The organism is Anaeromyxobacter sp. PSR-1, from assembly GCF_000964525.1.
Classification (GTDB): Bacteria; Myxococcota; Myxococcia; order Myxococcales; family Anaeromyxobacteraceae; genus Anaeromyxobacter.
On sequence record NZ_BAZG01000010.1, the window covers coordinates 1 to 57,367 of the forward strand.

General features: G+C 72.8%; 54 protein-coding genes and 1 tRNA gene (1 of these 55 cut by a window edge). 14 read left to right on the top strand and 41 right to left on the bottom strand.

Features of this window, described 5'->3' with window-relative positions:
* The 16 genes from PSR1_RS03205 to PSR1_RS03280 form a co-directional block, all read right to left on the bottom strand.
* Nucleotides 1-338: Hpt domain-containing protein (locus tag PSR1_RS03205; protein WP_193388336.1), on the bottom strand; the 338-nt coding region annotated here is incomplete at its 3' end.
* A gap of 25 nt (nt 339-363) precedes the next feature.
* A complete protein-coding gene (locus PSR1_RS03210) occupies nt 364-732 on the bottom strand; it encodes a response regulator (RefSeq protein WP_011423362.1) in 369 nt (122 codons plus the stop codon).
* 90 nt (nt 733-822) lie between these two features.
* Nucleotides 823-1,236: a chemotaxis protein CheW gene (locus tag PSR1_RS03215; RefSeq protein ID WP_059436199.1), complete on the bottom strand. Its 414-nt coding sequence runs from the start codon at nt 1,234-1,236 to the stop codon at nt 823-825.
* A gap of 10 nt (nt 1,237-1,246) precedes the next feature.
* Nucleotides 1,247-2,635 (bottom strand): methyl-accepting chemotaxis protein, encoded by a 1,389-nt coding sequence (locus PSR1_RS03220; RefSeq protein WP_059436200.1) that lies wholly within the window; start codon nt 2,633-2,635, stop codon nt 1,247-1,249.
* A gap of 88 nt (nt 2,636-2,723) precedes the next feature.
* Nucleotides 2,724-3,713 (bottom strand): thiamine-phosphate kinase, encoded by a 990-nt coding sequence (gene thiL, locus PSR1_RS03225; RefSeq protein WP_059436201.1) that lies wholly within the window; start codon nt 3,711-3,713, stop codon nt 2,724-2,726.
* Nucleotides 3,714-3,719: 6 nt separating this feature from the next.
* Entirely contained in the window at nt 3,720-5,105 is a 1,386-nt protein-coding gene (locus tag PSR1_RS03230; RefSeq protein ID WP_059436202.1) for an ATP-binding protein, read from the bottom strand.
* Nucleotides 5,102-5,794: an ATP/GTP-binding protein gene (locus PSR1_RS03235; RefSeq protein WP_012528406.1), complete on the bottom strand. Its 693-nt coding sequence runs from the start codon at nt 5,792-5,794 to the stop codon at nt 5,102-5,104. The genes PSR1_RS03230 and PSR1_RS03235 overlap by 4 nt, the downstream gene beginning before the upstream one ends.
* 149 nt (nt 5,795-5,943) lie before the next feature.
* A complete protein-coding gene (locus tag PSR1_RS03240; RefSeq protein ID WP_059436203.1) occupies nt 5,944-7,845 on the bottom strand; it encodes an ATP-dependent DNA helicase in 1,902 nt (633 codons plus the stop codon).
* 101 nt (nt 7,846-7,946) lie between these two features.
* Nucleotides 7,947-8,405, bottom strand: a complete 459-nt coding sequence (locus PSR1_RS03245) for a hypothetical protein (protein WP_059436204.1) — start codon at nt 8,403-8,405, stop codon at nt 7,947-7,949.
* A gap of 54 nt (nt 8,406-8,459) precedes the next feature.
* A complete protein-coding gene (locus PSR1_RS03250; RefSeq protein WP_059436205.1) occupies nt 8,460-9,407 on the bottom strand; it encodes a site-2 protease family protein in 948 nt (315 codons plus the stop codon).
* An 83-nt stretch (nt 9,408-9,490) separates the two neighbouring features.
* Entirely contained in the window at nt 9,491-11,551 is a 2,061-nt protein-coding gene (locus PSR1_RS03255; protein ID WP_059436206.1) for a penicillin-binding protein activator, read from the bottom strand.
* 198 nt (nt 11,552-11,749) lie between these two features.
* Entirely contained in the window at nt 11,750-12,865 is a 1,116-nt protein-coding gene (gene dnaJ, locus PSR1_RS03260; RefSeq protein WP_304511003.1) for a molecular chaperone DnaJ, read from the bottom strand.
* Between the two features lie 148 nt (nt 12,866-13,013).
* Nucleotides 13,014-14,843, bottom strand: coding sequence for a molecular chaperone DnaK (dnaK, locus tag PSR1_RS03265; protein WP_059436208.1), 1,830 nt, complete (start codon nt 14,841-14,843; stop codon nt 13,014-13,016).
* A gap of 36 nt (nt 14,844-14,879) precedes the next feature.
* Nucleotides 14,880-15,608, bottom strand: a complete 729-nt coding sequence (locus PSR1_RS03270; RefSeq protein WP_059436209.1) for a nucleotide exchange factor GrpE — start codon at nt 15,606-15,608, stop codon at nt 14,880-14,882.
* A gap of 144 nt (nt 15,609-15,752) precedes the next feature.
* Nucleotides 15,753-16,820 carry a heat-inducible transcriptional repressor HrcA gene (gene hrcA / locus PSR1_RS03275; protein WP_059436210.1) on the bottom strand — a complete coding sequence of 356 codons (1,068 nt, stop codon included), beginning with the start codon at nt 16,818-16,820 and terminating at the stop codon, nt 15,753-15,755.
* A gap of 14 nt (nt 16,821-16,834) precedes the next feature.
* Nucleotides 16,835-17,596 carry a M48 family metallopeptidase gene (locus PSR1_RS03280; protein WP_237757805.1) on the bottom strand — a complete coding sequence of 254 codons (762 nt, stop codon included), beginning with the start codon at nt 17,594-17,596 and terminating at the stop codon, nt 16,835-16,837.
* 314 nt (nt 17,597-17,910) lie between these two features.
* Between PSR1_RS03280 and mfd the strand changes: the two genes are divergently transcribed.
* The 5 genes from mfd to pdxA all read left to right on the top strand — a co-directional run bounded on the left by mfd (nt 17,911) and on the right by pdxA (nt 25,842).
* Nucleotides 17,911-21,612 (top strand): transcription-repair coupling factor, encoded by a 3,702-nt coding sequence (gene mfd, locus PSR1_RS03285; protein WP_237757802.1) that lies wholly within the window; start codon nt 17,911-17,913, stop codon nt 21,610-21,612.
* Nucleotides 21,613-21,814: 202 nt separating this feature from the next.
* Nucleotides 21,815-22,888, top strand: coding sequence for a peptidyl-prolyl cis-trans isomerase (locus tag PSR1_RS03290; RefSeq protein WP_059436213.1), 1,074 nt, complete (start codon nt 21,815-21,817; stop codon nt 22,886-22,888).
* A gap of 1 nt (nt 22,889) precedes the next feature.
* A complete protein-coding gene (locus tag PSR1_RS03295; RefSeq protein WP_059436214.1) occupies nt 22,890-23,843 on the top strand; it encodes a peptidyl-prolyl cis-trans isomerase in 954 nt (317 codons plus the stop codon).
* Nucleotides 23,840-24,850 (top strand): peptidylprolyl isomerase, encoded by a 1,011-nt coding sequence (locus tag PSR1_RS03300; RefSeq protein WP_059436215.1) that lies wholly within the window; start codon nt 23,840-23,842, stop codon nt 24,848-24,850. The genes PSR1_RS03295 and PSR1_RS03300 overlap by 4 nt, the downstream gene beginning before the upstream one ends.
* Nucleotides 24,847-25,842: a 4-hydroxythreonine-4-phosphate dehydrogenase PdxA gene (pdxA, locus tag PSR1_RS03305; protein ID WP_059436216.1), complete on the top strand. Its 996-nt coding sequence runs from the start codon at nt 24,847-24,849 to the stop codon at nt 25,840-25,842. The genes PSR1_RS03300 and pdxA overlap by 4 nt, the downstream gene beginning before the upstream one ends.
* A 157-nt stretch (nt 25,843-25,999) precedes the next feature.
* Here the strand turns inward: pdxA and ychF are convergent, their stop codons facing one another.
* The 15 genes from ychF to atpH all read right to left on the bottom strand — a co-directional run bounded on the left by ychF (nt 26,000) and on the right by atpH (nt 41,207).
* Complete coding sequence (ychF, locus tag PSR1_RS03310) at nt 26,000-27,112, bottom strand: redox-regulated ATPase YchF (RefSeq protein WP_059436217.1); 1,113 nt, start codon at nt 27,110-27,112, stop codon at nt 26,000-26,002.
* A gap of 90 nt (nt 27,113-27,202) precedes the next feature.
* Nucleotides 27,203-27,742: a F0F1 ATP synthase subunit B gene (atpF, locus tag PSR1_RS03315; protein ID WP_059436218.1), complete on the bottom strand. Its 540-nt coding sequence runs from the start codon at nt 27,740-27,742 to the stop codon at nt 27,203-27,205.
* A gap of 46 nt (nt 27,743-27,788) precedes the next feature.
* Nucleotides 27,789-28,019, bottom strand: a complete 231-nt coding sequence (atpE, locus tag PSR1_RS03320; protein ID WP_059436219.1) for an ATP synthase F0 subunit C — start codon at nt 28,017-28,019, stop codon at nt 27,789-27,791.
* Nucleotides 28,020-28,090: 71 nt separating this feature from the next.
* Complete coding sequence (locus PSR1_RS03325; RefSeq protein WP_059436220.1) at nt 28,091-29,239, bottom strand: F0F1 ATP synthase subunit A; 1,149 nt, start codon at nt 29,237-29,239, stop codon at nt 28,091-28,093.
* Nucleotides 29,236-29,601, bottom strand: coding sequence for a hypothetical protein (locus tag PSR1_RS03330; RefSeq protein ID WP_059436221.1), 366 nt, complete (start codon nt 29,599-29,601; stop codon nt 29,236-29,238). Before PSR1_RS03330 ends, PSR1_RS03325 begins: the two co-directional genes overlap by 4 nt.
* A gap of 1 nt (nt 29,602) precedes the next feature.
* Nucleotides 29,603-29,875, bottom strand: a complete 273-nt coding sequence (locus tag PSR1_RS03335) for an AtpZ/AtpI family protein (RefSeq protein ID WP_059436222.1) — start codon at nt 29,873-29,875, stop codon at nt 29,603-29,605.
* A 132-nt stretch (nt 29,876-30,007) separates the two neighbouring features.
* A complete protein-coding gene (locus PSR1_RS03340; RefSeq protein WP_059436223.1) occupies nt 30,008-31,162 on the bottom strand; it encodes an aminotransferase class V-fold PLP-dependent enzyme in 1,155 nt (384 codons plus the stop codon).
* A 2-nt stretch (nt 31,163-31,164) separates the two neighbouring features.
* A complete protein-coding gene (gene hemL / locus PSR1_RS03345; RefSeq protein WP_059436224.1) occupies nt 31,165-32,457 on the bottom strand; it encodes a glutamate-1-semialdehyde 2,1-aminomutase in 1,293 nt (430 codons plus the stop codon).
* Nucleotides 32,454-33,329, bottom strand: a complete 876-nt coding sequence (locus PSR1_RS03350) for a lipopolysaccharide assembly protein LapB (protein WP_059436225.1) — start codon at nt 33,327-33,329, stop codon at nt 32,454-32,456. Before PSR1_RS03350 ends, hemL begins: the two co-directional genes overlap by 4 nt.
* A complete protein-coding gene (gene gyrA / locus PSR1_RS03355) occupies nt 33,326-36,055 on the bottom strand; it encodes a DNA gyrase subunit A (protein ID WP_059436226.1) in 2,730 nt (909 codons plus the stop codon). Before gyrA ends, PSR1_RS03350 begins: the two co-directional genes overlap by 4 nt.
* 270 nt (nt 36,056-36,325) lie before the next feature.
* The gene (locus PSR1_RS03360) at nt 36,326-36,724 is read right to left on the bottom strand and encodes a F0F1 ATP synthase subunit epsilon (protein WP_059436227.1); all 399 of its coding nucleotides are present in this window, start codon (nt 36,722-36,724) and stop codon (nt 36,326-36,328) included.
* A gap of 3 nt (nt 36,725-36,727) precedes the next feature.
* Nucleotides 36,728-38,176, bottom strand: a complete 1,449-nt coding sequence (gene atpD, locus PSR1_RS03365) for a F0F1 ATP synthase subunit beta (protein ID WP_012528429.1) — start codon at nt 38,174-38,176, stop codon at nt 36,728-36,730.
* Nucleotides 38,177-38,195: 19 nt separating this feature from the next.
* A complete protein-coding gene (atpG, locus tag PSR1_RS03370) occupies nt 38,196-39,068 on the bottom strand; it encodes an ATP synthase F1 subunit gamma (protein WP_059436228.1) in 873 nt (290 codons plus the stop codon).
* 23 nt (nt 39,069-39,091) lie between these two features.
* Nucleotides 39,092-40,624, bottom strand: coding sequence for a F0F1 ATP synthase subunit alpha (gene atpA, locus PSR1_RS03375; RefSeq protein WP_059436229.1), 1,533 nt, complete (start codon nt 40,622-40,624; stop codon nt 39,092-39,094).
* A 43-nt stretch (nt 40,625-40,667) separates the two neighbouring features.
* On the bottom strand, nt 40,668-41,207 hold the full coding sequence (atpH, locus tag PSR1_RS03380) for an ATP synthase F1 subunit delta (protein ID WP_059436230.1): 540 nt from the start codon (nt 41,205-41,207) through the stop codon (nt 40,668-40,670).
* A 151-nt stretch (nt 41,208-41,358) separates the two neighbouring features.
* On the opposite strand from atpH, the gene PSR1_RS03385 reads away from it, so the two are divergent.
* Entirely contained in the window at nt 41,359-41,790 is a 432-nt protein-coding gene (locus PSR1_RS03385) for an Hsp20/alpha crystallin family protein (protein WP_237757803.1), read from the top strand.
* 248 nt (nt 41,791-42,038) lie between these two features.
* Here PSR1_RS03385 and PSR1_RS03390 read toward each other — a convergent pair whose 3' ends face one another.
* The 10 genes from PSR1_RS03390 to rpmH form a co-directional block, all read right to left on the bottom strand.
* Nucleotides 42,039-42,461, bottom strand: a complete 423-nt coding sequence (locus PSR1_RS03390; RefSeq protein WP_059436232.1) for a polymer-forming cytoskeletal protein — start codon at nt 42,459-42,461, stop codon at nt 42,039-42,041.
* Nucleotides 42,462-42,646: 185 nt separating this feature from the next.
* Complete coding sequence (locus PSR1_RS03395; RefSeq protein ID WP_059436233.1) at nt 42,647-43,543, bottom strand: ParB/RepB/Spo0J family partition protein; 897 nt, start codon at nt 43,541-43,543, stop codon at nt 42,647-42,649.
* Nucleotides 43,540-44,319, bottom strand: coding sequence for a ParA family protein (locus PSR1_RS03400; RefSeq protein ID WP_059436234.1), 780 nt, complete (start codon nt 44,317-44,319; stop codon nt 43,540-43,542). The genes PSR1_RS03395 and PSR1_RS03400 overlap by 4 nt, the downstream gene beginning before the upstream one ends.
* A 487-nt stretch (nt 44,320-44,806) precedes the next feature.
* Nucleotides 44,807-45,454, bottom strand: a complete 648-nt coding sequence (rsmG, locus tag PSR1_RS03405) for a 16S rRNA (guanine(527)-N(7))-methyltransferase RsmG (RefSeq protein ID WP_059436235.1) — start codon at nt 45,452-45,454, stop codon at nt 44,807-44,809.
* A gap of 8 nt (nt 45,455-45,462) precedes the next feature.
* Nucleotides 45,463-45,681: a hypothetical protein gene (locus PSR1_RS03410; protein WP_059436236.1), complete on the bottom strand. Its 219-nt coding sequence runs from the start codon at nt 45,679-45,681 to the stop codon at nt 45,463-45,465.
* A 3-nt stretch (nt 45,682-45,684) separates the two neighbouring features.
* Nucleotides 45,685-46,194 carry a R3H domain-containing nucleic acid-binding protein gene (locus PSR1_RS03415; RefSeq protein WP_059436237.1) on the bottom strand — a complete coding sequence of 170 codons (510 nt, stop codon included), beginning with the start codon at nt 46,192-46,194 and terminating at the stop codon, nt 45,685-45,687.
* Nucleotides 46,195-46,204: 10 nt separating this feature from the next.
* Nucleotides 46,205-47,848 (bottom strand): membrane protein insertase YidC, encoded by a 1,644-nt coding sequence (gene yidC, locus PSR1_RS03420; RefSeq protein WP_059436238.1) that lies wholly within the window; start codon nt 47,846-47,848, stop codon nt 46,205-46,207.
* A 3-nt stretch (nt 47,849-47,851) separates the two neighbouring features.
* A complete protein-coding gene (yidD, locus tag PSR1_RS03425) occupies nt 47,852-48,082 on the bottom strand; it encodes a membrane protein insertion efficiency factor YidD (RefSeq protein WP_059436239.1) in 231 nt (76 codons plus the stop codon).
* Nucleotides 48,079-48,429 (bottom strand): ribonuclease P protein component, encoded by a 351-nt coding sequence (gene rnpA / locus PSR1_RS03430; protein ID WP_059436240.1) that lies wholly within the window; start codon nt 48,427-48,429, stop codon nt 48,079-48,081. The genes yidD and rnpA overlap by 4 nt, the downstream gene beginning before the upstream one ends.
* 8 nt (nt 48,430-48,437) lie before the next feature.
* Nucleotides 48,438-48,587, bottom strand: a complete 150-nt coding sequence (gene rpmH / locus PSR1_RS23335; protein WP_011423406.1) for a 50S ribosomal protein L34 — start codon at nt 48,585-48,587, stop codon at nt 48,438-48,440.
* Between the two features lie 313 nt (nt 48,588-48,900).
* Between rpmH and dnaA the strand changes: the two genes are divergently transcribed.
* From dnaA to PSR1_RS03470, 8 genes are all read left to right on the top strand, one after another.
* The gene (gene dnaA / locus PSR1_RS03435) at nt 48,901-50,253 is read left to right on the top strand and encodes a chromosomal replication initiator protein DnaA (RefSeq protein ID WP_237757804.1); all 1,353 of its coding nucleotides are present in this window, start codon (nt 48,901-48,903) and stop codon (nt 50,251-50,253) included.
* Nucleotides 50,254-50,687: 434 nt separating this feature from the next.
* Complete coding sequence (dnaN, locus tag PSR1_RS03440) at nt 50,688-51,815, top strand: DNA polymerase III subunit beta (RefSeq protein WP_059436242.1); 1,128 nt, start codon at nt 50,688-50,690, stop codon at nt 51,813-51,815.
* Entirely contained in the window at nt 51,816-52,934 is a 1,119-nt protein-coding gene (locus tag PSR1_RS03445; protein WP_059436243.1) for a DNA replication/repair protein RecF, read from the top strand.
* 115 nt (nt 52,935-53,049) lie between these two features.
* A complete protein-coding gene (gyrB, locus tag PSR1_RS03450; protein WP_082100121.1) occupies nt 53,050-55,509 on the top strand; it encodes a DNA topoisomerase (ATP-hydrolyzing) subunit B in 2,460 nt (819 codons plus the stop codon).
* Nucleotides 55,510-55,593: 84 nt separating this feature from the next.
* Nucleotides 55,594-56,589, top strand: coding sequence for a 3-oxoacyl-ACP synthase III family protein (locus PSR1_RS03455; RefSeq protein ID WP_059436245.1), 996 nt, complete (start codon nt 55,594-55,596; stop codon nt 56,587-56,589).
* Between the two features lie 91 nt (nt 56,590-56,680).
* A tRNA-Gln gene (locus tag PSR1_RS03460) sits at nt 56,681-56,754 on the top strand.
* A 44-nt stretch (nt 56,755-56,798) separates the two neighbouring features.
* A complete protein-coding gene (locus PSR1_RS03465) occupies nt 56,799-57,320 on the top strand; it encodes an archaemetzincin (RefSeq protein WP_011419067.1) in 522 nt (173 codons plus the stop codon).
* Nucleotides 57,317-57,367: the 5' portion of a hypothetical protein gene (locus PSR1_RS03470; protein ID WP_059436246.1), read on the top strand. The gene runs 753 nt beyond the window's last position; the window shows 51 of its 804 coding nt (coding positions 1-51); the start codon lies at nt 57,317-57,319; its stop codon lies beyond the right edge, outside the window. The genes PSR1_RS03465 and PSR1_RS03470 overlap by 4 nt, the downstream gene beginning before the upstream one ends.

Here is a 57,367-nt window from a genome sequence, read left to right on the forward strand (position 1 = left end):
GGCTTCTCGCCGCGCCCGGCCCCCTGCACCATGGCGGCGAGCGCGTCGCCGGCGGCGAGCAGCACGTCCACCGCGGCGGCGTCGAGCCGGCCCGGCTCGCCGCGGAACACGTCCACCAGGTCCTCGGCCTTGTGCGCGAGCGTGGCGATGCCGTCGAACGCCATGGCGGCGCTCATGCCCTTCACGCTGTGCGCGTGCCGGAACAGGCTGTCGATGGTGGCCTTGACGGCGCGCCCCTCGCGCACCGCCCGCTCGAGCTCGACCAGGTCGCGGCCGTAGCCGGCGAGGTGCTCGCCCGACTCGGCCACGTAGAGGGAGAGGTACTTCTGGAGGTCCACGGCGCGCCCGCCCCCGGGCCCGCGATCAGGCGTCGCCCATCACCTTCTTGACCACCGACAGCACGTCCTCGGCCTTGAACGGCTTCACGATGAAGTCGCTCGCGCCGGCCTCGATCGCCTCCATGACCAGCGACTCCTGCCCGAGCGCGCTGCACATCACGATGACCGCCCGCGCGTCGTGCTTGATGATCTCGCGGGTGGCCTCGATGCCGCTCTTGAACGGCATCACGATGTCCATGGTGGTGAGGTCGGGCTTCAGCTCCTTGTACTTCTCCACCGCCTCGAGCCCGTTGGCGGCCTCGCCGACGACCTCGAACCCGGACCCGGAGAAGATGTCCTTGATCATGTTCCGCATGAAGATCGCGTCGTCGACGATCAGGACTCGCTTCGCCATGGACTCAGGTCCCTCCCGGGAATCCGGGGACGTTACCATCGGTCTTGCGCGCCGGACAAGGCGCCGCCCGCGTGCACACCTCGCCGCACGTCACCTCCCGCCGAACAGCGCGGAGGCCTGCTCGGCGAGCGCCTCGGGGCCGAGCACCGTCACCGCCCCGGTCCGCGCCTCGGCGAGGCCGCGGACCAGGCCGCCGCCGGCCTCCGGCGGCGCGAGCGGCTCGACCCCGAGCACCCCGCCGATGAGCAGGCCCAGCGCGCGCTTGCCCTGGTCCAGGATGAGCACCATCCCGGCCCCGTCGCGGAGCGGCTGGGGCGGCAGCCCGACCAGCGCGGCCAGGTCCACCACCGCCACCACCCGGCCGCGCAGGTTCATGACGCCGCGCACCGCCTCGGAGGCGCGCGGGACCCGCGCGAAGGGCGGCTGCGGCAGCACCACCTCGCGCACCGCCGCGAGCGGCAGGGCGTAGCGCTCGCCGGCGACGCGGAAGACGACGTGGCGCACCCGGCGACCTCTAGCCCAGCCGGAACCGCGAGACCACCGTCTGCAGCTCGACCGAGAGGTTGGTGAGCTCCTGCGCGGCGCTCGCCATCTGCGACACGGCGGCGATCTGCTCGGCGGTGACCTTGCGGACCTGCTCGGTGGCGCTCGCGTTCGAGGAGGCCACGTCGGAGATGTGGTCCATGGCCTGGACCATGTCGGCCGAGCCGTTCAGCTGCTCGCGCGCGTCCTGCGAGATGACGCGCACCTTCTCGGCGCCGCTCGCCGCGATGGTGGCGATGTCCGAGAGCGTGCGGATGATCGCGTTCAGGTCCTCGCGCCCGTCGCCCAGCTCGGCCACCGACTCCTTCATGGTCTCGACCACCTTCGCGGCGCGGCCGGAGATGTCGGTGGCGAGCGAGGAGATCTGCTCGGCGGAGCGGCCGGCCGCCTCGGCGAGCTTGCGCACCTCCTCGGCCACCACCGCGAACCCGCGCCCGTACTCGCCCGCGCGCGCCGCCTCGATGGTGGCGTTCAGCGCGAGCAGGTTGGTCTGGTTGGCCACCTGCGTGATGGCCTCGACGATCTTGGAGATCTCCTTGGTGCGCTCGCCGAACGCGAACACCTGCTCGCTGGCCGCCTCGATGCGGGCGAACACCTTCTTCACCTTCTCGCCCGCGAGCCGGGCCGCCTCGCCGCCCGAGGCCGCCGAGGTGCTCGTCTCCACCGAGGCGCGGGCCGCCTCCTCGGCGCTGCGGGCGGTGCGCTCGATCGAGGCGGCGATCTCGCCGATCACCTTCGAGGTGCGCTCCACCAGGTCGGACTGCTGCCCGGCGCCCACCGCGATCTTCTCCATCGACGAGGCCACCTCGTCGGTGGAGGCGTTCACGTCCTCGGCGCTCGTCTGCAGGTCGTTGGCGCTGTCCGAGACCGACTGCGCGGTCCGCTGGATGCGCGAGACGAGGTCCCGCAGGTTCTCCTGCATGGTGCGGATGGCCTCGGTGAGGTCGTCGATCTCGTCGTGGAAGGCCTTCTGCTCCTCCGAGACCACCGCGCGCGAGAGGTCGCCGCGGCTGATCTCCACCGCGCTCGCCTTGAGCCGCCCGACGCGCGCCACCCGGGCGATGGCGAGGGTGAGCCCCTGCCCGAGCGCGAGGGTGAGCGCGAGGATGATCACGACGCCCGCGGCGCGGCTCGCCACCCAGGCCTGCACGAGCGGCACCGCGAACAGCAGCACCCCGCCCACGATGAAGTAGGAGACGAGGATCTTCGTCTGGAGCGAGACCGTCAGGCCGGCGGCGGGCGGCGCCGGGCGGAGCGGCGGCTCGGCGGCGCGGCCGCGGACCGCCACCAGGTGCGGCGCGTCCTGCCAGCGGGCGCTCGGGCGGGTGGACTGGAGTCGCTCGTCTCTCGCTCGCGCCACGCGTGCCTCTCTCGTCTCGTCGCTCGGAAGGGGGTCGCCCCTCGGGGCGGCGACCGGCGGGCCGATCCTAGACCCGCGGGAGGTGATGTCAAAGTGGCCGCGGTGCGCGGAGGTGGTCGTGGCCGGAGGGCGCCGGGCGCTCGGCGCCGTCGGGGCCCAGGATGCGGACGCCCGCGCCGCGCTCGACCCGGCCGATCACGGTGAGCGGCACCCCGGCCCGCGCGGCGGCGCGGCGCGCCCGCGCCAGGCGGGCGGGCGGGACCGCGGCCACGAGCTCGTAGTCCTCGCCGCCCCCGAGCGCGGGGCCGAGCGGATCCGGCAGCGAGCGGGCGAGCCGCCGGTAGGCCGCCGAGGTCGGGACCGCCGCCGCGTCCAGCACCGCCGCGACCCGCGACTCGTCGCAGAGGTGGCCGAGGTCCTGGACCAGGCCGTCGGACACGTCGATGGCTGCCCGGGCCACCCCGGCGAGCGAGCGCCCGAGCGCGAGGCGCGGCGCGGGCCGGCGCTGTCGGCGGGCGAGCGCGGCGGGGGCGCCGGGGGCGAGGCCGAGCGCGGCGTCGCCGAACGTGCCGGAGGCGACGAGGAGGTCGCCGGGCCTCGCGCCGGAGCGCAGCAGCGCGCGGCCGCGGCGGACCGCGCCGATCGCGGTCACGGTGACCGACAGCTCGGAGGCGCGCGAGACGTTCCCGCCCACCACCGCGATGCGGTGGGCGCGGGCGCAGGCGCCCAGGCCGCGCGCCACGCCCTCCAGCCGCTCCGGCGGCGTGCCGCGGGGGAAGGCCAGCGCCACCAGCGCCCAGAGCGGCCGCGCGCCCATCGAGGCGAGGTCGGAGAGGTTCACCGCGAGCGCCTTCCAGCCCACGTCCTCGGCGGTGAAGCGCGCGTCGAAGTGGACGCCCTCGACCACCGCGTCCACCGTGGCGGCGAGGTCCTCGCCGGGCGGCGGCGCGAGCAGGGCGGTGTCGTCGCCGGGCCCGAGGCGCACGCCCGCGCCGGCGAGCGGCAGCGCGCGGGTGAAGCGCTCGATGAGCTCGAACTCGCCCGGGGGCGGGCGCGGCGCGGCGGCGCGGCGGGGCACGGCGCGCTAGCGCCCCACCGCCGGGGCCGGCCCCACCGGCGTGAGCGCCGGGGCCGGGGTGGCGTGGATGGGCAGGAGCACGGTGAAGATCGAGCCGGTGCCGGGCGCGGAGCGGACGCGGATCTCGCCGCCGTGTGCCTCCACGAAGCTCTTCACGATGGCGAGCCCGAGGCCGGCGCCGCCGTACTCGCGGGTGGAGGAGCCGTCCACCTGGTAGAAGACGTCGAACACCTTGGCGAGGTGCTCCTCCGGGATGCCGATGCCGCTGTCCACCACGTGGATCGCGAGCCGCTCGCCCTGCAGCACCTCGGCGTTCACGGTGATGCTGCCGCCCGGCGGGGTGAACTTCACCGCGTTCGAGCAGAGGTTCACCAGGCACTGGCGGAGCTTGTCGCGGTCGGCGTGGATCCGCGGCAGGGGCGACGGATCGCAGGCGACCTTCAGCCCCTTCTTGCGCGCGATGGGGAGCAGGGTCGCCACCGCGTCGCGCATGAGCTGGACCGCGTCCACCTCGGAGAGCACGAGCCGCACCCGGCCCGCCTCGATCTTGGAGATGTCGAGGATCGAGGTGATGAGCTGGAGCAGGTTCTCGCCCTTCTCCATGATGATGCCGAGGTACTCGCGCTGCTCGGCGGTGAGCGGGCCGCCCAGGCCCTCCAGCATCATTTCGGAGTAGCCGATGACGCTGGTGAGCGGCGTGCGCAGCTCGTGGCTCATGGTGGCGAGGAAGTTCGACTTGAGGCGGTCGAGCTCCTTCAGCTTCGCGTAGCTGTCCTCGAGCTTCTGGTTCTTGTCCTGCAGCTCGCGGTAGCTGTCGGTGACCGCCTCGATGTGGAGCTTCGCCGCGATGAGGTTCTTGTGGCCGGTGAACACCATCACGTCGAGGAGATCCATGAAGTGCTTCAGGATCTTCTCGGCGGTGGGCACCGACACGCGGCGGATCTTGGCCAGGTACCCGGTGGCCTGGGCGACGTCGAAGTCCTCGGCGATGCCGGTGAGCGAGGGCGGCAGCGCGGCGAGGTCGTCGGGCACGAACGGGCCGAACACCACCCGGCCGATGAGATCGCCCTCGTACATGATGGGGTGGACGAGGTAGCGGCAGCCGGAGAAGCACGAGAAGGTGACCGCGGCCGGCTCCTCCGGCACGGCCTCCGCCTTCACCCGCCCCACCGTCTCCATGCACTGCTCGCGGCCGGCCGGCTTCGACCAGATGTAGCCGCAGAAGTCGGCGTTGCCGACCTTCACGTCCACCAGCTTGTTGCCGGCCTCGTCGAACACCTTCAGGCCGATCCGGTACAGGTCGGAGAAGGAGTGGCAGACCTCCGCGAAGGCCCGGAGGTCGAGCAGGTCGGACAGCGGGATCCGCTGGTTGAGGAACGACGCGCCGATCATGGCACCGTCGCCTCGGGCGGCAGCCGCGCGCCGCGCAGGTCCACGTGCGAGAAGATCTGGCCCAGGAACTCCTTCTCCGGGATCTGCCAGACCGCCTCCAGGCCGAAGGCCCGGTCCAGGCTGCGGTAGCAGCGCTGCAGCACGAGGTAGAGCGTCTCCACCACGCCGTCGCCGCGGATGGCCACCGCCGGCACGAACGGCGGCTGGATCACCTTGCGCAGGTCGTCGAGCTCGTGGTCGGCGCGCGCGTCGGGCAGGTCGCGCTTGTTGAGCTGGACGACGATGGGCAGGGTCCGGTAGTCGAGCCCGTTCGCCTCCAGGTTCGCGAGCATGTTGTTCCAGTAGGCGAGCGTGGACCCGGCCTCGCTGCGGCGCGAGTCGGCCACGAACGCCACCGCGTCGGTGCCCTGGAGCACGATGCGCCGGGTGGACTCGTGCATCACCTGCCCGGGCACCGTGTACAGCTTCAGCTTCACCTTCACGCCGGCGCGGGTGCGGAAGAACACCGGCATCATGTCGAAGAACAGCGTGCGATCGTCCTTGGTGTCGAGCGTCATGAGGCGCCCGCGGACCTTGGGATCGATCTTCTGGAAGAGCGACTGGAGGTTCGTCGTCTTCCCGGACAGCGCGGGGCCGTAGTACACGACCTTGACCGCGATCTCCCGGCTGTCTTCGTTGAACTGGACCATGCGCGTGGGGGCGCACCGCCACGGACGGCGGCCGCGGCGGCCATCCTAGCCGATCACCGCCCGGGCCGAACCTTTCCGCCGCCCGCTCGCCCGCTTCGGGAGCGCCGGGCCGGTGGGAGCGTTCCTTCCCCTCGCCCGGGGGACCGCGCCTACCCGCCCAGCCACCAGCGCCGGGCCGCCTCCACGGTGCGGAGCAGCGGGCAGCGCGGCAGGGTGGCGAGGAAGGCGCGGCCGTAGCCCTTCGTGACGAGCCGCCGGTCGAGCACCGCCACCAGGCCCCGGTCCTCGCGGGTCCGCACCAGCCGCCCGAAGCCCTGGCGCAGCGCGAGCGCGGCGGCCGGGACCTGCAGCTCGGAGAAGCCGTCGCGCCCCTCCTCCTCGAGCGCGCGGAGCCGGGCCGACATCACCGGGTCGCCGGGGGGCGCGAACGGGAGCCGGTCGATGATGACGAGCGAGAGCGCCTCGCCGGGCACGTCCACGCCCTCCCAGAAGCTGGCGGTCGCGAACAGGACGCTCGGCTCGGACCGGAACTCGTCGAGCAGGCGCGACTTGGGCCGGTCGCCCTGCCGCAGCACCTGGTACGGCAGGTCGCGGCAGGCCTCGTGGAACGCGTTCATGTTCCGGTTCGAGGTGCAGAGCACGAAGGCGCGGCCGCCGGTGACCGCGGTGAGCGCGCGGATGGACTCGGCCGCGGCGCGCACGAAGCCGGGGTCGTTCGGCTCGGGCAGCCCCTCCGGCGAGACCAGCGCGGCCTGCCGGGCGTAGTCGAACGGCCCCTCGAACCGGCGCTCCTCCACCTCCAGCTCCGGGAGCAGCCCCACCTGCCGGCGGAAGAAGTCGAAGCGCCCCTGCGCGGCGAGCGTGGCGCTCGTGAACACGGCGGTGTCGGTGCGCTGGTAGAGCCGCTCGCGCAGCTCCTCGGCGACGTCGATGGGCGCGGCCCGCAGGAACACGCCGCGCCCGCGCACCTCGCCGAAGTACACGCGCGACGGCTCCTTCATGGCGGTGACCGCGGCGACCTCGACCCGCAGCTCGCCCGCGCGCCGCGCGATCTGCGAGAGCGAGGGGGTGACCGCGTCGGCGAGCAGCTCGCGGAGCCCCGCCAGCGACTCGTCCAGGCGCGCGAGGTCGCGCTGCGCCCCCTCCATCACCGCGGGGGTGAGGGCCGCCTTCACGCCCTCCTCCTCCTCGCGCCGGGCCGGGCGCCGCCGGGGCGGCGGCCCGAAGCCGCGCCCGCGCGCCGGGGTCCCGCCCTGGCGCAGCCCGTCGGCCACCGCCTGGAAGAACCGCTCGCCCGCCTTGCGCAGCTCGCCGGTCGTCTCGCGCATCATCGAGGCGAGGTCGGGCCGGTCCGCCACCGCGCGGAGCGCGTCGCGGGACAGCTCCTCCACCCGGTACGACGAGACCTGCAGCCCGAAGTACTCGGTGGCGACGTCCTCCACCGCGTGCGCCTCGTCGAAGATCACGACCTCGTGCTCGGGCAGGATCTCCACGCCGGCGCGCGAGGTGCGCATGGCGAGGTCGGCGAAGAACAGGTGGTGGTTGACGAGCAGGACGTCGGCCTGCGCGGCGAGCGCGCGGGCGCGGGTGACGAAGCACTCCTCGTAGCGGGCGCACTCGCGCCCGAGGCAGTTCTCGCTGGTGGCGGAGAGGTCCTTCCAGGTGTGGAACTGGTCGGGGAGGTCGATCTCGCTCCGGTCGCCGGTCTCGGTGCGCCGCGCCCACGCCTCGATGCGCGGCCAGAGCGCCGCCTCCTCGCGCGCCGCGAACGTCGGGGCGCGGGCGAACTCCTCGCCGCGGGCCAGGCAGAAGTAGTTGGAGCGGCCCTTCAGGTAGGCGGCGCCGAACTCGAGCCCGCAGGCGTCGCGGAGCAGCGGGATGTCCTTCTGCCAGAGCTGCTCCTGCAGCGTCTTCGTGGCGGTGGAGACGATCACGCGCCGCCCGGAGAGCACCGCCGGCACGAGGTACGCGAGCGTCTTGCCGGTGCCGGTGCCGGCCTCGGCCACGAGGTAGCCGCGGCGCTCGATGGCCCGCTCCACCGCGCGCGCCATCTCGAGCTGGTCCTCGCGGTGCTCGTAGCCGGGGAGCGCCGCCGCGAGGCGGCCGCCGGGCCCGAGGATGTCGTCGAGCGAGGGGTGGGCGGGCAGGGGGATCAGGACGGGCTCCCGGTGAGCAGCGCGGCGAGGCGGAACGCGGCCCAGGCGGCCGCGGCGCCGAGGGCGAGGAGCGCGGCGACGACGAGCGCGCGCCGGAGCTTCCCGGCCTGGCGCGGCACGGTGCGCGGCAGGGACGCGAGGCCCTGGACGGTGGCGCGCTTCACCACCTCGTCGCGGAAGCGCGCGGCCACCGCGTCGCCGGGGCGCTCCGCCAGCACCGCGCGGTAGCGCCCGCCGGCGACGGCCAGCCCCTCGAGGTCGGCGAAGCGGGCCAGGTACGCCCGGTGCGCGCCCTCGTCGCCCCAGGCCTCGACCACGCGGGCCCAGGCCTCGGCCTCGGCGGCGGGGTCGGCGCCGGCCGGGTCGGGCGGGGCGGGGGCCTCGTCGGGCGCCGGCGCCGGCGCGGGGCCGGGCGCCTCCGGTGCGTCCGGGCGCGGGGTCTCGGGGGTGGACATCGGGGGCGCGAGTCTAGCCGAAAGCCCCGCCGGCCGGAGCGGCCGGCCGGGCCGCTAGAGCGAGATGGGGACCGGGACGAAGGTGACGGCGAACAGGAGCAGCGTCGCCACCGCCAGGACCCGCCCGCGGGCGTCGAGCGGCTCGTCGCGGAGCGGCGGCGGGTGGCGCGCGCCGATGAGGAAGCGGGTGAGCAGCCACCAGAACAGCCAGTTCCAGGACAGCGTCAGCCCCGCCACGAGCAGCCCCGCCGACACCACCTCGGAGCCGATGCGCGCGCCGCGCCGGCCGAGCAGCGCGTAGAGCACGTGGCCGCCGTCGAGCTGGCCCATGGGCACGAGGTTGAGGGTGGTGACGAGCAGGCCGAGCCAGGCGGCGAAGCCCACCGGGTGGACGAACACCTCGTGGCCGGCGGGCAGCGTGCCCCACACCAGCCGCTGCGCGGCCCAGGTCACCAGGCTGTCGCCGTAGACGCGCACGCCGGTGTCGGGGCCGAACGGCTCGCGCCCGTCCATCCAGGCGCGGAGCGCGTCGAGCGGCGAGGCCACCGACGCGCCCGCCACGCCGGTCGCGACCTGGTGGACCTCGGAGTGCGCGAGCCCCCACACGAGCAGCGGCACCGCCACCAGGAACCCGGCGATGGGGCCGGCCGCGCCGATCTCGAGGGTGGCCTTGCGCGAGGGGAGCGCCGAGCGGATGCGGATCACGGCGCCGAGCGTGCCGGCGCCGAACGGCACCGGGATGAAGTAGGGCAGCGTCGTGTCCACCCGGTGCCGGCGCGCCAGCACGTAGTGGCCCATCTCGTGGGTGAAGAGGATGGCCACGAGCGCGCCCGCGAACGGCAGCCCGCCCTCGAGCACGCGCCCGAGCGTGGGGCCCAGCGGCGCGAGCGGAGAGAGGGTGAAGCCGGCCCACAGCGTGGTGGCCAGGGTGGCGAGGAACAGCGCCAGGTTGGCCGCCGGGAAGCGGCTCCGCGGCCGCGGTCGGAGCACGAGCTCGTCCATCCGGAAGGTAAGCTAATGGCGGCCCGCGACGCGGGCCAACGTTCGGCGAGCCCGGGCGCGGCGGGCCGCGCCGGCGCCCGCGCCTAGGGCTGCCCCGGGCCCGGGCCGGCCAGCTCCTCGGGCGTGAGCTCGCGCAGCCCGTCCCTGTCCACGGTGAGGAAGAAGAGCGGCTTCTCGGGCGTGCGCCGCGGGCCCATGGTGATGTCGCCGGTGGCGCCGACGTAGCCCTTCACCGCGGCGAGCGCGTCGCGCATCTGGTCGCGCGTCTGCGCCTTGCCGAGCTGCGCCCGCGCCATCCCGGCCGCGTCGAACGCGCTCGCCTCGAGGATGGTGGGCACCTGGCCGGCGTGGCGCCGCTCGAACGCCTCCACGAACGCCTTGGTGGCCGGGCGGGAGGAGCCGGCGTAGAAGCCGTCCACGAAGATGGCGCAGCGGACGTAGCGGCCGGCGCCGCCGGGCGCGGTGTCGAACAGCGACGGGTCGCTCGACCAGCCGTTCGCGCCGAGGAGCTGCACCGGCCGCAGGTCGGCCCGCCCGGTGGTCTTGCGGATCCGCTCCACGTCGTCGGGCAGGCAGGTCTGGGTGACGACGTCCTCCACCGCCAGCGCCGGGGCGATGAGCTTCACGTTGCGGGCGAAGTCCGGGATGAAGATGGCGTCGAAGTCCACCACCGGCGCGAGCCGGTCGCGGGCCTTCTCGAGCGCCTTCTTGCGGCGGAACGGGTCCTTCTCGGCCTTGGCGATGTCGCGCTGCTGCTCCTGCCAGTCGCTGCGCTCGTCGAGGTACAGCTTGCCCACCATGTCCTTCACGAGCGGCGTGAAGGTGGTGCGGTCCGGCGCGTAGGTCTCGGCGCCGCGGATCTCGCCGCCGCGCCCCTCCACCTCGTCCCAGAACGCGTTCGCGAGCTCGGTGCCGTAGGTGATCGAGGGGTACATCACCGCGAAGCGCCGCATGCCGCGCCGGCCCATGGCGAAGTCGGCGAGCGCCTTCGCCTGCGCCGAGGCGGTGAGCATGTTCTGGAACACGTGGGGCCCGGCGTCGGTGAGCCCCTCCTGCTTGGAGAGCGAGATGAAGGGGAGCTGCAGCTCCTCGGCGGTGGCCGCGGCCCGCTCGGCCTCGGCGTTCGTCACCCCGCCCACCACCGCGATGGCGCCCTCCTCGAGCGCCAGCGCCTCCAGCGCCTGCGCCGCGCCGTCGGGCTCGCCGCGCGTGTCGCGCACCGCCACCCGCACCCCGCCGCCCTCGGCGGCGAGCTGCACCGCGCGCACGATGGCGACGCCCCACGGCTGGTAGTCGCCGGACAGCGGGACGGCCACGCCGATCACGTTCGGGCGCACGAAGGTGAGCCGGGCGATGCGGTCCACGATGGCGCGCGCGTCCTTCGCGTACGGGCCGGCCGGCCAGCGCAGGAACACCTCGCGCGCCGCCTCCTGCGCGCGCGGGTAGTCGCGCAGGTGCAGGTGGATGCGGGCCGCCTTCATGGCGAGCGGCTCCTGCAGCGGCGCCTCGCGGGGCAGCTCCTGGCGGAGCCGGTCCACGTCGGCGAGCTGCAGCCGGTCCACCGCGTCGGCGCCGCGGGCCAGCACCGCGCGCCGCTCCTCGCCCTGCGTCAGGTCGGCGAGCTCGCCCAGCCAGCGCACCGCGTCCGGCCAGGCCCCGGCCGCCTCCGCCGCGGCCGCGGCGCGGGCCGCCGCCTCCGGCCGGCGCGACGGCTCGAGCTGCGGGTAGATGGACGCGAGCGTGCGCAGGCCGTCGGCCGCGTGGCCGCGCTGCACGTCGGCGAGCGCGAGCCCGTACTTCGCCTCGGTGGCGCGCGGGTGGAGCGGGTACTCGGAGACGAGCGTGCCGTAGGCCTGCGCGGCGCGGTCGGCCTTGCCGGCCGCGAGCAGGAGGTCGCCGGCCTGGTGGAGCGCGTCCGCCGCCGAGGGCACGCCGCGGAACCGCTGCGCGAACGCGAGCAGCCGGTCCGCGCCCGGCTCCGGCGGCAGCGCCGCCACCTCCTGGCGCACCCGGGCCAGCTCGACGCGGGCGACCTCGTCCGCCTGCGAGACGTCCATCTCCTGGCCGTTCACGACCACCCGCTTCGGGCAGCCGGCGAGCGACAGGACGAGCAGCAGCAGGAACCGGCGGCCGAGGACGCGCATGGGTTCGGGATCTACTGCGGAACGCGCGAGCGTGGAAGAAAGTCCTGGAAGCGGGTCGGACGGGGCGCACATGCGCGGCGAAGCCGCGCCCGCGGGACGTCGCGCGGACCCGCGTCAGCGGGCGCGCGAGGTCACGGGCCCCGCGCAGCAAGGTGGGGCCCCGTGGAGCTCTGCTCCATGGGGCGGGGCGCAGCCCCGTCACCGAAGGATGTCGCCCACCTTCTCCCAGAAGGTCCGGGCCTGCGGGTTCGTCTCCTCGCCGGAGAGCGCCGCGAACCGCTCGAGCAGGTCGCGCTGCTCCTTGGTGAGGTGGGTGGGCGTCTCCACCAGCACGCGCACGTGCTGGTCGCCGCGGCCGCCGCCCTGCAGCGCCGGGATGCCCTTGCCCTTCAGGCGGAACATCTTGCCGCTCTGCGTGCCCGCCGGGACCCGCAGCTTGGTGGGCCCGTCGAGGGTGGGGACGTCGATCTGCGCGCCGAGCGCCGCCTGCGTGAACGAGATGGGGATCTCGCAGAGGACCTCGGTCTCCTCGCGCTTGAAGATGGGGTGCTCGCGGACCTGCACGACCACGTACAGGTCGCCCGGGATCCCGCCCGCGGCCGGGGCCGGCTCGCCCTCCCCGGAGAGCTTCAGGCGCGTGCCGGTGTCCACGCCGGCCGGCACCTTCACCTCCACGGTGGCCTGCTCGCGGGTGGCGCCCGCGCCGCCGCAGCTCTGGCACTTGTCCACGATGACCCGCCCCGTGCCCTGGCAGTGGTGGCAGGTGCGGGCGATGGAGAAGAAGCCCTGCGTCAGCCGGATCTCGCCGGCGCCGCCGCAGGTCGGGCAGGTGCGCGGGCTCGTGCCGGGCTTCGCGCCGGAGCCCTTGCACACCTCGCAGGTGCGCGGGCGCGGGATGGTGATGCGCGCGGTGGTGCCGAAGGCGGCGTCCTCGAACGCGAGCTCGAGGTGGTAGCGGAGGTCGGAGCCGCGGGCGCGGCCGCGCTGCCGCCGGCCGGGGCCGCCGCCGAACATCTCGCCGAAGATGTCGCCGAAGATGTCGTTGATGCTGGCGGCGCCGGCGCCGCCGAAGCCGAAGTCCTCGAAGCCCTGGCCGTTCGCGTGGCCGAACCGGTCGTAGCGGGCCCGCTTGTCGGGATCGGAGAGGACCGAGTAGGCCTCGGAGGCCTCCTTGAAGCGCTCCTCTGCCTCCTTCGAGCCCTCGTTCTTGTCCGGGTGGTACTTGTGGGCGAGCTTGCGGTAGGCGGTCTTGAGGGTCTGCTCGTCCGCGTCCCTCCCCACGCCGAGAACCTCGTAGTAGTCGCGTTTTTCCACTGTGTTCCCGGCCATTTGTGTGAGGAAGTCCCGTGGGCCGTGCGGAATATAACGCACGGGCGGGCGCTGACAATTCGCGCGCGCGGCCGGCCGGGCGCCGCGCGCCGGGCGGCGGTGCGGGCGGGCGAGCGGGCGCCCGGTGCGGCCGCTAGCTCGTGCTGCCGCCCTGCTGCGCGTAGATGGCGTCGGCGATGCGGTACGCCGAGCCCTCGAGGCGCGTCAGCGCGTCCTTGATCGCCGCCGGGTCCACGCCGGGCAGCACCGCCTTCAGCGCGTCGAGGTCGGCGTGGATCTCGGCGAGGTCCTCCGCCTTCAGGGCCGAGGCGTACTCCTCGAGGCTCTTCTCGGTCGTGTAGATGAGCCCCTCGGCGTTGTTCTTGAGGTCCGCCAGCTCCTTCTTCACGCGGTCGTCGGCCTTGTTCGCGTCGGCGTCGCGGATCATCCGCTGGATCTCCTCCTCGGACAGGCCCGAGGAGGCGGTGATCCGGATCTGCTGCTGCTTGCCGGTGCCGAGGTCCTTCGCCGACACGTGCACGATGCCGTTCGCGTCGATGTCGAAGGTGACCTCGATCTGCGGCACCCCGCGCGGCGCCGGCGGGATGCCCACCAGCTCGAAGCGCGCCAGCGTCTTGTCGTCGGCGGCCATCTCGCGCTCGCCCTGGAGCACGTGGACCGAGACGAGCGGCTGGTTGTCCACCGCGGTGGAGAACACCTGCGACTTCTTGCAGGGGACGGTGGTGTTCTTCTCGATGATCTTGGTGAAGACGCCGCCGGCGGTCTCGACGCCGAGCGACAGCGGCGTCACGTCGAGCAGCAGGACGTCCTTCACCTCGCCCTTCAGCACGCCGCCCTGGATGGCGGCGCCGACCGCCACCACCTCGTCCGGGTTGACGCCCTTGTGCGGCTCCTTGCCGAAGAAGCGGCGCACCACCTCCTGCACCTTCGGCATGCGCGTCATGCCGCCGACCAGGATGACCGTGTCCACCTGGCCCACGCCCACGCCGGCGTCCTTCAGCGCGGTCTTGCACGGCCCGATGGTCTTCTCCACCAGGTCGCCGACCAGCTCCTCCAGCGTGGCGCGGTCGATGGTCTCGGCGAGGTGCTTCGGCCCGCTCGCGTCGGCGGTGATGAACGGGAGGTTCACCTCGGTCTCGCCGGCGCTCGACAGCTCGTGCTTGGCGCGCTCGGCGGCCTCCTTCAGCCGCTGGAGCGCCATGCGGTCGCGGCGCAGGTCGATGCCGTTCTGCTCCTGGAACCGCTTCGAGAGCCAGTCCATGAGCCGCTGGTCGAAGTCCTCGCCGCCCAGGAACGTGTCGCCGTTGGTGGCCTTCACCTCGAACACGCCCTGGTTCAGCTCCAGGATGGTGATGTCGAAGGTGCCGCCGCCGAGGTCGTACACCGCCACGCGCTCCGACTTGCCCGCCTGCTGCTTGTCGATGCCGTAGGCGAGCGCGGCCGCGGTGGGCTCGTTGATGATGCGCAGCACGTTCAGGCCGGCGATGCGGCCCGCGTCCTTGGTGGCCTGGCGCTGGGCGTCGTTGAAGTAGGCCGGGCAGGTGACGATCGCCTCGGTGACCGGCTCGCCCAGGTAGTCCTCGGCGGTCTGCTTCATCCGCGCGAGCACCATGGCCGAGATCTCGGCGGGCGAGTAGCCCTTGCCGCCCACGTCCACCCAGGCGTCGCCGTTGTCGGCGGCCACGATGCGGTAGGGCACCAGCCCCGCCGACCGCTGCACCTCGGGGTCCCCGAACTTGCGGCCGATGAGCCGCTTCACCACGTAGACGGTGGACTCCGGGTTGGTGATCGCCTGCCGCTTCGCGATCTGGCCGACCAGGCGCTCTCCACCTTCGGTGAATGCGACCATGGACGGCGTGGTGCGCGATCCCTCGCTGTTCGGGATCACGACCACCTCGCCGCCCTCCATCACCGAGACGCAGCTGTTGGTCGTCCCGAGGTCGATGCCGATGACCTTGCTCATCCGTGGGCTCCGGCTCCCGTGGGGCGGGCTCGGCCGCTACTCCGGGCCGGCCTCGCCGTCCGCCGGCGGCGCGGCGGCGGGCGGGGGCGCGACGGCCACCCCGACCATGGCGGGCCGGACCAGCCGGTCGTTGAGGGTGAACCCGCGCGCGTGCTCGAGCACCACCGTGCCCGGGGCCGCGTCCGCGGTGGGGACCTGCATGAGCGCCTCGTGCAGCGCCGGGTCGAACGGCGTGCCCATGGCGGAGAAGCCCTTCACGCCGTGCTTCGCGAGCGCCTGCTCCAGCGTCGAGCGCACCATCCGCACGCCCTTCGCGAGCGGGTCGTCGTCGGACACCGCCGCGAGCGCGCGGTCGAGGCCGTCGAGCGCCGGGAGCAGGTCCTTGAGGAGCCGCTCGTTCCCGAACTTCTGGACCTCGTCGCGCTCGCGCGCCGCGCGCTTCTTCGCGTTCTCGAGGTCGGCGGCGGCGCGGAGCAGCCGCTCGTGCTCGTCCTTCAGCCGGTCCAGCGTCTCGCGCGCCTTCGACTGCGACAGCTCGAGCTGCGTCTCGAGGAGCTGCACGCGGGCAGCGAGCGCCGCCGGATCGCCGGCGGGGACGCCCTCGGCCTCGGGCGTGATCTCGACGCCGGGCTCGCCCGCCCCGGCGGGCTGGCCGGCCTGGGCCTCCTCGCCGTGCGAGATGCGCTCCACCGAGCGGAGCGCCTCCTCCACCGCGTTCGCGGGGATGTCCGCCTGGAACGCGCCTTTTTCGTGGCTCTCTGCCATCGCCTCTTTCGCCGTGATCGAGCGGAGTTGCGGCCCGGAGGGCCCCCGGACCGGGAGCCCGCATCATGGCACGCGGGCGCCGCCGCGAACAAGGCGATCCGGCCGCACCCGGGGCGCGCCGCCGCGGCCCCGGCGGGGTCTCGTTCAGCCGCCCTCGGACAGCGCCGCGAGCGCGCGGGAGATCTGGCGCGCCGTGAGGTCCACGAGCGGGATGACCCGCGCGTAGTTCATGCGCGTCGGACCCACCACCGCCAGCGTGCCGAGCACGCGGTCGCCGCGGCCGTACGGCGCCGCCACCACCGACACGTCCGGCACCGTCGCGAACTCGCTCTCCGCGCCGATGAAGATCTGGACCTCCTGCGCGGTGAGCACGCGATCCAGCACGCGCAGGATCCGGTCCTTCTCGGCGAAGCCGCGCAGCAGCGCGCGGGCCTTCTGCACGTCCGAGAACTCCGGCGCGTCGAGGAAGCTCGACTCGCCCTCCATCACCACCTTCTCCACGCCGGCCGCGGCGAACGACTGCTCGGCGAGCACGAGCGCCTTCTGCAGCAGGTCGTGGAGCGCGCTCTGGTCGGCGCGCATGTCGGTGAGGATGGCCGCGCGCAGCGCCGCCAGCTCCGGCTCCGCCGCCTCGCCGCGGGCGTGCAGCTTCTCGTTCAGGTAGGCCGCCGCGCGCTCCAGCTCCGCCGGCTCCATGGGGAACTCGAGCTGCACCAGCTTGTTCGTGACGATGCCGGCCTCGGACACGAACACCACCAGCACCCGGTTCTCGCGCAGGCGCACGAACTCGAGCTGGCGCACCGGGTCGGCCTGCGGCCGCGGCGTCGTCACCACGCCGGCGTGGTGCGAGAGCGAGTGGAGCAGGTCGGCGGTGCCCTCGATGAGCGAGGACACGTCCGGCGCGGCCTGGGCCAGCCGCTCGATCCGGTCGCGGTCGGCGAGGCTGGGCGGCCGCACCTTCAGCATGGTGTCCACGTACAGCCGGTAGCCGCGCTCGGTGGGGATCCGGCCCGAGGACGCGTGCGGCTTCTCGAGGAACCCGAGCGCCTCGAGGTCGGCCATCACGCTGCGCACGGTGGCCGGCGACCACTCCAGCTCGTGCCGCGAGAGGAGCGGCTGGCTCGCCACCGGCTCGCCGGTGTGGATGTAGTCCTGGACCAGCGCGCGGAGGATCTCGCGCTCCCGCCTGTCCAGCTCGTCCGCCGTGGCCATCGCCGTGTCCGCGTCTACTCGCCCGCGAGGTGCCGCTGCGCCGCCCCGGACAGCACCGGGAACCGCCCCTGCGACAGCTCCCGCCACCGGGCCGCGGCGCCGGCCGCCTCGCCCGCCTGCTCGGCGATCAGGGCCTCGAGGTGCACGCGCTCCTCGGCATAGACGTAAGCGAAGCCGGCCCTCGCCGCACCGTCCGCGTCCAGCCGGAGCGCCTCGCGCAGCGCCGCGCGGGCGCCCGGCAGGTCGCCGCGCGCGTCCGCCAGGATCGCGAGCGCGTACCACGGCCCCGGGCGAGACGGGTCGATGTCGCGGGCCGTCTCGAGGTGCGCCTGGGCCGCCGGGAGGTAGCCCTCCAGCGCGTACAGCTCGCCCAGGTTGACCAGCGCGGCCTGCTGCTCGGGCGGGCTGCCGGTGGACACCACCTCGTCGAGCAGGCGGCGGGCCGCGTCGGGGTGGCCTTCCACGAGGTAGGAGACGGCGAGGTCGTTCAGCGCGCCGAGCTGGTCGGGGCTGGCGTCGAGCGCCGCCTCGAAGGACGCGCGCGCCGCGGTCACCTCGCCGGCGCGCAGCCGCTCCGCACCGCCCGACGGCGCGGTCGCGAGCGTCGAGACGAGCGGCGCCGCGTCCTCGCTCGGGCGCGGCTCCTCCGCCCCGCCGCAGGCGGCGAGCAGCAGGGCGACGAGCGCCGCGGAGGAGGCGAGGCGTGGATGCGGGTACCGCACGGGGTCCCTCTGCCAGCAGTCGAGGAGCGCGTCGAGTGTACCGGCCGCCCACACGTCGATCAAGGAACGGCCGCGTCCCGCGAGCGCGCGTCCTGCCGCGGGCTTACACTATTTCCACGGTGGGCGCCGGGCGCGACGAGGATCGGCGCGGGCGCACCTCCGAAGTCCCCGGCCGGTGACGCGGCCCCGCGACCTCGGGGGTGCGGGCGCGGCGAAGGTCGATCGCAGCCCGGCGCCTCCGCTTCCCCCCACGAGTGGGCGCGGCCCCGTCCCGCCCGGCCCCGGGCCCGGCGCGCCGCGCGCCCTCGCCGTTCGCCGTGACAGCACCCGCCCGCGCCCCTAAGATGCCGCCCGCTCCGAGCCCCGCCATGACCGCCGCAACAGGAGAGACCTCGGGCGCGAGCGTGCGCGATCGCGTGCGCCGCGCCCTCGAGGAGAAGCGCCGCGCCGACGTCACCGGCCTCGTGGGGGCCGCGCGCGGCCTCCTGGTCCGCGACCTGCTCGCCCCCGGCCCGGGCCGCGCCCGCTCGGTGCTGGCGGTGGCGGCGGACGAGGAGGAGGCCGACGCGCTCGCCCGCGACCTCGCCTTCTTCCTGGGCGAGGGCGCCGTGCTCCGCGTCCCCGCCGACGCGGTGCTGCCCTACGACGACCTCTCGCCCGACCGCGGCGTGGAGATGGAGCGGCTCGCCGCGCTGGCGCGCCTGCACCTCGCCCCGGAGCAGGCGAAGGCGGTGGTGGTCTCGGCCCGCGCGCTCGCGCGCCGCACCGTGCCGCGCCGGGTGTTCGAGGCCGGCTCGGACCTGCTCGGCAAGGGCGTCGAGGTGGACCGCGAGGCGCTCGCCGCGAAGCTCGTGCTGCTCGGCTTCGCCCGCACGCCGCTCGTCGAGGACCCGGGCACGTTCGCGGTCCGCGGCGGCATCGTGGACCTGTGGAGCCCCGCCGACCCGAAGCCGGTGCGGCTCGAGTTCTTCGGCGACGAGATCGAGAGCTGCCGCGCCTTCGACCCGTCCACCCAGCGCAGCGAGGGCGACGTGGAGGAGGTGCTGCTCTGCCCCTCCCGCGAGGCGCTCTTCACCGAGGAGGGCAAGGAGGCCGCCAAGACCGCGGTGCGCGAGGCCGCCGAGCGGGTGAACCGGCCCACCTCGCGGGTGCGCGAGGTGCTCGACGCCATCGACGCGGGCACGCCGTTCTTCGGCCTGGAGGCGCTGCTGCCGGGCTTCCACCCGGGCGGCCTCGGCACGCTCTTCGACTACCTGCCGCCCGGCGCCGCGGTCTACGTGGACGGGGTGGCGGCGGTGGAGGACGCGCTCGCCGAGCTCGACGAGGCGCTCGCCCGCGAGCACGCCGCCGCGCTGAAGCGCGAGGAGCTGGTGCTGCCGCCCGCGGCGCACTTCCTCCCCGGCACCGAGGCCCGCGCCCGCGCGCTGGCCCTGCCGACGGTGGTGCGCCACCGGGTGTGGCTCGGCACCGAGGAGCCCATCCGCTGGGCGCTCGAGGAGACCGCCGGCATCCGCGGCGAGATCGAGGGCGCGCACGGCGAGGAGGGCGCGCTCGCCCCGCTCACCCGGCGCCTGGAGGACTGGCGGCGGCGCGGGATCGCGGCGGTGGTGGCGGCCGGGACCGCGTCCGCCTCCGAGCGGCTCCGCCGCCTGCTCGAGGACCGGCGCCAGCAGTCGCGCGTCCACACCGGCCCGCCCGGCGCGCCGCGCGAGATCTACGACCCGGCGGTGCACGTGCACGTGTTCGCCGGCGAGGTCTCCGGCGGCTTCGTGGACGCGGCCGCGGGCCTGGCGGTGGTCTCGGACGAGGAGATCTTCGGCCGCCGGGTGCGCAAGAAGGCGCGCCGCGCCGCCGAGGAGAACGCGTTCGCCGCCGCGTTCCGCGAGCTGAACGAGGGCGACCTCGTCGTCCACGTCGAGCACGGCATCGCCCGCTACCTCGGCCTCACCAAGATGCAGATCCGCGGGGTGGAGGGCGACTTCCTCGTCCTCGCCTACGACGGCGCCGACCGGCTCTACCTGCCGGTCGCGAAGCTGCGCCAGGTGCAGAAGTTCACCGGCGCCTCGCCCGAGGCCATCCGGCTCGACAAGCTGGGCGGCAGCTCCTTCGCGCTCCGCAAGGCGCGCGTGAAGGAGCAGCTCCTCAAGATGGCCGCCGAGCTGCTCGACATCTACGCGGCCCGCGCCGCCCACCCCGGCTTCGCCTACCCGGAGCCGGACCAGCTGTTCCGCGAGTTCGAGGCAGAGTTCCCCTGGGAGGAGACGCCCGACCAGGCGAAGGCCATCGAGGACGTGGTCCGCGACATGCGCAAGGGCCGCCAGGGCCCGGCCGCCGCCGCGCCCATGGACCGGCTCGTCTGCGGCGACGTCGGCTACGGCAAGACCGAGGTGGCGATGCGCGCCGCCATGCTGGCGGTGCTCGCGAAGAAGCAGGTGGCGGTGCTCGTCCCCACCACCGTGCTCGCCGCGCAGCACGAGCGCACCTTCCGCGAGCGGTTCAAGGGCTACCCGGTGCGCATCGAGGCGGTCTCGCGCATGCGCACCCCCGACGAGGTGAAGCACGCGCTGAAGGCCGCGGCCGACGGCAAGGTGGACATCCTCGTCGGCACGCACCGGCTGCTCGCGGCCGACGTGTCGTTCAAGGACCTGGGCCTCGTGGTCGTGGACGAGGAGCAGCGCTTCGGGGTCGCGCACAAGGAGCGGCTGAAGAAGCTGCGGAAGCTCGTGGACGTGCTCACGCTCACCGCCACGCCCATCCCCCGCACCCTGCACATGAGCCTCGCCGGCGTGCGCGACCTCTCCATCATCGCCACGCCGCCGGAGGACCGCCGGGCCATCCGCACCTTCGTGATGAAGTTCGACCCGGGCGCGGTGAAGGAGGCCATCGAGACCGAGCTGAAGCGCGGCGGGCAGGTGTTCTTCGTCCACAACCGCGTGCGCTCGATCCACGCCATGCAGCGCTTCCTCACCGAGCTCGTGCCGAAGGCGCGCGTGGGGGTCGCGCACGGGCAGATGGGCGAGGGGAAGCTCGAGCACGTCATGACGCAGTTCGTGGACAAGGAGCTCGACGTGCTCCTCGCCACCAGCATCATCGAGTCCGGCCTCGACATCCCCAGCGCGAACACCATCCTCGTGAACCGCGCCGACCACTTCGGCCTGGCGCAGCTCTACCAGATCCGCGGCCGCGTCGGCCGGAGCCGCGAGCGCGCCTACGCGTACCTGCTCGTGCCGGCGCGCCGCCCCGTCACGAAGGACGCGCAGAAGCGGCTCGAGGTGCTGCAGCGCTTCAGCGAGCTGGGCGCGGGCTTCAAGATCGCGAGCCACGACCTCGAGATCCGCGGCGCGGGCAACCTGCTCGGCAAGGACCAGTCCGGCCAGATCGAGGCGGTCGGGTTCGAGCTGTACCAGGAGCTGCTCGACGAGGCGGTGCGCGAGCTGAAGGGCGAGGCGCCGCGCGAGGAGATCGACCCGGACGTGCAGCTCCCGGTGCCGGCGTTCATCCCCGACCCGTACATGCCGGACGTCCACCAGCGGCTGTTCTTCTACAAGCGGCTGGCGCAGGCCTCCACCGACGAGGACCTCGACGAGGTCCGCGCCGAGATGGTGGACCGCTGCGGCGACCCGCCCGACGAGGTGGACGCGCTGTTCGAGGTCATGGCGGTGAAGGTCCGGCTGCGGGCGCTGCGCATCCGCGCGCTCGAGACCGGGCCGGGGCGGCTCGTGCTCACGCTGGGCGAGTCGGCCGCGCTCGACCCGTTCCAGCTCGCGAAGCACGTGCAGGCCTCGGCCGGCGCGCTCCGGCTGACGCCGGACATGAAGCTCGTGGCGCAGCTCGGCGGGCCGCCGGCGCCGAAGGCCGCCGCGGCGCGCCCGGCCAAGGGCGCCGCCGTGCGGCAGAGCCCGCGGCAGGCTGCGGCACAGCGCCGCGTGGCGGCCGACGCCGCCCGCCGCGCCCAGCCGCCGCCGGCGGCGCCGCCCTCGCCGGCGATGCAGGCCGCGAGCGGCCGCGAGCTGCTGCAGGCCGTGCGCGAGGTGCTCGCCGGGCTGGCGCGCTGCGCGCGCCCGGAGTGAGGGGCATCCGGGGGTCCAAGCGGGCGGCGCCACGCCGGATTTCGGGGGCGCCGGCCGGCCCGGCGCATCCTTGATCGGCGCCCCGTTCCGTGCTCTTTTCTGCGGCTCGGAAGCGCGCGCTCCGCCGCTCGCCGGGGGGAACACGGCAGGCGCCCCGCGCGTTCGCACCCCAGGTCCTTTCCCACCTCAAGGAGCATCGACCATGCTGCGTCGCATCGCCCTCCTCGGCCTCGTCGCGCTGGCGGGCACCGCCTGCCAGCCGCAGTCGAAGGACACGAAGAAGTCCGGCCCCGCCGTCGCCACCGGCAGCGGGTTCACCATCACCGCCGGCGAGCTCAAGGCGCGCCTCGACGAGCAGTCGCCGTTCATCCGCGCCCGCTACTCCACGCTCGAGCGCAAGAAGGAGTTCCTCGACAACCTGATCCGGTTCGAGGTGCTGGCGCGCGAGGCCGAGCGGCAGGGCCTGGCGAAGGACCCCGAGGTCCAGCTCACGCTGAAGAAGGTGATGGTCCAGAAGCTCGTGCAGAAGAACTTCCAGGACGCGAACGGCGCGGCCGCCGAGGCCATCCCCGACGCCGACCTGCAGAAGTACTACGACGAGCACAAGGCCGAGTACTACCGCCCCCGCCGCGTGCGCCTCGCCGCCGTGGTGTGGAACGCGCCCGCCGGCAGCCCCGAGCGCGCCGCGAAGGTCGCGCTCGCGAAGAAGGCGCTCGCGAAGCTGAAGACGGAGGAGAAGAAGAACACGCTCGCCTTCGCGCAGCTCGTGAACGAGTTCTCCGAGGACGCGGCCAGCAAGGCCGCCGCCGGCGACCTCGGCTTCAAGACGCGCGAGGACCTGGAGAAGGCCTACTCGAAGGAGTTCGCCGACGTCGCCTACAACCTGCAGCCCGGCGCGACGAGCGGCGTCCTCGAGACCCCGAACGGCGTCTACCTGGTGAAGGGCACCGGCGAGCAGGACGAGCTGAACCGGACGTTCGAGCAGGTGAAGGCGCAGATCCAGACCAAGCTCTACCGCGAGAAGAAGACCAAGGAGTTCGACGGCTGGCTGAAGAAGCTGCGCGACGACGCCAAGGTCAGCATCGACGAGAAGGCGCTCGAGGCCGTGGAGGTCTCGGCCGCCGCGCCGGCCGGCATGGGCGGCATGCCCGGCATGCCCGGCATGCCCGGCGGCCACGGCCCCATGGGCGCCGGTCCCCGCCCCATGGGCGCGCCCGCGCCCGCGCCCGCCCCCGCGCCGGCCCAGCCGGCCCCGGCCCCCGCCCCGGCGAAGTGACGTGCGCCCGGCCCTCGCGCCCATCCTGATCGCGACCGCGCTCGCCGCCGGCTGCGGCCGCTGCGGCGGCGCGCGCTCCGGCGAGCGCCCCGCGCCCGGCGCGGTGGCGGTCGTGAACGGCGAGCCCATCGCGCCCGACGCGGTCGCGCGCGAGCTGCGCGACGCGCAGGCGGGCGCGGAGGGCCAGGCGCCGGCCACCGGCGACGTGCTGCGGCGGCGCGTGCTCGACGACCTCGTCGACCGCGCGCTGCTCCTGCAGCAGGCGCGCGCCCGCTCGATCGTGGTCGGCCAGGACCAGGTCGAGCGGGCCTTCCTCCGCCTCCGGGCGGAGTACCCGGGCACGCACTTCGACGACCTGCTCGCGCAGGAGCGGCTCAGCCAGGCCGAGCTGAAGGCCCGCCTCAAGGACCAGCTCACCGTGGAGCGCCTGTTCGAGCAGGAGGTGTTCCCGCAGGTCCAGGTGGTGGACGCCGAGGTCGAGCGTTACTACGCGGAGCACGGCCCCGAGTTCCAGGAGCCGGAGCGGGTGCACGTGCTCCAGATCGTCGTCGCGAGCCGCGAAGAGGCAGCCCAGGTGCGCGAGAAGCTCCGCCGCAACCCGCAGACCTTCGCCGAGGTGGCGCGCCGCTCGTCCATCGCCCCCGAGGGCAAGGGCGGCGGCGACCTCGGCTTCATCGGGCGCGGCTCCGGGTTCCCGGAGGTGTTCGACACCTGCTTCTCGCTGCCGGTGAACGTGATCTCCGACGTCACCCCGTCCCCGTACGGCTTCCACCTGTTCAAGGTGGTGGAGAAGAAGCCGGCGCAGCGGCGCACGCTGGAGCAGGCGCGCGCCGAGATCGCCGAGAAGCTCGGCCGCGAGAAGCGGGCCGGGGCGCAGGCGGAGTACCTCGAGGCCCTCCGCAAGCGCGCCCAGATCGAGATCGACGAGAAGGCCCTCGCCGCGGTGACCCCTTGAACCTCTCCCTCGCGCTGCTCGCCGTCACCCTCTCCAACGCCGCGCCCGCCGCGCCGGCGCCCCCCGCCGCCGCGGCCCAGCCGCCCCGGCGCGTGCTCGACCGGGTGGCCGCCATCGTGAACGGCGACGTGGTCACCCTGCAGGAGCTGGAGCAGCGCGCCGCCGCGCTCGGCCTGGCGGCGGCCGACGCGCTCCCCGCCGGCCCGGAGCGCGAGCGCGCCCGCGCCGAGGCGCTCCGGCGCGCCTTCGACCAGGTGGTCTCGGACAAGCTCTTCGCCGAGAAGGCGAAGGAGCTGGAGATCGAGGTCACCGAGAAGCAGGTGGACGACGCCATCGAGGGCGTGAAGAAGCAGAACGGCTTCACCGACGCCCAGCTCGAGTCCGCCCTCGCCTCCGAGGGCTACTCGATGGCCGACTACCGGACCCGCATCCGGCGCGAGCTGCAGAACTTCTCGCTGCTCCAGTACAAGGTGGCGGGGAAGATCAAGACGTCCGAGGAGGACCTGCGCAACTACTACCAGTCCCACCCGCAGGAGTTCGACGGCGAGGACGAGGTGCGGGTCCGCCACATCTTCATCCCGTTCCCCGAGGGCGGCGGCGCGCAGGCGCAGGCCCAGGCGCGCGCCGAGGGCCAGCGGGTGCTGCAGCGGCTCAAGACCGGCGAGGACTTCGGCGCGGTCGCGAAGGCCGTCTCCCGCGGCCCGTCGGCCGAGGAGGGCGGCGAGCTGGGCTGGCTGAAGCGCGGCACCATCCACCGCACGCTCGAGGACGCCGCCTTCGCGCTCAAGACCGGCGAGATCTCCGGGCTGGTGGAGGCGGGCCCCGGCGTGCACATCCTCAAGGTCGAGGAGCGGCGGCGCGGCGGCGGCAAGAGCTTCGAGCAGGCGCGCGACGAGATCCGGCAGCGGCTCGGCGAGGAGCAGGCCGAGAACTACCGGCAGCAGTACGTGGCCGAGCTCCGGCGCGACGCGCTCATCGACGTGAAGCTCCCCGAGCTGCGGCCGTGAGCCGCGCGGGGCGCCCGCGCATCGCCATCTCGCTCGGCGACCCCTCCGGCGTCGGGCCGGAGGTGACCGCGGGCGCGCTCCGCGCGCTGCGCGGCGAGCTCGTCCCCCTGGTGTTCGGCGACCGGCGCGTGCTCGCGCGCGCGCTCGGCGACCTCGGCCTGCCGGTCGTCGAGCCCGGCGCGCCGCTCCCGGCCGGCGGGGCGCTCGTCGCCACCACCGCGCTCCCCGCCGCCCAGCTCCGCCCCGGCCGGCCCGCGCCGGCGGCGGGCGCGGCCCAGCTCGCCTACGTGGAGGCCGCGTTCCGCGCGGTCCGCGAGGGCGCCGCCGCCGCGCTCTGCACCGCGCCGGTGTCGAAGGCGCAGGTGGCGCGCGCGCTGCCCGGGTTCGTCGGGCACACCGAGTGGCTGGAGGCCGCCTGCGGCGTGCGCCGGTCGGTGATGATGCTGGCGGGCGACCGGCTCCGCATCGCGCTCGTCACGAACCACGTGGCGTTCTCGCGGCTGCGCCGCGCGCTCACCGTGCCGCGCATCGTCGAGACGCTCGCCATCACCCACCGCGCGCTCCGCGACGACCTCGGCATCGCCCGGCCGCGCCTCGCGCTCGCCGCGCTCAACCCGCACGCGGGCGAGGAGGGCGCCTTCGGCGACGAGGAGTCGCGGCTGCTCGCCCCCGCGCTCGCCGCGGCCCGGGCCGCCGGCGCGCCCGCCGCCGGGCCGTTCCCGGCCGACTCGGTGTTCTTCCGCGCCGCGCTGGGCGAGTTCGACGCGGTGGTCGCGCTCTACCACGACCAGGGGCTCATCCCGGTGAAGCTGCTCGACGCGGTGGGCGGGGATCCGGCGGTGAACGTGACGCTGGGCCTGCCCATCGTCCGCACCAGCCCGGACCACGGCGTCGCCTACGACATCGCCGGCAAGGGCAAGGCGAGCGCCGCCTCGATGATCGCGGCGCTGCGGCTGGCGGTCCGGATCGCGAACGTCCGCGCGCGGCGCTGACGTCCTCGCTCGTGGTTCGACGGGCTCACCACGAGCGGAGTTCAGCCTTCCGCTCACCCCGAGCGTAGCCCGCCGCAGGCGGGCGGAGTCGAGGGGCCACCCCGAGCGCGCTTCGGAGCTCCGCTCACCCCGAGCCTGTCGAGGGGCGAGCGGGGGTCTACACATTGAACCTGAAGTGCATCACGTCGCCGTCCTGGACGACGTAGTCCTTGCCCTCGATGCGCAGCTTGCCCTTCTCGCGGCAGGCGGCCTCGGTCTTCAGCTCGAGGAGGTCCTCGATGCGGATGACCTCGGCCTTGATGAAGCCCTTCTCGAAGTCGGTGTGGATGACGCCCGCCGCCTGCGGCGCGTGCGAGCCCTTGCGCACGGTCCAGGCGCGGCACTCGTCCTCGCCAGAGGTGAAGTAGGTGATGAGGCCGAGCAGCCGGTAGCCGGCGTGCACCAGCCGGTGCAGGCCGGGCTCCTCGAGGCCGAGCGAGGCGAGGTACTCGGCGCGCTCCGGCGGCGCGAGCTCCACCAGCTCCGACTCCACCTTGCCGGAGATCTCCACCATGGGCGCGCCCTCGGCGTCGGCGAGCGCCTTCACCGCCAGGATGCTCGGGTCGGTCGCCTCCTTGCCGAGCTGCGACTCGTCCACGTTCGCGATGTAGAGCACCGGCTTCGAGGTGAGCAGGAACAGGTCCTTCACCGCGGCGCGGTCCTCCTCGGAGAGCGCCTGCGCGCGCACCGGCGTGCCGGCCTCCAGGCCCGCCTTCACCCGGTCGAGCGCCGCCACCTCGAGCTTCGCCAGCTCGCCGGCCTTGCCGGCGGCCTTGGTGTTCTTGAGCGCGCGCTCGCGCTTCTTCTCGACCGAGTCGAGGTCCTTCAGCATGAGCTCGGTCTCGACCACGTCGCGATCGCCGCGCGGGTCCACCTTGCCGGCCACGTGGACGACGTCGGGGTCCTCGAAGCAGCGCAGCACGTGGGCGATGGCGTCCACCTCGCGGATGTTCGCGAGGAACTGGTTGCCGAGCCCCTCGCCCTTGGACGCGCCGGCGACGAGGCCGGCGATGTCGACGAACTCGAGCGTGGTGGGGGTGGTCTTCTTCGGCTTGAACAGGGCCGAGAGCGCGTCGAGGCGCGCGTCCGGCACCGGCACCACGCCCACGTTCGGCTCGATGGTGCAGAACGGGTAGTTGGCGGCCGCCGCCTGCGCGGCGCCGAGCAGCGCGTTGAAGAGGGTGGACTTCCCCACGTTGGGGAGGCCGACGATGCCGATGGAGAGGCCCATGTCCTGCTCTCTCTATCCCGCAAGAAACGAAACGCTCCGGCGGACGCGGGGGCCCGCCGGAGCGCGATGCGAGCAGCGGGAACCGGGCGGCTAGGCCGCGCGGTTCGCCGGGAGCTGCGCGATGTACTCCTCGACGAGCGCCCGCTGGGCCTTCTCGTCGAGGTTCGCCTTCACCAGGCGCGAGGCGGCGTCGATGGCGAGGTCCACCACCTGCGCCTTGAGGTCGGCCTTGGCCTTCCCCAGCTCCTCGGCGATCTGGCGCCGCGCCTCGGCCACCAGCTCGTCCGCCTCCTTGCGCGCCTTGGCGGTGAGCTCCTGGCGGAGCGCCTCCACCTCCTGCTGGTTCCGGCGCGCGAGCTCGGCGGCCTCGCGCTGCGCCTTGGCGAGCGACTCCTTCTGCGCGGCGAGGAGCCGCTCCGCCTCGGCCCGCTCCTTCTTGGCCGAGTCGATGGCCTCGCGGATCGAGCGCTCGCGCTCGGCCAGCATCTTGACGATCGGCCCCCACGCGAACTTCGCGAGCACCGCGAGCATCACGAGGAACGTGATGGCGGTCCAGAGCGTGAGGCCGGGGTTGATGTCGGCGATGCCGCCGGCGGCGAGCACCGGGACCGGCGAGAGGAAGGAGGCCATGGCAGTCACTCCCAGGAGACGCTGGGCTCCGCGACGGGCGGAGCGGTTACTTGGCGAGGGCGAGGAGCAGGCAGACCACGATGGCGAACAGCGTCGCGCCTTCGATGAGGGCGGCGGCGATGATCATCGAGGTCCGGATGTCACCGGCGGCGGTCGGCTGGCGGGCCGAGCCCTCCATGGCGGCGGCGGCGAGCTTGCCGATGCCGAGGCCGGCGCCGAGGACGGCGAGGCCGGCGCCGAAGCCGGCGGACAGGTACGCGAGGGCGACAGAGGTCATGGCTGCGTTCTCCGATGCTGCGGGGCGGTGTTGCCGGGCCGCTCGTTTCCCGGGGCGCTTACCGCGCTCGACTACCCATGGCCGGGGGACGCCCCCGCCACGTGTGAACCGTGCTCCGAGCCCATGCCGGGCCCGGCGTGACCGTGCTCCTCCGCGTGCCCATGGTCGTCGCCGTGGTGGACCAGGCCGGCGCCGATGAAGAGCGAGGAGAGCATGGTGAAGATGTAGGCCTGCACGAACGCCACGAAGAGCTCGAGCAGGAAGATCCCGAGGGCCATCGGCACCGAGCCGAACGCCACCCAGGGCGTGCCCAGCGCGAAGATGAGGCCGAGCAGCGCCAGGATCACGAAGTGGCCCGCCACCATGTTGGCGAAGAGACGGACGGTGAGGGCGAAGGGCTTCGTGAACAGGCCCAGGAACTCGACCGGGATCATGATGATCCACAGCGGCGCGAGCGACTTCGGCACGCCGCCGGTGAGGTGGGCCAGGTACCCGCCCACGCCCATGGCGCGGATGGCGGCGTACTGCGTGATGAAGAAAGTGAAGAGCGCGAGCGCGACCGTGACCGACAGGTTGGCGGTGGCGGTGGCCGAGAACGGGATGAGGCCGAACAGGTTCAGGAACAGGATGAAGAAGAAGGCGGTGACGAGGTACGGGACGAACCGGTCCGCGTCCTTCTCGCCGATGTTCTTCACCGCGATCTCGTTCCGGACGAACGCGACCAGCACCTCGATGAAGTTGTAGAGGCCGCGCGGCACCAGGCTCTTCTTGCGGACGGCGGCGAGCACCACCACGAGCAGCAGCGCCGAGGCGAACCACATCATCATGACGTGCTTGGTGGGCGTCATGTCGAGCGCGCCGAACTTGAGCGCGTCGCCGAACGTCTCGCGGAGGTCCCACTCGCAGTTCCAGGCGGGCCTGCCGTTGCAGAAGCCGGGGTGCTCGATGACGTAGCCGTCGGTGACGTGGTGCATCATCACCGCGCCCAGGCTCTCGTCGTGCCCGCCCTCGTGGCCGGCGGCCTGGCCGTGCTCGCCGCCGGCGGCGTGGGCCTCGACGGCCGCACCGTGCTCGCCCGCCGGGGCGGCGTGCGCGTCGGGGGCGGCGGCCTCGGTGGCCGCGCCGTGCTGCTCGACCGGGGCGGCGGCCGGCGCGGGCGCGGCGTCGTGCTGGGCGAGCGAGAGGCTGAGGGCGAGCGTGACGAGCGTGGCGGCGGTCATGCGGTCGTTCCCGTTCCTCGGTTGAGCGAGTGGACGAAGGCGCCTTCGATGGCGCTGAAGACGAAGTAGGGCACGAAGAAGGCGACGACGAAGGCGTAGATGCTCTCGCCCGCGCGCGCGACCGCGACGGTCCCGAGCGCGACGAGGAGGATGCGGACCAGGAACGCCGAGGCCATCACCGCGAGCGCGCGCTGCACCGGCTTCGACCCGCGCGCGAACCGCGCCATCGCGACGATGGAGGCGAGCGCGGTCACGCCGGAGATCGAGGCGCCCACCAGCGCGCCGCGGCGGTACGGCCCGGAGGCGAGCGCGAGCGCGACGAACGCGGCGGCGACGGCGGCGGTGACGAGCTGGTGCTTCAACTCAACGGTCCTTCTTCCCCGATCCGAGTACGGTCCTGAAGAAGCTGACGAACCCGCCCACCATCCCGAGCAGCGCGCCGAGGAGCAGGAACCACGGCGTCCGGTTCCCCAGCTTCCCGTCCAGCCAGTGGCCGGCCCAGGCGAACAGCCCGATGGAGGCGACCAGCGTGGTGGAGGCGCCCATGTACGGCGCCGCCTTGCGATACCCCTCCGCAAGGTTCGAGAGCCCCTTCGTCTCCGGATCCCGGCGCTCTCGATCGCTCGGTCCCGGCACTGCGCGCCTCCGCCCCTCGTCCCCGGAATCACCGGAGGTTACCGATGTTTCGGCGAGCCGAAGGGCACGCCCGTATAGCAGGCGGGAATGGCCGCGTCAATGGCCGCGCCCCCCGCCCGGAGCCATCCCGCTTCACCCCGCCGGCGGCAGGGCCGCGACCAGCCGGTCCACGTCGTCGGGGGTGCTGTAAAGGTGCGGCGCGACGCGGATTCGGCCGCCACGGAGCGAGGTCCAGACCCGGGCCGCCCGCAGCGCGTCCTGGCCGGCGTCGGTCGCGGCGCCGCCCGCCGTGGACCGGATGCAGACGAGGTGGCTGCGCGCCTCGGGCGCGAGCGGGCTCGCCGCCTCCCAGCCCGGGGGAAGGGCGGCGAGCAGCCGATCGCCGAGCGCCCGGGCGTGGGCCTGGATCCGGGCCGGCCCGGCCTCGAGCAGGAGCCGGAGCGACTCCGCCAGCGGGAGCAGGTTGTTGAAGCTCGCGGTCTGGTGCGCGTCGTAGCGCCGCGCGCCCGGCCGCAGCTCGACCGCGGTGGGCAGGTGCTCGAAGTCCTCCGAGCCCTTCACCGCCCACCAGTTGAGGTCGCCGACCGCCAGCCGATCGAGCGCGGCGGACGAGAACAGGCCGAGCGCGGTGCCGTAGGGGCCGAGCAGGAACTTGTAGGCGGCGGCCGCGTAGACGTCCACGCCCGAGCCGCCGAAGTCGAACGGCATGGCGCCCGCCGCCTGGCTGCCGTCCACCACGGTGAGCGCGCCGGCCCTGCGCGCCGCCTCCACCACCGGGCCGGGGTCGATGCGCCCGCCGTGCAGGTACGAGACGTGGGCGAACGCCACCACCCGCGTGCGCGGGCCGATCTCGGCGGCGAGCCGCCCCGCCGACACCGCGCCGCTGGCATCGTCCGGCTCGACCACCCGCACCCGCACGCCGCGCCGGGCGAGCCAGCGCCAGGGGAAGTCGTTCGACGGGTACTCGTGGCGGGCGATCAGGATCTCGTCGCCCTCGGCGAGCTCGAGCCCGCGCGCCACCGCGTTCACGATCTGCCCGGCGCCGGTCGCGACCGCGACCGCCTCCTCGCGCGCGCCGAGCAGCCGCGCAGCGAGCGCGCGCACCTCGTCCACCGCGGTGAGGTAGGTGCGCGGGCCGATGCGCCAGGGCTGCTCCTTCAGCTTGAGCGCCTCGCGGCCGGCGCGCGAGGCCGCCAGCGGGAGCGGCCCCTGGTTCGCGGCGTCGAGGTAGGCGATCCCCTCGAACGCCGCGAAGCGGTCGGCGAGGAGCGGGTCGAGCTCCCCCAACGTCAGGCCACCTTCGCGGCCTCGGCGAACGCCACGCGCGCCGCCGCCACGGTGCGCGCCACGTCGTCGTCGGTGTGGGCGGTGGAGAGGAACGCCGCCTCGAACTGCGAGGGCGGCAGGTAGGCGCCGTGCTCGAGCATGGCGTGGAAGAACGCGCCGAAGCGGCGCGTGTTGCAGGCGCGCGCGCTGGCCGCGTCGAACACCGGCCTGTCCGAGAAGAACACGGTCAGCATCGAGCCGACCCGGTTCAGCTGCACCGGCACCTTCGCCTCGGCCGCGGCGGCGACGAGGCCGTCGGCGAGCGCGGCCGAGAGCGTCTCGAGCTTCCGGTAGGCCGCCTCGGTCATGAGCTTCAGCGCGGCGTGGCCCGCGGCCATCGCCATCGGGTTCCCGGAGAGCGTGCCGGCCTGGTAGATGGGCCCGGCCGGCGCCACCCGGTCCATCACGTCGCGGCGGCCGCCGAACGCGCCCACCGGCAGGCCCGCGCCGATCACCTTGCCGAAGGTGACGAGGTCGGGGCGGAGGCCGTACAGGCCGCAGGCGCCGCCCGCGGAGAGGCGGAAGCCGGTCATCACCTCGTCCACGATGAAGAGCGCGCCGTGCTTCCGGCACAGCGCGTGGACGCCCTCGAGGAAGCCGGGGCGCGGCACGAGCACGCCCATGTTGCCGACCACCGGCTCGAGGATCACCGCCGCGATCGAGCTGCCCTTCGCCTCGAACACCTTCTCCAGCGCGCCGAGGTCGTTGTACGGGGCGGTGAGGGTGTGGCGGGCCACGTCCGCGGGCACGCCGGGCGAGTCGGGGAGGCCGAGGGTCTCGACGCCCGAGCCGGCCTTCACCAGCAGCGGATCGCCGGCGCCGTGGTAGCAGCCGTCGAACTTCACGATGTCGTCGCGCCCGGTGAAGCCGCGCGCCACGCGGATGGCGGAGGTGGTGGCCTCGGTGCCGGAGGAGACGAACCGCATCTTCTCCACCCACGGCATCCGCTCGCGCACCAGCTCGGCGAGCAGGATCTCGCGCGGCGACGGCGCGCCGAAGGAGGAGCCCTCCTTCATCGCGTCCTGCACCTCGCGCATCACCTCGGGGTGGCAGTGCCCGACGATCATCGGGCCCCAGGACAGCACGTAGTCGACGTAGTCGTTCCCGTCCACGTCCACGATGTGCGAGCCCCTGGCGCGCGCGATGAAGCGCGGCGTGCCGCCCACGCCCTTGAACGCGCGCACCGGGCTGTTCACGCCCCCGGGGAACAGGTCGTTCGCCTTCTCGAACAGCTTCTGCGACAGCTCGGTCTTCATGGTCCCTCCCGCGGGGCGGGCTTCGCCGGCCCCTTGTCGAACGCCGCGGCGCGGTCGCCGGGCCGGGCCGTTCCCGCCCGCGCCCGCCGCTCGCGCACCGCCTCGATGTTGGTCCGGATCGCGTCCGGGTTCGGGTGCCCCGGCAGCGCCAGCGCGTACAGCTCGAGCGCGCGGTCGAGGTCGCCGGACTGCGCGTGGATCTGCGCCTGCGCCTCCAGCGCGCGCGCCTTCACGTCCGGGCGCGAGCGCCGGTCCACCAGCGCCTGGAACGCGCCCAGCGCCTCCTCGTCGCGGCGCTCCAGCGCCCACGACTGCCCGGTGAGCAGCTGCGCCTCGTCGGCCAGCTCGTGCGTCGGCCACTTCTCGCGCAGGATGCGCGCCTCGGTGCGCGCCTGCTCCCAGCGCTTCAGCGCCAGGTACTCGCGCGCCACCTCGAGCTGGTAGCGCGGCGCGTCCGGCGAGTCGGAGCCGGCCACGTCCGCGTACTGCGTGATGGCGGCGAGGTGGTCGCCGTAGCGGTCGCGGAAGATGTCGCCGAGCCGGCCGCGCGCCTCGTGCGCCTCGGGGCCGCCCGGGTGGAGCGAGATGATGCGGCGGTAGTAGGCGAGGGCGCTCTGGTAGTCGCCCAGCTCGAGGTACGAGACGTCGCCCGCGAACTTGAGCGCCTTCCAGCGCACCTCGGCGTCGGCCTTCCCGAGCTGCCCCTCGCCGAGATCGGCGAGGAGCTGCTGGTAGCCGGCGAGCGCGCCGCGCGGATCGCCGGCGTGGCGGAGCGCGGTGGCGGCCTCGAGCTTGCGCTCGGCCGAGCCGCAGCCGAGGGCGAGCGCCGCGGCCAGCGCCGCGGCGGCCCAGCGGGACCGGGGCGGGCTCACCCCTGCTCCTCCGGCCCCTCCCCGCCCTCGCCGCCCTCGCCGGAGGCGTCGCCGGCGTCGCCGCCGACGTCGCCGTCCTGGGGCGCGGTCTCGACCGGCGCGGCGCCCTCCGGCTCCTCGCGCACGCCCGCCTCCTCGGCCTCCGGGGTGGTCTCGGCGACGCGCGCCACGCCCACCACCTGCTCCTCCTTCGACTCGAGCGTGATGAGGCGGACGCCCTGCGTGTTCCGGCCGATGACGCTGATCCCGCGCGCGGGCATGCGGATGAGCATGCCGGCGTTGGTGATGAGCATCACCTCCTCGGCGTCGCCGACGGTGGCCGCCGCGACCACCGGGCCGTTCCGCTCGGTGGTCTTGATGGTGATGATCCCCTTGCCGCCGCGGGTCTGCACCCGGTACTCGGCGAGCTCGGTGCGCTTGCCGTAGCCGTTGGCGGTGACCGTGAGGACGGTGTGCGCCTGCTCGCCCTCGGCTGCGGCCGCGATGGCGGCGCCGGCGACCACCTCGTCGCCCTCCTCGAGCGTGATGCCCTTCACGCCGTAGGCGGTGCGCCCCATGGGCCGGACGTCCGACTCCTCGAAGCGGATGGCCATGCCGCGCGCGGTCGAGAGCAGGATGTGGCTGCGGCCGTCGGTGAGGCGCGCGGTGATGAGCTCGTCGCCCTCCTCGATGCCGAGGCCGATGATGCCGGCCGCGCGCGGCCGGGCGAACTGGTCGAGGCGGGTCTTCTTGATGAGCCCCTTGCGCGTGGCCATGAAGACGAAGGCGGGCGTGCCCTCGGCCGCGACCTCCTCCGCCTTCTCGGCCTCGTCGCCCTCGGCCTCGGCCGCCTCGTCGGCCGCGCCCGGCGGCTCGGGCAGCCGGCGCACCGGCAGGATCGCCGCGACCTTCTCGCCGGGCGCGAGCTGGACCAGGTTCACGATGGGCTTGCCCTTGGCGGTGCGGCCGGCGGGCGGGATCTCGTGGACCTTCAGCCAGTAGACCTTCCCCTTGTCGGAGAAGACGAGCAGGTAGCTGTGCGTGGAGGCGACGAACAGGCTCTCCAGGAAGTCCTCGTCGCGGGTGGCGGCGCCGGTCTTGCCGCGCCCGCCGCGCTTCTGCGCGCGGTAGAGCGACACCGGGTTCCGCTTCACGTAGCCGAGGTGCGAGACGGTGACGACCATCTCCTCCTCGGCGATGAGGTCCTCGGTGGAGAGGTCGGTGGCCTCGCCCTGGATCTCGGTGCGGCGCTCGTCGGCGAAGAGCTGCTTCACCTCCTTCAGCTCCCCGACGATCACCTCCATCAACACCTTCTCGGAGCCGAGGATCTCCTTCAGCCGGGTGATGAGCTTCTGCACCTCGGCCAGCTCGTCCAGGATCTTCTGGCGCTCCAGGCCGGTGAGCCGCTGGAGCTGCATCTCCAGGATGGCCTTCGCCTGGAGCTCGGACAGCGCGAAGCGCGCCATCATCTCGTCGCGGGCGGCGTCGCGGTCCTTCGCCTTCTTGATGAGCTCGATGATCTCGTCGATGTGGTCGAGCGCGATCTGGTAGCCGAGCAGGATGTGCTCGCGCTCGCGGGCCTTGCGCAGCTCGTAGCGGGTGCGCCGCGTGACCACGTCGCGGCGGTGCGCCACGAAGCGCTCCAGCATCTCCTTCAGCGTGAGGATGCGCGGCTGCCCGCCGTCGATGGCGAGCATGATCACGCCGAAGCCCATCTGCATCTGCGTGTGGGCGTACAGGTTGTTCAGCACCACCTGCGCCATCGCGTCGCGCTTCAGCTCGATGACGATGCGCATGCCCTCGCGCGAGGACTCGTCGCGCAGGTCGCTGATGCCCTCGATCCGCTTCTCGCGCACCAGCTCGGCGATGTGCTCGACCAGCTTCGCCTTGTTGACCTGGTACGGGATCTCGGTGACGACGATGGTCTCGCGCTCGGTCTTCGGGTGGATCTCGACCACCGTGCGCGCCCGCACCTGGATGGTGCCGCGCCCCTTCTCGTAGGCGGCGCGGATGCCGTCGCGGCCGTGGATGAACCCGGCGGTGGGGAAGTCCGGCCCCGGGATGAAGCGCATCAGCTCGAGGACGGTGGCCTTCGGGTTCTCGATGAGGTGGACGGCCGCGTCGATCACCTCGCCCATGTTGTGGGGCGGGATGTTGGTGGCCATGCCCACCGCGATGCCGGCCGACCCGTTCACCAGCAGGTTCGGGAAGCGGGTGGGCAGGACGCGCGGCTCGAGGATCGACTCGTCGAAGTTCGGGCCCCAGTCGACCGTGTCCTTGTCGATGTCGGCGAGGAGGTGGTCGGAGAGCCGCTCCAGGCGGCACTCGGTGTAGCGGTAGGCCGCGGCGGGGTCGCCGTCCACCGAGCCGAAGTTGCCCTGGCCGTCGATGAGCGGGTAGCGCAGGTTCCAGTCCTGCGCGAGGCGCACCAGCGCGTCGTAGACCGAGGCGTCGCCGTGCGGGTGGTACTTCTTCAGCACCTCGCCCACGACGCCGGCGCACTTCGAGTAGCGCTTGTTGTGGTGCAGCCCCTCGGTGTGCATCGCGTACAGCACGCGGCGGTGCACCGGCTTCAGGCCGTCGCGCACGTCGGGCAGCGCGCGGCCGATGATCACCGACATCGAGTAGTCGAGATACGACTTGCGCATCTCCTGCTCGATGTTGACCTGCGGGCCCCCGGGCGGCGCCGGGGGCGGCGGGGGCGCGGGCGCGTCGGGAGGGGTCGGGGGCAGGGTGTCTTCGGGCATCGGCGGGCTCGCGGCCAGGCGGCGCGCGGAGCGTGTGCGACCGCTCCGCTGGGAGGGGTGGTTTTATCCGATTCCCCTTGGAGATTCAATGCGTTTGCCGCGCTGCGGCGGGGCGGGCGCGGCGCCGCGCCGGGGAGGCGTCCGCGCTGCGCGGAATTCACGCACCGTGCGGCGCGGACGGGGCGGGCGCGGGCCAGCGAAGGCCCTGAAACGGCGGCGGGGAAGGCGCCGGAGCGCCTTCCCCGCCGTGGGAAGCCTGTTTCGCGCCGCCTAGCGGCCCGCGACCGTGAGCCGGGCCGCGGCGCGGCGCACGCGCGCCGACTCGGCCGAGTGGCCCTCGTCCTGCTCGGTGAGCTGGAGCAGCCGGTTCTGCGCGTCCTCGAAGGCCTTCCGGGCGCGCTCCACGTCGATCTCGCCGGCCGCCTCGGCGGTGTCGGCGAGCACGATGACGCGGTTGTCGGCGACCTGCAGGAACCCGCCGCCGACGGCGTAGTGGTGCTCCCGCCCGCCCTCGACGTAGGTGAGCCGGCCGGGCTCGAGCGCGGTCATGAAGGGCTCGTGGTTCAGCCGGACGCCGAACCCGCCCTGCACGCCGGGCGCGCGGACCTCGTCCACCTGGACCGAGAGGACCCGCTTCTCCGGCGTGACGATGTCGAGCGTGAGCGCCATCGGTTACCCCGCGGTGAGCTTCTTGGCCTTCTCCACCGCCTCCTCGATCCCGCCGACCATGTAGAACGCCTGCTCCGGCAGGTCGTCGTGCTTGCCGTCCACGATCTCCTTGAAGCCGCGGATCGTGTCGGGGAGCTCGACGTACTTGCCCGGGTTGCCGGTGAACTGCTGGGCGACGGTGAAGGGCTGGGAGAGGAAGCGCTGGATCTTGCGGGCGCGCGCCACGGTGAGCTTGTCGTCCTCGGAGAGCTCGTCCATGCCGAGGATGGCGATGATGTCCTGCAGGTCCTTGTAGCGCTGCAGGGTCTCCTGGACCGCGCGGGCGACGGCGTAGTGCTCCTGGCCGACGACGTTCGGGTCGAGGATGCGCGAGGTCGAGTCGAGCGGGTCCACCGCGGGGTAGATGCCGATCTCGGTGAGCTTGCGGTTCAGCACCGTGGTGGCGTCGAGGTGCGCGAACGCGGTGGCCGGTGCCGGGTCGGTGAGGTCGTCGGCGGGCACGTAGATGGCCTGCACCGAGGTGATGGCGCCCTTCTGCGTGGAGGTGATGCGCTCCTGCAGCTCGCCCATCTCGGTGGACAGCGTCGGCTGGTAACCCACGGCGGACGGGATGCGGCCGAGGAGCGCGGACACCTCGGAGCCGGCCTGGGTGAACCGGAAGATGTTGTCGATGAAGAGCAGCATGTCTCGGTTCTCGACGTCGCGGAAGTACTCCGCCACGGTGAGCGCCGAGAGGGCGACGCGGGCGCGGGCGCCGGGCGGCTCGTTCATCTGCCCGTACACCAGCACGCACTGGCTCTTCGACAGGTCGTCCTTGTTGATGACGCCCGCCTCGATCATCTCGTGGTAGAGGTCGTTGCCCTCGCGGGTCCGCTCCCCCACGCCGCCGAACACCGAGAAGCCGCCGCGCTTCTTCGCGACGTTGTTCACGAGCTCCATCAGCAGCACGGTCTTGCCCACGCCCGCGCCGCCGAACAGGCCGATCTTGCCGCCGCGGAGGTACGGGGCGAGCAGGTCGATGACCTTGATGCCGGTCTCGAACGCCTCGACCTTCACGTTGAGGTCGGTGAGCAGCGGGGCCGCGCGGTGGATGGGGAGCGTGCGGGTCGCGGCCACCGGGCCGCGCTCGTCCACCGGCTCGCCCACCACGTTCAGGATGCGGCCCAGCACCTCCTTGCCCACCGGCACGGCGATGGGGGCGCCGGTGTTCTTCACCGGCATGCCGCGCACCAGGCCGTCGGTGGAGTCCATCGCGATGCAGCGCGCGGTGTTCTCGCCGAGGTGCTGCGACACCTCGATGACGAGGTTGTCCTGGCGGTCGTCCACGCCCGGGTTCGTCACCTTGAGCGCGGTGTAGATGTCGGGCAGCGCGCCGGGCGGGAACTCGACGTCCACCACCGGGCCGATGACCTGGGTGATCCTGCCGTTCTCAACGTTCGTAGCGGTGGCCATGTCTTCCTTTCGGGGACCGTTACTTGAGCGCCTCGGCGCCGCCCACGATCTCCATGAGCTCCTTCGTCACGTAGGCCTGGCGCGCCCGGTTGTACTGGAGGCTGAGCGACGCGATCATCTCCTCGGCGTTCTTGGTCGCCGACTCCATCGCGCTCATCCGCGCGCCGTGCTCCGACGCGGCGGACTCGAGCAGCGCCCGCCACACCTGCATCGCCACGTGGCGGGGCAGGAGCTCGGCGAGCAGCGCCTCGCGGGAGGGCTCGTACCTGAAGTCGATGCCGGCGGTGTCCGCGGCGGCGGCCGAGGTGTCGATGGGGAGCAGCTGCACCACCACCGGCTTCTGCGAGATGGCGCTCTTGAACTCGTTGTAGGCGAGGAAGACGGTGTCCACCTCGCCGGCGAGGTAGCGCTCGGTGGCCTCGCGCGCGAGCGCCTCGGCCTTCTCGTAGGCGAGGTTCGCGTGGATGCCGGTGTAGTCCTTGCGGATGTCGAGCTTGCGGGCCTTGAAGTACTCGCGGCCCTTCTTCCCCACGGTGGAGAGCGCGATCCGCTCGAAGCGGTCGCCGTTCTCGGTGAGGAAGCGCTGGACGAAGCGGCAGATGTTGGAGTTGAAGCCGCCGGCCAGGCCGCGGTCGCTGGTGACGACCACCACCTCGGCGGTGCGCTGGTCGCGCGGCGCGAGCAGCGGGTGGGCCACCTGCTCCTCGGCGGCGGCGCGGGCCGCCAGCCGGGAGAGCGTCTGGTCCAGCAGGATCGCGTACGGCCGGGTCTTGAGGACGGCGTCCTGCGCGCGGCGGAGCTTCGCCGCGGACACCATCTTCATGGCCTTGGTGATCTGCCGGGTCGAGCGGACCGAGCCGATGCGGTTGCGGATGTCGCGAAGGGAAGGCACGGGAGCCTCGTCTCCTCGGGCGGCTAGCCCTCGATCTTGAAGATGCCGGCGAACTCCCGGAGCGCGGCGTCGAGGTCCTTGCGGATGCCGTCGTCGAGCGCCTTCTTCTCGGCGATCGCCTTGGCGATGCCGGGGTGCCGGGCGTCGAGGAACTCGAGCAGCTCGCGCATGTAGCGGACCACCTGCTCGGTCGGGACCGCGCGGATCCAGTTCTGGCCGTCCGTGTCCTTCTGCGTGCCGGCGTAGATCTGGATGACCTGCTTCTCGACGGAGAGCGGCGCGTACTGGCCCTGCTTCAGCAGCTCGACCAGGCGCTCGCCGCGGGCCAGCGTCTCCTGGGTGGCCTTGTCGAGGTCGGAGCCGAACTGTGCGAACGCCGCCAGCTCGCGGTACTGGGCGAGGTCGAGCTTCAGCGAGCCGGCCACCTGCTTCATGGCCTTGATCTGCGCGGAGCCGCCGACGCGGGACACCGAGATGCCGACGTTAATGGCCGGCCGGACGCCCTGGTAGAACAGGTTCGACTCGAGGAAGATCTGGCCGTCGGTGATGGAGATGACGTTCGTCGGGATGTACGCCGACACGTCGCCGGCCTGCGTCTCGATGATGGGGAGCGCGGTCAGCGAGCCGGCGCCCTCCTTGTCGGAGAGCTTGGCGGCGCGCTCGAGCAGGCGGCTGTGGAGGTAGAACACGTCGCCCGGGTACGCCTCGCGGCCCGGCGGGCGGCGGAGGAGCAGCGAGAGCTGGCGGTACGCCACGGCCTGCTTGGAGAGGTCGTCGTAGATGATGAGGGCGTGGCGGCCGGAGTCGCGGAAGTACTCCGCCATGGTCACGCCGGTGTACGGCGCGAGGTACTGCATCGGCGCCGGGTCGGAGGCGCTGGCGGAGATGACCGTCGTGTACTCCATCGCGCCGTACTTCTTGAGCGTGTCGACCACGCGCGCGACGGTGGACTGCTTCTGGCCGATGGCGACGTAGAAGCAGTAGAGATTGTTGCCCTTGTTGTTGAGGATGGTGTCGATCGCCACCGCGGTCTTGCCGGTCTGGCGGTCGCCCAGGATCAGCTCGCGCTGGCCGCGGCCGATGGGCACGAGCGCGTCGATCGCCTTCAGGCCGGTCTGCATCGGCTCGTGCACCGACTTGCGCTTCACGATGCCGGGGGCCTTGATCTCGATCTTGCGGGTGTGCTTCGAGGTGATGGGCCCGCGGCCGTCGATGGGGTTGCCGAGGCCGTCCACCACGCGCCCGAGCAGCTCCTCGCCCACCGGCACCTCGGCGATGAGGCCGGTGCGCTTGACCGGGTCGCCCTCGCGGATGTGCTCGTAGGGCCCCATGATGGCGGCGCCGACGTTGTCCTCCTCGAGGTTGAGGACCAGGCCGCGCACGCCGCCCGGGAACTCGAGCAGCTCACCGGCGGCGGCGCCGGCGAGGCCGTAGATGCGGGCGACGCCGTCCGCCTGGCTCAGGATGGAGCCGGTCTCGGCGACCTCGACCTTCTTCCCGTAGTCCTTGATCTGCTCGCGGATGATGCGGCTGATCTCGTCGGCGCGGATTTCCATCGGATCGGTTCTCCGGGGCGATGCTGTGAGGGGAGCGAGTTCGTTACTGCTTCAAGGTCTTGCGGAGGTCCTCGAGCTGGGTCCGCAGCGAGCCGTCGTAGACGAGGCTGCCGACCTGGGCGACGACGCCGCCGAGGAGGGCCGGGTCGACCGCGCGATCGAGGAGGACCGTCGCCTTCGTCGCCTGCGAGAGGCGGTCGGCGATGGACTGCGCGGCCTGCGCGTCGAGGGGCACCGCGGAGGTGACCCGGGCGCGGAGGCGGCCGAGGTGCTGATCGGCGAGCGCGCGGAAGGTGTCCACCACCGCCGCCAGGTAGGCGAGGCGGTTCCGGTCGCCGAGCAGGAAGAGGAGGTTGGCCGGCTCGCGCTCGAGCTTCAGCGCGGAGGCCAGCTTCTCCACGATGGCCCGGCGCTGCTCCTTCGAGTAGACCGGGTTGGACAGGACGTCGCGCAGATCGGGGGAGCCTTCGACGGCGTTCTTCAGGACCTGAAGCGCGTCGTTCCAGGGCTCGACACGGCCCTGCTCGACGGCGAGGCTGAAGAGCGCCCGGGCGTACCGGCGGGCGATGGAACCCATGAGCATAAGGGACGCGCTCCGTAGCATGTCGCAGGCGCCCCGGTCAAGTACGTCCCGGATTTAGTCCGTGGACTTTCGCGGGGTTCGGGCCTCGTTTGACACCCGCACCCGTCGACTTACGTTCCCCGCGCCTAAAAGGAGGTCAAAAATCATGGCGATGCTGACCAGATTCGAGCCCTTCCGCGACCTGGCGAGGCTGCAGGACGAGATGAGCCGCATGTTCGGCGAAGACCGCCTGTTCCGCGCCGGCGAGTCGGTGGGCTGGACGCCCGCGTGCGACATCTACGAGGACGAGGACGCGGTGACGCTCCGCTTCGAGCTGGCCGGGGTGGACCCGAAGGACGTGGAGGTCCGCTTCGAGAACGGCGTGCTGACGCTGCGGGGCGAGCGGAAGCTCGAGCACGAGGAGAAGCGCGAGAACTACCACCGCGTGGAGCTCGGCTACGGCACGTTCACCCGGTCCTTCACGCTCCCGAGCACCGTGGACGCGGAGCACATCCGCGCCGAGGCGAAGAACGGGGTGCTGGCCGTGACGCTGCCGAAGCGCGCCGAGGCCAAGCCGCGCGCCATCCAGGTGAAGATCACCTGAGTGATCCGACGGGGCTGCGCCCCGCCCCACGGAGCGGAGCTCCGCGGGGCCCCACCCTGCTGCGCGGGGCCCGTGACCTCGCGCGCCCGCCTTCGCGGGCTCGCGCGAGGTCCCCGCGGGCGCGGCTTCGCCGCGCGGACGGGGCTGCGCCCCGCGATGCGCGGGATCGCACAGCGGCCTCAGCAAACGAAAAGCGGGCCCCGTCTCCGGAGCCCGCTTTTCTCATGCCCACGGTCTGACGCGCCGCGTTACGGCTTGACGGCCGCGACGGCCGGGGCCGGGGCGGGCTTCGACGCGTTCTTGTCGAGCGCCTCCATCTTCGTCTGACCCTCGAAGATGACGCCCTTCTCGATCATGAGCGACGGGGCCTCGATGTTGCCCCGCATCTTGGCGGGATGGTGCAGCTCGACCGCGTTCTTCGCGCGGACGTTGCCGTTGATCTCGCCGTGGACGATCACCGTGCCGCAGGTGATCTCGGCGGACACCTTGGCGCCCTCGCCGACCACCAGCACATCGTTGGTCACGATGGTGCCGGTGAACTTGCCGTCGATGCGGACGGTGCCTTCGAAGGTGAGCTTCCCTTCGAACTCCGAGCCGCGGCCCAGGAGGGCGTTGAGATCCCCGGACGCGGCCGGGATGGAGGTGAGTTCTTCGCGCTTCAGCATGGCCATGGAATGCGGCTCCTCGTTCCTCGATGGCTTCGTGGGCGTGTCTTCAGCCGGGCCGGACACGCCGTCAGACGGCGCGTCCTCCCTCAGCTTGCTCCAGAAGGACATCCTTCCTCACAGTGGTACTGGATCGGCCGTCGCCGGCCCAGGCTCGACGTCCCTTGAACCGGGGACGTCGAACCCTACTGTTACGCTCCGATCTTTGCCAGTATTCCGTCGAGTTCGTCGAGGGAGGTGTATTCAACCTCGAGCTTCCCGGCGACCGCAGACTTGGGGACGACGCGGCACCGCGCGCCCAGCCGGCGCTGCAGCCGGTGCGCAAGGTCGCGGATCGCCGGGCTGTCGGCGGGCGGATCGGCGGGCCCCGCCTTCGACGGCTTCTTGGAGAGGCTCCGCACGAGCGCCTCGGTGGCGCGCACCGACAGCCCCTCGCGGATGGCCCGCTGCGCGATCTTGCGGATCGCCTCGGCCTCCTCGAGGCCGAGCAGGGCGCGGGCGTGGCCCATGTCGAGCTGGCCGCCCCGGACCGACTCGCGCACGTCCTCCGGGAGCTTCAGCAGGCGGAGCGCGTTCGCGACGGTGGAGCGCTCCTTGCCGACGCGGGTCGCGATCGCCTCCTGCGTGAGGCCGTGGTCCGCCTGGAGGACCTCGTAGGCCTCCGCCTCCTCGATCGCGTTCAGGTCGGCGCGCTGGAGGTTCTCGACCAGCGCGAGCTCGAAGGCCTCGCGGTCGGTCGCCTCGCGCAGGACCGCCGGGACCTCCTTCAGCCCGGCGCGCTGGGCGGCGCGCCAGCGGCGCTCACCGGCCAGGATCCGGTACCGCCCGCCGTCCTTGCGCACCAGGATCGGCTCGACGATCCCGTGCTGCCGGATCGAGGCCGCCAGCTCCTCGAGCTTCGCGTCCTCGAAGCGCTTGCGGGGCTGCTCCGGGTTGCGCTCGATGGCCTCGACCGGGAGCGTGAGCAGCGTCCGGCCCGGGATGGCGGGCGCGGGCGCCGCCGCCGCGCTGGGCGGGGGCGGGGCGTTGGACAGCAGGGCGGCCATTCCGCGCCCGAGGGCGGGGCGGCGCTTCTCGGCGATGCTCACGCGAGACCTCCCTCCGCGCCGAAGCGGGCGGCGACCTCGCCTGCGAGCTCGAGGTAGCTCTGACACCCCTTCGACGTCACGTCGTAGAGCAGGATGGGCTTGCCGTGGCTGGGCGCCTCGGAGAGCCGCACGTTCCGCGGGATCACCGTGCGGAACACCTGGCTCGCGAAGGTCTTCCGGATCTCGTCCGCGACCTGGTTCGCGAGGTTGTTGGGCGAGAACATGGTGAGGACGATGCCGTCCACCGTCAGGCCCGGGTTGGCGGCGGCGCGCACGAGCTCGATGGTCTTCAGGACGTCCGCGAGCCCCTCGAGCGCGTAGTACTCGCACTGGAGCGGGATGATCACGCCCTGCGCCGCCACCAGGCCGTTCAGCGTGAGCAGGCCGAGCGACGGTGGGCAGTCGATGACCACGTACTCGTAGCTCGGCGCGAGCGTGTCCACGGCGCGCTTCAGGCGCGACTCGCGCGCGTCGAGCTCGGCCAGCTCCAGCTCCGCGCCCACCAGGTGGCGCGAGGCGGGCACGAGGTCGAGGAACTTGAGCTCGGTCTTGCGAACCGCCTCCGAGAGTGGCTGGTCGTCGAGGAGCACCTCGTAGATGGACTTCTCCGACTCGTCCCGGCGGATGCCGAGCGCGCTGCCGGCGTTCCCCTGCGGGTCCACGTCCACGAGCAGCGTCCGGTGCTCCGCGGCCGCGAGCGACGCGGCCAGGTTGACGGCGGTGGTGGTCTTGCCGACCCCGCCCTTCTGATTCGCGATGGTGAGGATGCGGCCCATGCGCCCTGCTTCCACGGGGGCGATGCCCCCAGCCGACGTCTCGTCCAAGAAGAGTTCCCTCGTTGCGGTTCCGGTGTCCCGATCTGGGACGGTGCCGAGGGACCATGCCCTAGCCCTCTGACACGGGGGCGTTCCACGTGGAACGTCCGCGCCGGGAGGACCCCGGCGGCCACCCTGTTCCACGTGGAACACGCCCGCGGCGGCGGTGCCGCCGTTCCACGTGGAACACCGGTTCCTGCGCGGGAAGTCCGGGGAAGCCGGCCGGCCGGGCCGGCTGGCGCCGCGGTCAGCCGCCCTTCGACTCCAATCGCTCATCCCGAGCGTAGCGCGGCCGCATGGCCGCGCGGAGTCGAGGGACGCTCAGGGTGACCCTTCGACTCCGGCGAGCCTTCGGCTCGCCTACGCTCAGGGTGAGCGGGAAGACGAACGCCCGCTCGTGGTGAGCCTGTCGAACCACGAGCGGGAGCCCGCGTTCGACCCCAGCCGCCTACTTCCGCTGCCAGCGGGCCACGGCCCGCGCGGCGCGCGAGATGGGCAGCTCGAACACGTCCAGGCCGACGAGCGTCAGCCCCTCGGCCGCGCCGACGGCCTGGAGCGCGTCGCGATCCACCTCGCGCCCGAGCATGGCGAGCAGCGTCCCGCCCTCGGCGAGGTAGCGGGCGCCGAGCGGCACCCATCGATCCGGATCCGCGAGCGCCCGGGACACGACCGCGTCCGCGCGCGGCAGCCCCTCGCGCTCCGGGTGGCCCTCGGCCCGCACCGCCACCCCGCGGACCGGCAGGTCCAGCTCGGCCGAGACGGCCTTCACGAACGCGATCTTCTTCGCCACGCCGTCGCAGCAGGTGACCGACAGCTCGCGGCGGACGCACGCGAGCGGGATGCCCGGCAGCCCGGCGCCGCTCCCCACGTCGAGCAGCGTCCGCGCGCCGGCTACGAGCGGCAGGAGCACCAGGCTGTCCACCAGGTGCTTCTCGGCGAGCTCGGCCGGCGCGGTGATGGCGGTGAGGTTGACCTTCCGGTTCCAGGCGAGGAGGCGATCCGCGTAGCGCTCGAGGAGCGCCCGCGCCGCCGCGTCCACCGGCAGCCCGAGCGCCTCGATCCCGCGGGCCAGCGCCTCGTGGAAGGCCGGGTCCATGGCGGCGGCTAGGCCTTCCGGCCCCGCCGGCCGATGGCCGCGTCCACCTCGGCCAGGTGCTCGGAGAGGAACGCCTCGACGTCCGCGTCCTCGAGCCCGAGGTCGCGCAGCACGCCCTCGTAGACGAACTTGAAGCCGTCCCGGTACTGATCGTCCTGCAGCGCGAAGGAGCGCCGCAGCACCGCGGCGGAGAAGAGCTTCTCCTCCCGGGTCTTCTCCTTCGCCAACGGCTACTCCTTCGCCCCGCGCTTCGCGGGGATGACGAGCAGCTGCCGGAAGATCCCCTCGCCCTCGCTGCGCGTCGAGACCTCGCCGTTCCCGACCAGCGCGAGGTGGATCTGCCGCCGCTCCCGCGGGCTGATGGGCGCGACCGCCAGCACCTGGCCCATCCGCACCGCGGCCGCCGCCAGGCGCGCCGCCATGGCCTCGACCGCCGGGTCGCCCTCCTCGCGGAAGCCGCCCACGTCGAGGTTCACCCACTTGCGCCCCTCGGAGCGCGGGTTCACGACGCGGTTCACCAGGTACTGCGCCGCCTCGACGAGCGCGGACGAGAGCTCGAGCTGGTTGCCGGCGGCGGCCGTGACGGCGACGCCGATGGCCTCGGGCGTCTCCTTCACCTCGATCGCCACCTCGCCGCCCATCCGGCGGAACAGCTCGGTGAGGAACGACCGGGCGGCGGCCACCTTCTCGGGCGCCTCGCGCGGCGGCGGCGCGCCCTCCCTCGGCTGCCTCTCGTCCATGGCTCCTCCGCTACTTCCCGGCGGCCGGGGCGGGCGCCGCCTGCTGGTGCTTCATCATGAGCTGCTGCTGCACGATCGAGAGCAGGTTGTTGACGAAGATGTAGAGCGTCAGGCCGCCCGGGACGAACAGCATGATGACCGTGAAGAACCCCGGGAAGAAGTAGAGCATCATCTTCGCCTGGGCGTTGTCGGCCGGCTGCGGCGAGAGCTTCTGCATCACGAAGCTCGAGATGCCCATGGCGATGGGCAGGATGAAGTACGGGTCGTGCGCGGTGAGGTCCTTCATCCAGAGGAACGGCTCTCGGTACAGCTCCACCGAGGTCTGCAGCGCCGCGTAGAGCGCGAACCACACCGGCATCTGCAGCAGCATGGGCAGGCAGCCGCCGAGCGGGTTCACCTTGTGCTTCTGGTAGAGCTGCATCACCGCGAGGTTCATCTTCTCGCGGTCGTCGCCGAACTTCGCCTTCAGCTTCTCGATCTCCGGCTGCAGCTTCCGCATCTCGTTCATCGACTGCATCGACTTGTACGTGAGCGGGAACAGCACCAGGCGGACGAGGACGGTGAGCAGGATGATGGCGACGCCCCAGTTCCGGACGATCGCCTCGAGCCAGCGCATCACGTAGAGCAGGCCGCGCGCGAACAGCGCGAAGAACTTCGCCACCGCGCCGTAGTCGATGGCGCTCTCGAAGCCGCGCCCGTAGCCGCGCAGCGTGTCGAGGTCCTTCGGGCCCGCGTACACGGTCAGCGACAGCTTACGCGCGCCGCCCTCCACCGGGACCGCGAGCGCGGCGACGCCCGCGCCCTTCACCGGCCCGCGCGCGAACGTGCAGGTGCCGATGGGCTCCGCCGGCAGCACCGCCGCCACGAAGTAGTGCTGGTCCACGCCGGCCCAGGACACCTGGCCCTCGAGCTTCTCCGGCGCGCCCTCCTTGGCGAGGTCGAAGCGCTCGGTGGTGGTGCCGGCCCGGCAGACCGGCCGCACGAAGTCGAGCGGCGGGCCGGAGAAGATGCCGCCGCTCTTCGTCTCGGGCGGCATGAACGCGGGGTAGAGCACGCCCACGGTCCCGTTGCCCGCGCCGCCGGAGAGCTCGACGTCGAGCGCGAGCTCGTACGGCTTGCCGGTCACGCGGAACGTCTTCCTCGCGGCGAGGTTCCCGACGCGCCCCTCGAACGTCACCGACGACGCGTCCTTCGCCACGATCCGCATGGGCGCGCGCGCGCCCGGATCCGCCGCCACGTCCCCGCCGCCGCCCAGCTCCGGCGACGCCGAGAGCGAGAGCGGGTAGGGCTGGCCGTCCGTCACGTGGACGAGGTCGATCTGCACCTCGCGGTCCTTCTCCTGCTTGCGGAACTTGTCGCCCTCGAGCCGGAGGCTCTTCAGCGCGCCGCCGTAGGTCGTGAGCGTCGCCTCGAAGCCCTTGCCGGCGAGCTTCACCGTCTCCTCGGGCGCGTCGGGCGGCGGCGCCGGGACCGCGGCCGCGGCGGAGCCCGGGGCCGGCGACGCGGGGGCGGTCGGCTTCGCCACCTCCGCCGGCGCCGCGGCCGGCTTCGGCTGGGGCTGCGGCTTCTTCGACGGGAAGATCACCTGCCAGAGGATCAGGATGCCGACCGACAGCACGGTCGCGAGGAGGATGCGGCGATTGTCAGGACCCAAGGTCTACCTCTTAGGGGTCAGTTCCGGCACCGGGTCGACACCCCCGGGATGGAACGGGTGGCAGCGGCAAACGCGGCGCACGGTCAGCCACGAGCCCCGCAGCGCGCCGTGGCGCTGGAGGGCGGTGACCGCGTACGCGGAGCAGGACGGATAGAAGCGGCAGGCCGGCGGCAGGAGCGGCGACACGAGCCGCTGGTAGATGCGGACGAGCAGCACCAGGGCGCCGCGGATCACGCGCCGCCTCCGGGCGCCGCCCCGAGCGCGCGGGCGGCCGCGGCGAGCGCGCGGCGCGCGCCGTCGAGGCCCATCCGCAATGCGGCGGGGCGGGCGATGACGACCAGATCGACGGGGGGAAACTCGGGGCGGATCTCGCGCCAGGCCTCTCGGACCCAGCGCTTCACGCGGTTCCGCTCGACGGCGTTTCCAACCTTCGAGGACACCGTGATCCCGATCCTCGGCCGGGGCGATCCGGAGACGAGCGCGAGGACGAGCACGTCTCCGGAGTACAGCCGCCTGCCGTGCTGCTGGACCTGGACGAACTCGCGGCGGCGCCGCAGCCGCGCCGCCTTCGGCAGCCTCACCTCGGCCGCTACTTCTTCGGCGCGCGCGTGGTGAGGCGCTTGCGGCCCTTGGCGCGCCGGCTCTTCAGGACGTTTCGTCCGCCGGGGGTCTTGGAACGCTTGAGGAAACCGTGGGTGCGGTTCCTCCGCTGCTTCTTCGGTTGATAAGTCCGCTTCATGGCGCGGCAAACTCCCCGATCGCTCGCGCGATGTCAAGGTTTCCGCGCACTTCGGGCCTCCGGGCGCTGCCGTCGCAGGATCGCCTCCGGGGCCTCGCCGGAAACCTGCGTGCTTTCGCCGACGATCAACTCGGCCTTGATCCGCGCGGCGAACCTTCGCTAACTTCCGCGCCCGCACCACGAGCCCGCCCGACTCCTCGCAGACCGAGCGAAGAGTGGAGCCGCAGACTCCCAGGGAGCCTGCGGACGGGGGGCATTTTCGCGTTTTCGGTCCTTGGGGGACTTGGGGATGGAAGCACCTGCGAGCGCACTCGTGGAAACGCCGCTCGACGATCTCTGGTCCCGCATCGACGGGTTCCTCCGCGCCCGCTGCCGCGAGGACCTGTACGAGCGCTGGTTCGAGCCGCTCCGCCCGGTCTCGCTCGGCGAGGGGCGGCTCCAGATCGGCGCGCCGGACAAGTTCCACCGCGACTTCGTGGAGGACAACTACCGGGGCTGGTTCGAGGAGTTCATCCCGGAGCTGACCGGCGAGCGCCTCCGGATCGCCTTCGCGGTGGACGACGCGCCGCGCCCGCTCGGCGCGCCGGCCGCCCCGCCGCCCGCCGCCGCCGTGGCCGCGCGCGCGGCCGAGCCGCACCTCGAGCCGCGCGACTCGCGCCCGAACCCGCGCTACGCCTTCGACACCTTCGTGGTCGGCGCCTCCAACCACTTCGCCTTCGCCGCCGCCCAGGCCGTCGCCGCCAACCCCGGCCGCACCTGGAACCCGCTCTTCCTCCACGGCGACTCCGGCCTGGGGAAGACGCACCTGCTCCACGCGGTGGCCCACGCCATCCTGGAGAAGAGCGGCGGCCGCGTCGCCATCGTGTCCTCCGAGCGCTACACCAACGACTTCGTCGCCGCCCTCTCCAGGGGCACGATGGACGAGTTCCGCCGCAAGTACCGCGAGTGCTCGGCGCTGCTGGTGGACGACGTGCAGTTCCTCGCCGGCAAGGACAAGACGGCGGAGGAGTTCTTCCACACGTTCAACGAGCTCCACGACCACCACGTCCAGATCGTGCTCTCCAGCGATCGCTCGCCGAAGGAGCTGAAGGGCCTCGACGAGCGGCTCTGCTCGCGGTTCGAGTGGGGCATGCGGGTGCAGATCGAGGTGCCGGAGTTCGAGACCCGCGCCGCCATCCTCCAGAAGAAGGCGGACGTGGAGAAGATCGACCTGCCGGACGACGTCACCCAGCTGCTCGCCCAGCACATCCGGTCGAACGTCCGCGAGCTCGAGGGCGCGCTCATGCGCCTCGCCGCGTTCGCCTCCCTGAAGAGCGAGCCGATCACGGTGCCGCTCGCCCGCGACGTCCTCGCCGACGTCATCCCGCCGCCCGGCTACCGCCCGCCCATCGAGAAGATCCAGGAGGCGGTGGCCGGCCACTACGGGCTGACGGTCGCGAAGCTCACGAGCGCCTCCCGCGAGCAGAAGATCGCGTTCCCGCGGCAGGTGGCGATGTACCTCTGCCGCGAGTTGGCGAAGGAGAAGTTCCAGTCCATCGCCGAGAAGTTCAACAAGAAGGACCACACCACCGTCATCGCCGCGGTGGACCGCGTGAAGGGGCTCCTCGAGTCGGACGACGCCGTCCGCACCGCCGTGGCCCAGCTCTCCGCGAAGCTCGCCCCGTGACCCGCCCGCGCCGCCGCGCCTCGCCCCGCCGCCTCGCGGCCGGGGAAGGCCGCGGTGCGTCCGTCACCCTTCGACGGGCCCACGGCGAGCGTCTTCCCGGTCCGCTCGCCCCGAGCGCAGGCTCGCCGAAGGCTCGCCGGCATCCCGAGCGCAGGCCGTGCCGAAGGCGCGGCCGGAGGCGAGGGACCGCCCTCGGTCGGCCCGCACCCGGATCAGCCTGTGGGAAGGCCGTGGATCCTGCGTCGATCCGGCTGGGGATGGGCTGTGGGCGAGCGTTGACACTCTCTCTCGCGGCGCGCTACACAACCCACACCCAGCCGGATCCACGGGTTTTTCCGGGGAAGAAACTCGAGCAGGATCAGGGCGCTCGGCCGCTTTTCCACATCGGTCCTCCCCCTGCTTCGACGACGGATCTCAAAGAAGAGGATCATCCCATGGAACTGAAGATCGGCGCCCAGGAGCTCGCGAAGGCGCTCGGCCGCTCGCAGGGCATCGTCGAGAAGAAGAGCACGATGCCGATCCTCTCCCACGTCCTGCTCGAGGCGAAGAAGGGCGACCAGCTCGTCGTCTCCGCCACCGACCTCGACCTGGCCGTCTCCTCCGAGCACGCCTGCGAGGTGCTGAAGGAGGGCGCGGTGGCCGTCTCGGCCCGCCACCTCTACGAGATCGTCCGCGCGCTGCCCGAGCAGACCGTCACGCTCAAGAAGGCGCACAACAACTACCTCGAGGTGAAGAGCGGCCCCTCCGAGTTCCGGATCGTCGGCCTGCCCGCCGAGGACTTCCCGGCGCTGCCCCGCTTCGACAAGGTGCCGTTCGCCGACGTGGACCCGGCGCTCCTGCTCGAGATGATCGAGCGGACCTTCTTCGCCGTCTCGAACGACGAGACCCGCTACAACCTGAACGGCGTCTACTTCGAGCCGGCCGGCGACGCGCTCCGCCTGGTGGCGACCGACGGCCACCGCCTCTCGCTCTCCGAGCGCACCGTCGGCGCCACCTTCGGCCTGAAGCGCGGCGTGATCCTGCCGAAGAAGGGGCTCGCCGAGCTGAAGAAGCTGCTCGCCGAGGCGGCCGAGTCCGGCGAGGAGAAGCCGGAGGCGAAGCTCGGGTTCGTCGAGAACAGCGCCATCTTCCGCCGGCCGAACGTGGTCCTGGTGATGCGGCTCATCGAGGGGCTGTTCCCGGACTACAAGCAGGTCATCCCGAAGGCCGGCGAGAAGGTCTTCAAGGTGGGCCGCGGACGGTTCCTGGAGACGCTGCGGCGCATCTCGCTGCTCTCCTCCGACAAGGCGCACGCGGTGAAGCTGGACCTCTCGAAGGACCTGCTCCGCGTCCTCTCGCAGAACCCGGACCTCGGCGAGGCGAAGGAGGAGGTGCCGGTCGAGTACGCGGGCGAGCCGCTCAAGATCGGCTTCAACGCGCGCTACATCATGGAGGTCCTCCAGGCGGTGAAGTCGAACGAGGTGGTGTTCGAGCTCGCCGACGACCTCTCCCCGGGCGTCCTGAAGGGCGGCGAGGAGGCGGACCAGGGCTTCACGGCCGTCGTGATGCCCATGCGCATCTGAGTGAAGCTCCTCTCCCTCCACGTCCAGGACTTCCGGAACCTCGCCGCGGTCGAGCTCGCGCCGTCGCCGCGGGCCACCGTGCTCCTGGGCGAGAACGGCCAGGGGAAGACCAACCTCCTCGAGGCCATCTACTTCCTCACCACGCTGAAGCCGCTCCGCGCGGTGCGGCTCGCGGAGCTGGTCCGGTTCGGCGCCGACCGGGCCGGCGTGGCCGGCGACTTCGAGGGGCCGGGCGGCGTGCGCCGGGTGGCGGTGCAGGTGGCCGCGGGCGGCCGCACCGCCTCGCTCGACGGCAAGGCGCTCGGCTCCGGGGCCCGCCTCGACGACTACTTCGAGGGCCTCGCCTCGGTCTGCTTCTCGCCGGACGACCTCCTGCTCGTGAAGGCCGGGCCGGACGGGCGCCGGCGGTTCCTCGACCGCGCCGCGTTCAACCGCTGGCCGGCGGTGCTGGGCGAGGCGCGCGAGTACGTACGGGCGCTCCGGGCGCGGAACGCGGCGCTCCGCGGCGGGGCGCCGGAGGTGGAGGCGAGCTTCCGCGAGCCGCTGGTGCGCGCCGGGGCGCGCCTCCTGGTGCGCCGGCGCGACCTCGTGGCGGAGCTCGCCCCGCGGCTCCGGGCCGCCTTCGCCGAGATCTCCGGGCCGTCCGCCCCCGAGGCGCACCTCGCCTACCGCGCCGCCGGCGGCGTGGAGGTGGACCACCCGGAGGCCGAGGTGGCCGCGCGCCTCGCCCGCGCGCTCGAGGCGCGGCTGGAGCGCGACCGCGAGAAGGGCTTCACCTCGGCCGGGCCGCACATGGACGACCTCGTGCTCGCGCTCGGCGGGAAGGGCGCCCGGCTCTACGGCAGCCAGGGCCAGCAGCGCGCGCTCGTGCTCGCGCTCAAGATCGCCGAGATCGAGAACCTGCGCGCGGCGCTGGGGCGGCCGCCGCTGCTGCTGCTCGACGACGTGTCCTCGGAGCTGGATCCGGCCAAGAACCGCTTCCTGCTCGGCTACCTGGCGGCGCTGCCGGCCCAGGCGTTCCTCACCACCACCGACCGCCGCCTCATCGAGCCGGCCGCCGGCCCCGACACCGCCTTCTACGAGGTGCGATCGGGGGTGGTTTCCCCGCTGGTTTCGTGAAGAAGCTCGCGGGGTTGCGGTCCGGATAAGACGTTGCCTCCGGCGGCCGCGCCTGCTATACCCCAGGGTCGCCTCAACACCTGAGAACCTTTCAGAGAAACGAGCGAGGACCCCCCTGGACACCGCCGAGCAGAGCCCCCGTCCCGCGGCTCCCGCGGATGACGACTACGGGACCGACACCATCAAGGTGCTCGAGGGCCTCGAGGCCGTGCGCAAGCGGCCGCACATGTACATCGGCGACGTGGGCGCCCGCGGCCTGCACCACCTCGTCTACGAGGTCGTCGACAACTCGGTGGACGAGGCCATGGCCGGCCGCGCCAACGAGATCAACGTCGCCATCCACGCCGACAACTCCATCACCGTGCTCGACAACGGCTCGGGCATCCCGGTCGGCCCGCACCCGACGGTGAAGGGGATGGACACGCTCGACGTGGTGCTGACGAAGCTCCACGCCGGCGGCAAGTTCGAGTCGAACGCGTACAAGGTCTCCGGCGGCCTCCACGGCGTGGGCGTGACCTGCGTGAACGCGCTCTCGGAGTGGCTGAAGGCCGAGGTCTACCGCGACGGCAAGGTGTGGGCGCAGCGCTACGACCGCGGCACGCCCGCCGGCAAGGTCTCCGCCATCGGCGAGACGCAGCGCCGCGGCACCCGCATCACGTTCAAGCCCGACCCGACCATCTTCGAGACCACCGAGTACAGCTTCGAGACGCTGTCCGGGCGCCTGCGCGAGCTCGCCTTCCTGAACGCCGGCCTCAAGATCACCATCGAGGACGAGCGGCACGGCAAGAAGCACGAGTTCCTGTTCAAGGACGGCATCCGCGAGTTCGTCGCTTTCTTGAACAAGAGCCGCAACGTGCTGTTCCAGCCGCCCATCGCGCTGCGCCAGGAGGTCGAGACCGAGCGCGGCCCGGCGCTGGTCGAGATCGCGCTGCAGTGGAACGACGGCTACGACGAGAAGGTCTTCGCGTTCGCCAACAACATCCACAACCACGAGGGCGGGACGCACCTCATCGGCTTCAAGGCGGCGCTCACCCGCACCATCAACGCCTACGGCCAGAAGAACAACCTCTTCAAGGACCTGAAGGACGAGCTGCCCAGCGGCGACGACATGCGCGAGGGGCTCGCCGCGGTGATCTCGGTCCGCCTCCCCGGCGCCAGCTTCGAGGGGCAGACCAAGACCAAGCTCTCCAACACCGAGGCGAAGAGCATGGTCGAGACCATGCTCAACGAGCGGCTCTCCGCCTACCTCGAGGAGAACCCGAACGTCGCGAAGCGCGTCTGCGGGAAGGTGGCCGAGGCGGCCCGCGCCCGCATCGCGGCGCGCAAGGCGCGCGAGACCGTGCGCCGCAAGGGCGCGCTCGACAGCGCCTCGCTGCCCGGCAAGCTCGCCGACTGCCAGTCGCGGGATCCCAAGGAGTCGGAGCTGTACCTGGTGGAGGGCGACTCCGCCGGCGGCTCGGCGAAGCAGGGGCGCGACCGGCGCACCCAGGCCATCCTCCCGCTCCGCGGCAAGATCCTGAACGTCGAGAAGGCCCGCTTCGACAAGATGCTCGGGTCGGCGGAGATCGCGACCATCATCACCGCGCTCGGGACCGGCATCGGCCCCGAGGAGTTCGACGTCGAGAAGATCCGCTACCACAAGATCGTCATCATGACGGACGCGGACGTGGACGGCTCGCACATCCGGACGCTGCTCCTCACGTTCTTCTTCCGGCAGATGCCGAGCGTGATCGAGCGCGGGCTCGTCTACATCGCGCAGCCGCCGCTGTTCCGCGTCGCGAAGGGTAAGAAGGAGAGCTACCTCAAGGACGAGGCGGCGCTCGACGAGTACCTGCTCGCGCTCGGCACCGACCGGACGAAGCTCGTGGCCGGCGAGACGGTCATCGAGGGGCGCGACCTCGCCCGCCTCGCCCGCGACGCCATCGCCTACCGGGCGCTGCTCGCGCGGGTGGACCGCCGGCGCGACAGCCGCATCGTGGACGCCGCCATCCAGCTCGGCGACCTCGACCTCGACCTGCTGAAGCACCACGACCAGGTGAAGGAGCAGGTGCAGAAGATCTTCGACAAGGCGCAGAAGCTCCACCCGGAGCTCCAGGTCCGCATCGCCAAGATCGAGCGCGACGAGGAGCACGGCTGCGACGCGCTCGTCTACCAGACCAGCATGGCCGGCGCGCCCCGCGACACCCGCCTCGACCATGACTACCTGTCGGGCGCGGAGTGGGGCGAGCTCGCGGCGCTGCACGCCGCCATCGCCGAGCTCGGGCCCGGGCCGTTCCGCCTCGAGACGCCGGAGGGCGCCGAGGAGGTGCTGGACGTGTTCGAGGCGGTCGAGGCCGTCAAGAAGGCCGCCGGGCAGGGCCAGACCATCCAGCGCTACAAGGGGCTCGGCGAGATGAACCCCGAGCAGCTCTGGGAGACCACCATGGACCCGGCCCGCCGGACCATGCTGCAGGTGCGCGTGGACGACACGGTCGAGGCCGACGAGGTGTTCTCGATCCTGATGGGCGACGCGGTGGAGCCGCGCCGGGAGTTCATCGAGAAGCACGCGCTCGACGTCCAGAACCTGGACATCTGACGGGCCGCGCCGACCGGGCACCGGGCCGCTCCGGCCCCGCGCCCCACGGCCCATATTCACCAGCAGCGAAGGAAGGAGCCGCCCATGCCCCGCGCCGCCATCGTCGCACTCGGCACGCACGTCCCCGACCGCGTGGTCACCAACGAGGAGCTCACGCGCTACATGGAGACCACCGACGCGTGGATCCAGGAGCGCACCGGGATCCAGGAGCGCCGCTGGGTCCGCGAGGGCACCGGCAACTCGGACCTCGCGCTCGAGGCGACGAAGAAGGCGCTCGACAAGGCCGGGTGGAAGCCGACCGACATCGAGGCGATCGTCTACGCCTCGCTCTCGCCCGACCACATGTTCCCGGGCGACGGCTGCTTCCTGAACGCGAAGCTGGGCATCCCCGGCGTTCCCGCCATCGACATCCGCAACCAGTGCACCGGCTTCATCTACGGCCTCTCGGTGGCGGACGCCTGGATCCGCACCGGGATGTACAGGCGCGTCCTGCTGGTCGGCTCGGAGGTCCACTCCACCGGCCTCGACGTCACCACCCGCGGCCGCGACGTGGCGGTCATCTTCGGCGACGGCGCGGGCGCCGCGCTGCTCGAGGCGACCGACGACCCGGACCGCGGCGTGCTCTCCTGCCACCTGCACGCCGACGGGCGCTTCGCCCGCGACCTGTTCACCGACGCGCCCGGCTCGATCTACCACCCGCGCGTCCAGCCGCGGATGCTCGAGGACGCCACCATCTTCCCGCACATGGAGGGGCAGAAGGTGTTCAAGCATGCGGTCGTGCGCATGCCCGAGGTGCTGAAGGAGGCGTTCGACAGGAACGGCGTGGGCCCGCAGGACCTGAAGGTCCTCGTCCCGCACCAGGCGAACCTCCGCATCGCGCAGATGGTGCAGCGCTCGCTCGGGCTGCGCGACGACCAGGTGTTCAACAACATCCAGCGCTACGGCAACACCACCGCGGCCTCGATCCCGCTCGCGCTCGCCGAGGCGGTCGAGGCGCGCGGCGTCTCCCGCGGAGACCTGGTGGGACTGTGCGCCTTCGGGGCCGGCTTTACTTGGGCCAGCGCCCTGGTACGCTGGTGACGGCTTGATCGCGGTCAGCGGGTGAGGGCCACTCAACAGCGCGTCGGGAGCGCAACGTCCGGAGCAGCGCGCGCGTGTCCGTGAAGCATCCTGAGGCGTCGTCTAATGGCAGGACCGCGGACTTTGGATCCGCTCATGAAGGTTCGAATCCTTCCGCCTCAGCCAGCTCTCCCTCCCGGGCGGCGAACGCGCACGACGAGGTGAGGCCCGTGGCGGCACCTTCGCACGTCCTGTTGATCGGCCTCGGCAACGTGGGCCCGAAGACGCTGGCCGAGGCGGCGCAGGCGCTCCGCGACGTGTACGGGCTCGCCAGCAAGGCCGGGCCGTCGCTGGACCGCCCGCAGTACGCGTTCAACAAGGACCGCGGCCAGTACCACGCGCCCGCCATCGTCCGCCGGCTGGCCGCGCTGCGCGCCGGCGCGGGCGGCGTCCCGGTGCTGGGCGTGGTGGACGTGGACCTGTTCCTCCCCGACGCGGCCTACGTGCTCGGCGACGCGGACCGCGACGCGGGCGCGGCGGTGTACTCGGTGTCGCGCCTCGGCGCGGCCGACCCGGCGCTGGCGAGGCGGCGGATCCAGGTGGAGGCGGTGCACGGGGTCGGGCACCTGCTCGGCCTCTCGCACTGCCTCGACTTCCGCTGCGCCATGTTCCTCTCGCGCGACGCCGCCGACAGCGACCGCAAGGGGCCGGGGCTCTGCGCGAGCTGCCGCACCTCGCTCGCCCGTCCGTGAAGAGCCTCTGCCAGCGCGACGGCATGAGCTGCGGCGCGTGCTGCGGC

Coding starts and splice junctions, on each gene's coding strand:
- gyrA (WP_059436226.1), bottom strand. CDS start 36,055: ATGCCCGAAGACACCCTGCCCCCGACCCCTCCCGACGCGCCCGCGCCC.
- PSR1_RS03290 (WP_059436213.1), top strand. CDS start 21,815: ATGCTGCGTCGCATCGCCCTCCTCGGCCTCGTCGCGCTGGCGGGCACC.
- rpmH (WP_011423406.1), bottom strand. CDS start 48,587: ATGAAGCGGACTTATCAACCGAAGAAGCAGCGGAGGAACCGCACCCAC.
- PSR1_RS03245 (WP_059436204.1), bottom strand. CDS start 8,405: ATGTCCACCCCCGAGACCCCGCGCCCGGACGCACCGGAGGCGCCCGGC.
- PSR1_RS03240 (WP_059436203.1), bottom strand. CDS start 7,845: ATGGCGCGCGCGGTGGAGCGGGCCATCGAGCGCCGCGGCTACCTCGTG.
- PSR1_RS03360 (WP_059436227.1), bottom strand. CDS start 36,724: ATGGCGCTCACGCTCGACATCGTCACGCCGGAGAAGCGGGTCCTCTCG.
- PSR1_RS03455 (WP_059436245.1), top strand. CDS start 55,594: ATGCCCCGCGCCGCCATCGTCGCACTCGGCACGCACGTCCCCGACCGC.
- PSR1_RS03390 (WP_059436232.1), bottom strand. CDS start 42,461: ATGGCCATGCTGAAGCGCGAAGAACTCACCTCCATCCCGGCCGCGTCC.
- ychF (WP_059436217.1), bottom strand. CDS start 27,112: ATGGGCCTCTCCATCGGCATCGTCGGCCTCCCCAACGTGGGGAAGTCC.
- PSR1_RS03385 (WP_237757803.1), top strand. CDS start 41,359: ATGCTGACCAGATTCGAGCCCTTCCGCGACCTGGCGAGGCTGCAGGAC.
- dnaN (WP_059436242.1), top strand. CDS start 50,688: ATGGAACTGAAGATCGGCGCCCAGGAGCTCGCGAAGGCGCTCGGCCGC.
- hrcA (WP_059436210.1), bottom strand. CDS start 16,820: ATGGCCACGGCGGACGAGCTGGACAGGCGGGAGCGCGAGATCCTCCGC.
- atpF (WP_059436218.1), bottom strand. CDS start 27,742: ATGGCCTCCTTCCTCTCGCCGGTCCCGGTGCTCGCCGCCGGCGGCATC.
- PSR1_RS03230 (WP_059436202.1), bottom strand. CDS start 5,105: ATGATCGGCGCGTCGTTCCTCAACCAGCGGATCCCGCTGTCCGACCTG.
- mfd (WP_237757802.1), top strand. CDS start 17,911: ATGACCGCCGCAACAGGAGAGACCTCGGGCGCGAGCGTGCGCGATCGC.
- PSR1_RS03415 (WP_059436237.1), bottom strand. CDS start 46,194: ATGGACGAGAGGCAGCCGAGGGAGGGCGCGCCGCCGCCGCGCGAGGCG.
- hemL (WP_059436224.1), bottom strand. CDS start 32,457: ATGAAGACCGAGCTGTCGCAGAAGCTGTTCGAGAAGGCGAACGACCTG.
- atpE (WP_059436219.1), bottom strand. CDS start 28,019: ATGACCTCTGTCGCCCTCGCGTACCTGTCCGCCGGCTTCGGCGCCGGC.
- PSR1_RS03325 (WP_059436220.1), bottom strand. CDS start 29,239: ATGACCGCCGCCACGCTCGTCACGCTCGCCCTCAGCCTCTCGCTCGCC.
- PSR1_RS03235 (WP_012528406.1), bottom strand. CDS start 5,794: ATGGTCCAGTTCAACGAAGACAGCCGGGAGATCGCGGTCAAGGTCGTG.
- PSR1_RS03255 (WP_059436206.1), bottom strand. CDS start 11,551: ATGCGCGTCCTCGGCCGCCGGTTCCTGCTGCTGCTCGTCCTGTCGCTC.
- PSR1_RS03400 (WP_059436234.1), bottom strand. CDS start 44,319: ATGGGCCGCATCCTCACCATCGCGAATCAGAAGGGCGGGGTCGGCAAG.
- atpD (WP_012528429.1), bottom strand. CDS start 38,176: ATGGCCACCGCTACGAACGTTGAGAACGGCAGGATCACCCAGGTCATC.
- PSR1_RS03210 (WP_011423362.1), bottom strand. CDS start 732: ATGGCGAAGCGAGTCCTGATCGTCGACGACGCGATCTTCATGCGGAAC.
- atpH (WP_059436230.1), bottom strand. CDS start 41,207: ATGCTCATGGGTTCCATCGCCCGCCGGTACGCCCGGGCGCTCTTCAGC.
- dnaK (WP_059436208.1), bottom strand. CDS start 14,843: ATGAGCAAGGTCATCGGCATCGACCTCGGGACGACCAACAGCTGCGTC.
- atpA (WP_059436229.1), bottom strand. CDS start 40,624: ATGGAAATCCGCGCCGACGAGATCAGCCGCATCATCCGCGAGCAGATC.
- rsmG (WP_059436235.1), bottom strand. CDS start 45,454: ATGGACCCGGCCTTCCACGAGGCGCTGGCCCGCGGGATCGAGGCGCTC.
- PSR1_RS03250 (WP_059436205.1), bottom strand. CDS start 9,407: ATGGACGAGCTCGTGCTCCGACCGCGGCCGCGGAGCCGCTTCCCGGCG.
- PSR1_RS03270 (WP_059436209.1), bottom strand. CDS start 15,608: ATGGCAGAGAGCCACGAAAAAGGCGCGTTCCAGGCGGACATCCCCGCG.